Consider the following 55,731-nt stretch of genomic DNA (forward strand, 5'->3'; position numbering starts at 1 on the left):
GCTGCGGCAAATGGGTGGAGCATCTCGAGGCGAGCGGCTTTGCAGTCACGGCCAATAGCGCCACCCCCTCAATGCTCGACCGTCTCAAGCGCGAAGCGGGCATCGCCGAGAAGCTCGCCGCCTGCCACACCGGCAAGATCGGCGGCTACGTCATCGAAGGCCATGTGCCGGCTTCCGACATCAAGCGGCTCATCGCCGAGCGCCCCGACGCCATCGGCCTCACCGTGCCCGGTATGCCGCTCGGCTCGCCGGGCATGGAGCAGCCGAACGGCGAGACGGAAGCCTATGACGTGCTGCTGGTGAAGAAGGACGGCACCGTCGAAGTCTTCGCCCGCCGCTGATCCCGAGCAGAAATTGTAGCCCGGATGGAGCGCAGCGAAATCCGGGGCAGCCTCTCAATCACTCCCGGGTTACGCTTCGCTTCACCCGGGCTACGAGCTACTCCTTGACGAATTTGTCGAGCGCGTCCTTGTAGGATCGCATCGCGCGGCGCGCCACTTCGAGCTCCGCCTCGAGCGCTAGACTGTCGGGAGACTTCGGCCGCGGGCGCCGCGCCGCCACCAAGAGAAGCGCGAGCACGGCCATGGGCGTCAGGAAATCGGTGACCAGGATCGGTCCGGCATTGCCCGGCGTGAGATTGCCGTGGGCGACGATGTCGTGCACATGGCCGATACCCGCCCCGATAAGAAAGCACGACGCGGCGATGGCCACCGCCACCCGCGCGTAGAAGCCGGTGAACGCCGCATAGAGGCTGGCGAGGCCTATGCCGAGATTGGCGTAGCCCACCTCGAACTGGAACGGGCTCGGCGCCCAGCCGATGTCGGCCGCGGCCCGGTCGGGAAAGAACACGTGCCCGACAAAGGCCCACAAGCCCTGCACCCCCAGAGGGAAGATGAAGACATAGCAGAGCAACCGGTCGACGACGAAGGCCTGCATGATGGGCCGCGGGCCGCGCCACACTGCGATGCCCCAGCACAGAAGCGCCGCGATCCACACCAGAATGGGAACGAGCGACACCTGCGTCATCGCGGCTTAAGTCCCCTCAAGGCTCCGGCCAGTTGTCGCGAATCCAGCGCGCCAAATTTTTCTCGCTCACCTCACCCGCCGCAACGGCAAGAATGATCGCTGTGGATTGCGCCTGGTCTGGCCGAAAATTTACTCCGTTCTTGCGTAGGAATGCGACCATGCTGATGAAGGCGATACGCTTGTTCCCGTCCACAAAGGCGTGGTTCTTGGCGAGCCCAAACGCATAGGCCGCGGCGAGCTCGGGCAAGCCGAGGCTTTCATAGTGCCACTTGTTGACGGGCCGCTCCAAAGCCGATCGCAGTGCCCCTTCGTCCCGCAATCTCGGGGCACCGCCGTAGCGGCGCAACTGGAGGCTATGGGCGGCGACGGCCTGATCGTACGCGAACCAAATGGGCTCCGTCACTTCGCGAGCGCAGAGAGCGTGTCGCGATACTCGTCAATGATCTCGTCGACGATCTCCAACGTCTTCTCGAAATCTGGATCGTAGGGAAGCGCCTGAAAGCCGCCGCCGGGTAGCTCGGTAATGTGCAGCGCTTGTCCGCGCTTGAGTCCAAGCCGCTGCATCAGCTCGCGCGGCAGGATAAACCCTTCGGAATTGCCGATTTTCTTGATCTCGATCTTCATGGCGCGCCTCCGTTATACGAAGTGTATAACACAAGTTTTACAAACCGTACAACAGCCCGGCGGCCACCTAGGCCCTCGTCTTCTCCGCGTCCATCACCTCAAGCTCGTCGATCAGGCCTTCGATCACCTTGAGGCCCATCGACCAGAAATTCGGGTCCGACGCATCGAGGCCGAAGGGCGCGAGCAGCTCCTTGTGGTGTTTGGTGCCGCCCGCCGCGAGCATATCGAGGTAACGCTCGGCAAAGCCCTTATCGGCCTTCTCGTAGACGGCATAGAGCGAGTTCACCAGGCAGTCGCCGAAGGCATAGGCGTAGACATAGAACGGCGCATGAATGAAGTGCGGGATGTAGCACCAGAACACTTCGTAGCCCGACTTCAGCTCGATTGCCGGGCCCAGGCTCTCGCGCTGCACCTCGAGCCAGATCTCGCCGAGCCTCTCCGAGGTCAGCTCGCCCTCGCGCCGCTCCACATGCACCTTGCGCTCGAAACTGTAGAACGCGATCTGTCGCACCACCGTGTTGAGCATATCCTCGACCTTGGCGGCAAGCAGGGCCTTGCGCTCGCGCTTGGTCGGCGCCTGATCGAGCAGTCTGCGGAAGGTCAGCATCTCGCCGAACACGCTCGCCGTCTCGGCGAGCGTCAGCGGCGTCGGCGCCATCAATGGGCCTTGCACGTTGGCGAGCACCTGATGCACGCCGTGGCCTAGCTCATGCGCCAAGGTCATCACGTCGCGCGGCTTGCCCTGATAGTTGAGCAGAATATAGGGATGCGCGCTTGGCACCGTCGGATGCGAGAAGGCGCCTTGGCTCTTCCCCTCCCTCACCGGCGCGTCGATCCAGCGCTCCGCGAAGAAACGCCCGGCGATATCGGCCATGCGCGGCGAGAAATCGCCATAGGCCGTGAGCACGGTCTTCCGCGCGTCGTCCCAGCCGATCACCTGCTTCGGCTCCTCGGGGAGCGGCGCGTTGCGGTCCCAATACATGAGCTTCTTCTTGCCGAGCCATTTCGCCTTCATGGCGTAGTAGCGGTGCGACAGGCGCGGATAAGCGTCGCGCACGGCAGCTACCAGCGCGTCCACCACCTCCTTTTCGACACGGTTGGAGAGATGGCGCGAGTCGGCGACATCGGCGAAGCCGCGCCAGCGGTCGGAGATCTCCTTGTCCTTGGCAAGCGTGTTGGTGATGAGGGTGAACAGCCGGACGTTGTCCTTGAACACCTTCCCCAAGGCTTCGGCGGCGTCCTTTCGCTTCGTCTCGTCGGGATCGAGCAGCAGGTTCAAGGTCGGCTCAAGGCTGAGCTTCTCGCCGTCAACCTTGAAGCGGAGCGACGTCATGGTCTCGTTGAACAGGCGGTCCCAGGCGCCGCGCGCGGTCACCGCCTTCTCGTGGAATAGCTGCTCGAGCTTGTCCTCGAGCTGGTAAGGCTTCTCCTTCCGCAGGTCCTCCAGCCAAGGGCGATAATGGCCCAGCTCGGAGCTCGACATCGCCTTCTCCAGGGCGTCGTCGTCGAGCCTGTTGAGCTCCAGCGGAAAGAACAGGAGCTTGGACGAGATGGCGGTGATCTTCTCCTGGATGTCGCCGAAGAACTTCTGGCGCTTGGGGTCGGCCGTGTCGGCCGCATAGAGCAGGCTCGCATAGGAGACGATACGCCCCATCACGTCGTTCAGCGCCTCGAACTCGCGCACGGCCTGGGCGAGCGCCCCGCCCCCCTTCCCATCGTCGAGGAGTCCGGCGAGCTTGCCGGCGTAGCGCTCGTTCATCGCCTCGGCCGCGCGCTCGGCCGTCACGAGATCGGCCTTCAATTCCGGTGATTCGGGCCCGCTATAGAGGTCGGCGAGGTTCCATTCCGGCAGGCCGCCAAGCTTAGCCTTGCCGGCCACCTTGCCGATATCGGCGCGCTTCGCCTTGGCTTTGGCCGCCGCGGTAGCGGCGTAGACGGGTTGCGTGAGCCAATAGATCAGGGAGGGCAGTTGGGACACGTGAACTCCTCGCTAGCTTCGAAAACTGGTGACCTTGCGCCTAGTTTGGGAAGGCGCGCCTGCGCCCGCAAGGCCCAAACTTGAGGCTCTATAGGTCAATTGGGATGGCGGTGGGGCAACAGTTCACCAAAATCGAACCGCCATAAAGAGGATATTTACCCTTCCACTGCACAGTTTTGGCACAGCGGGGGCCCGCCGGGGTCGGTGTATTCGCCTTGGGGCACCCCTGTCTCGTTAGTTTTTGCGTAACCCTTGTGAGTTCTGCGTCATGCCCAAGCGCGTCCTGGTCGTCGACGACGACCCAGCTCAACGTCGTATCCTCGAAGAGACCATCAAGCGGTTCGGCTACCACGTCGAGACCGCCGACAGCGGCGATCACGCCCTTGCCGCGCTGAAGGCCGATGCCCAAGGCGATATCTGCCTCGTGCTGCTCGACCTCGTCATGCCCGGCACCGACGGCATGGCGGTCCTGTCCGCCATGCGCTCCTTGCCGAAGAAGCCGCCCGCCATCGTCCAGACCGCCCATGGTTCGATCGACGCGGCCATTTCCGCTATGCGGGCCGGCGCCGTCGACTTCGTGGTGAAGCCCGTGAGCCCCGAGCGACTCGAAGTCTCCATCAAGAACGCGCTGAAGATCGAGGCGCTGGCCGGTGAGATCACCCGCATGAAGGCGACCGCCTCTGGCGAGCTCGGCTTTGCCGATCTTATTGCCGGCAGCGAGGTCATGGCGCGGGTCATCGAGCTTGGCAAGCGCGCCGCCAATTCGTCCATCCCGGTCCTCATCGAGGGCGAATCGGGCGTCGGCAAGGAGCTGGTCGCGCGCGCCATCCAAGGGGAAAGCGCCCGGAAATCGAAGCCCTTCGTCGTCGTCAATTGTGGCGCGATCCCGGAGAACCTGGTCGAAAGCATCCTGTTCGGCCACGAGAAGGGCTCGTTCACCGGCGCCTCCGAGAAGCGCACCGGAAAGTTCGTGGAGGCGGACGGCGGCACCCTGTTCCTCGACGAGATCGGGGAGTTGCCCCTCGATGCCCAGGTCAAGCTGCTCCGCGCCCTGCAAGACGGCGAGATCGATCCCGTCGGCGGCAAGCAGTCGATCAAGATCGACTTCCGCCTGATCTCGGCCACCAACCAGAATCTCATCAACCTCGTGAACGACGGCCGCTTCCGCGAAGACCTCTATTACCGCCTCAACGTGTTCCCGATCTGGGTGCCGCCCTTGCGCGACCGGCTTGGCGACGTGCCCGAGCTCGTCCGCCACTTCACCGCGAGGTTCGCCGCCGAGGAAGGCAAGCGCATCGACGGCATCGACGCCGACGCTTCGGCCATGCTCCAGCGCTATTCGTGGCCGGGCAATATCCGCCAGCTCGAGAACGCAGTGTTCCGCGCCGTCGTACTCGCCGATGCGCCCATGCTCACGGTGAACGAGTTCCCGCAGATCGCCGCCCATGTGGAGGGCTATTCCGTAACCGTGCCGCCGGCGCCGGCGCCGAAGGATCTCACGCCGCGCATCGAAGGGCCGGTCATGCTCGGCCAGTCCGCAGGCACGCCCGCCACGATCCACGTGCCCTCCGGAAACGGCAAGGATTCGGTGGGCATCCCTGCCTTGAGCGACACCGGTGACATTCGCTCGCTGGAGGCCGTGGAAGCCGACATGATCAGGCTCGCCTTCGGCCGCTATCGCGGACGGATGACGGAGATCGCCAAAAGGCTCGGCATTGGCCGCTCGACCCTTTATCGGAAAATGCGGGAAATCGGCCTGGAGGCCCGGCCGAACTAGGCCGGAGATTGGCACGAAAGCCACACTGAGGGGAAAAAGCGGGTTGGGAAACCTTTAAGTCCCGCCGTAGTATGGCCAAATCACGGGGTGCCGGGCTACGGTCCGGGCGCTTGCTGAATCGTGCGATTCGGCCAGAGGGAGCACATCCATGAGGCCCATCTATAGTCTTGCGTTGACCTTGTTGTTGGCCGCGCCCTTGAGCCTGCCGGCCTCCGCTGCGGAGCCTGATGCGCCCGGAGCCCTGATCACCCGGGCCGAGGCGATCCGCATGGCGGTGCAGAATCGCCTGGCCGGGAAATTCACCGTCACCACCGAGCACAATAAGGACGAAAAGGGCGCCCTGGTGGAGTACTACTCCGTCCCGGATCAAAAGCTGCTCTGGGTCGATCAGAACGGCTTGACCGACCGCGGCAAGGCGGTGATCGCCGAAATCAAGGAGGCCGACGACTACGGGCTCCGTGCCGCCGACTACGAAATGCCGGATATGGCCGGCTTCAGCCTGGACGCGGCCAATGCCACCGAGCAACTCGCTGACGCCGAGATCAAGATCAGCTACGCGGTGCTGGATTATACGTACGACGCCCGCGGCGGCCGCATCGAGCCGCAACGCATTTCGAAGAATCTCGATCCGACCCTTGCGCTACCCGATCCCTTGCAGGTGATCGAGTCGATCGCCTTTCGCTCTGACCCGGCGGCGTATCTGCGCAGCTTCCAACCTCAACAGCCGCAGTTCGATCTCTTGCGCAAGAAACTGATCGCGCTCCGCGGCGGTGGGGATAGCGCGGAGGCCGAAAAGCCAGAGGTCAAGATCCCTGACGGTCCGCTGCTCAAGCTCGGCATCGTCGATCCACAGGTCGCCCTATTGAGGACGCGCCTCGACGTGCCCGAAGGGCAGAATCCGCACCTCTACGACGAGGCGGTTCTCGAGGCGGTCCGGCAGTTCCAGGTCGACCACAACACCGCTCCCGACGGCGTCGTCGGATCCGGCACGCGTCGGCTCCTCAATCAGCCGCATCTGCGGAACATGGGCAGCCCGGCGCAGATCAACGCCATCCTCATCAACATGGAGCGCTGGCGCTGGCTGCCGCACGACCTCGGCGCGTTCTATGTGAACGTCAACATCCCCGAGTTTACGCTGCGCGTCGTCAAAGAAGACGAGACCATCCACACAGCACGCGTCGTCGTCGGCAAGACGGATACGCAGACGCCGATCTTCTCCAACGAAATGAAGACCGTCGTGTTCGGCCCCTATTGGAACGTGCCCACGTCCATCAAAGTCGAGGAGATCAGGCCCTACGTGCGCCAGAACGGCGGCTTCTTCTTCGGCGGCGGCTGGAACACGTCGGTGTTCCAGAGGCATAACCTGCGCATCAAGTACGGCGGACGCGAAGTCGACCCCGCATCCCTCGATTGGAACCGGGTTGATATCCGCAATCTCCACCTCTACCAGCCGCCGGGACCGGGCAACGTGCTTGGCCAGGTCAAGTTCATGTTCCCGAACAAGCATGACGTCTATATGCACGACACGCCGCAGAAGCACCTGTTCGCCAAGCAAGTCCGAGCCGAGAGCCACGGCTGCATGCGCGTGCAGAACCCGGATCAGCTGGCCACGGTCATCATGAGTCATGACAAGGGCTGGAGCCAGGCGCGCACCCTGTCGGCCTTCGAGAATAGCTACGATCAGCATGTTGCGCTGAACGGCAACATCCCCGTCCACATTACCTACTTCACCTTGCGGGTGAACGAGGATGGCTCGATCACGACCTTCAACGACCTCTACGGCCACGATGGCCGCATGTCCGCGGCGCTGTTCGGCGGCAGGAACCGCTTCACGGAGCCTTCCGAGGACGAGTTCCTGACCCAGTCGATCTCGCAGCGCCCGCCTCGCCGAGGGGGCAATCCCATCGCTGACATGATCTCGGGCTTCTAAGCACCCCAAAGGCCGCTGGCTTAAGCAGCCTACGACCCATTAACCATGCCCGGAACTGCCGGGTGTGGATTAATGGGTTTGCCTTGTTTTTCACCCAATTTAGCGATTAGTCTTGCTTAACGGCCGGCATGGGTAGGGAGCTGGCCGTTGGCGCCTGGCCTAAGGGCTTGGAGTCACGGGGAAAGGCCGGACTGGGAAGGTCCGGTGAGGGAAATCGGGGATGCGCATCCGGGGGAGCAGTGCACGTTGCGCCATGCTTGGCGCAGGCCTCGTCTTTCTGGCCGCCGGCATTGCCGTTGCCCACAAAGCTAGCGCCTCCGGCGAGATCCGCACCCTTTCCCTCTACGAAATCCACACAAAAGAGAGCCTGACCGTCACCTATAAGCGCGACGGCAAGTACGACGAGGAGGCTCTCAAGAAGCTCAACCACTTCATGCGGGACTGGCGTGCTGACGAATCCACCCAAATGGACCGCGAGCTCGTCGATCTCATCTGGACCCTGCACAGGTCCCTCGGCTCGCAAAAGCCGATCCACCTCATTTCCGGCTATCGCAGCCCCGCCACCAACGCCAAGCTGAGGCGCTCTGGCGGCGGCCAGGCCAAAAAGAGCCAGCACATGGAAGGCAAGGCCGCCGACATCCACTTCCCCGACATCCCGGCGAAGACGCTTCGAAACTCCGCCCTCGTCCAGGAAGTGGGCGGCGTCGGCTACTACCCGACATCGGGCATTCCCTTCGTCCACGTCGACACCGGCAATGTGCGCATGTGGCCGCGCATTCCGCGCCTCGAGCTCGCCGCGCTCTTCCCCGACGGACAGACCAAACATCTGCCCTCTGACGGCAGGCCCATCACCAAGTCCGACTACCAGCTCGCTATGGCCAAGGGTCTCGTCAACAAGACCATGGTCGCATCCGCCGTACCGGCCCCCACCCCGAAGCCCGGCCCCCGGCCCGCATCAGAAACCCCGCAGCCTCTGCTCGTGGCCTATGCGCCCGGACAGCCCGTCGACGATGCCAAGCCGGTCATCGAGCCGACGTCCAAGGCCTTCGTCTACGCCAGCGCCGGCGGCTTCATGTTCCCGAAGCCGCGCCTGCCCGAGACCGGCCCGGCCCCCGTCCCGTCCTATGAGAGCGCGCAAGTGGTCGGTGCACCCGAAGTCGACGACGACCATCCCGACGAGCTCAGCTACGTGCCCTTCGACACGGCAAACCTGATGATGGACACCTCGGTGGCCCGCAGCGAGACGATTGCTCCCCTTACCCATCCCGAGCAGGACAATATCGACTACCTGTTCGACGACATGGACAAGCCCACGGCGTTCCAGCTCCGGCGCGCCTCCGGTTATCGCGATCTCGCCAGCGCCCAGCAATTCTCCGGCGATGCCGTGAAGAGCCTCTATGCGGAAACCGAGCAGCCCGCTCCGACCCGCCTTGCCCAGAGCACCCGCTAGCCGATCCTGAACTTGTGCGTTATTTGCCTCTGGGCGCCTTGGCGTAGACCTCCTCGATCCAGGCCACGCCAACGAGCAGAAACACCGCCAAAGCCAACGACAGGCCGACGATCTCCCACGCCGCGAGCCCGCAGGCGATACCGAGCGCGGCCGTCACCCACACCGTTGCCGCCGTCGTCAGCCCTTTGACAGTCTGCGCCTTTTGATCGCGCAGGATTACGCCGGCACCGATGAAGCCGATACCTGCCATGATCCCTTGGATCACCCCCTGCACCACGCGGCTCAGCGCGTCGGGATGGTCGGCCAAGCCCCGGAAGTGGATCGTTGAAACGGATACGATCGCCGCGCCGAGGCACACGAGACCGAGTGTCCGCATGCCGATGGGCTTGTCGGCGATATCGCGGTTAAGGCCGATCAACATGCCGGCGACCACGGCCGCGCCGAGCCGCAACGCGATGTCGACAATGTCGATCCCTGACGTCGTGTCCAATCGCTACGCAGCCTCCGCCTCTGCCATGCCGAGCGCGTGGAGGTAGGTCGTAAGCACGGCCTCCTCCTCGCGCCGCTTGTTCTGGTCCTGCTTGCGCATGCGGATCACCGCGCGGAGCGCCTTGACGTCGAAGCCGTTGCCCTTGGCCTCGGCATAGACCTCGCGCAAATCCGTGGCGAGCGCCGCCTTCTCCTCCTCCAGCCGTTCAATGCGGGACACGAAGGCACGAAGCTGATCTTTGGCTGATGATTGGAGCTGCACGTCGGACCCCTTGGGCGTTTGTGATGATTCGATGAAACGCGAGCTTGGTCCGGTTGCGCGGACGCGGCAAGGCGGCAGCGGCGCTTATCCCGCTTATCCAAAGCCGGCACCCAACGCGCGCCGCGGTGCACGCCCTAAGCATATGATTCACATTACAAATTCTGAGCAATTGCCATGCGAGTTCAGGAGCGCTCGGTCTGGAACTTCGCTTTCCATGCCTCATACGGCATGCCGTACACGATCTCCCTCGCCTCGTCCTTGGAGAGAGAAATGCCGCGCTCGGCGGCCGCTTCGAGATACCAGGTGGAGAGGCAGTTGCGGCAGAAGCCGGCGAGTTCCATCAGGTCGATGTTCTGAACGTCGTTGCGCTCGCGCAAGTGCTCGGCCAGCCGGCGGAACGCCGCCGCCTCGAGCTCAGTCTTCGTCTTCGCATCCATCGCTAGATCCCTTCGCGGCGCATGGGCCAGTCATGGAGCCATAGTGCTCGATCGCGTGCAAGCGTGGCCCTGCGCGCAGCGCCTCGCGCACAACGCGCGCGAGTTGGGCGGCCCATTCCGCTTGCCCCTCCTCTGAGAGGATCAGATCCTGGCGCACTTCGATCAGGGCGTGGGCGAGGCCGCGCAGGGTCGCGTGCCGGTAAAGCGTATCGCCCTTGAGCTGACCCGAATAGGGCGCGTTGTCGCCCACCTCGACATTGGGGATGGTTCGCAGCGCCTCGAGCAGCGGCAGCGGGAAGCGCGGATCCTTGTCCCACAAGACGGCCGCCGCCCATGGCCGCGCCACGCCCTTCCACGCTTGGGTGAAGCTGTGCACCGAGAGGAGCACGGGCGGCTTGCCGGCGGCGATCCCGGCCGCCACCGCCCGGTCGATGGCGCGGTGGTAGGGCCGGTAGAAGCGTTCGACCCGGGCTTGGACCTCGGCCCCGTCAAGGCCGGCATTTCCGGGCACCAAGAGCCCGTCGGAGATCTGCATGATCAAGGTGGGGTCGTCGAGCCCGCGATTGGGGTCGATCAGGAGGCGCGAGAACCGGCTGATGACCGCCGGCGCGCCAAGCGCCTCGGCGAGCCTGATCGCCACCCCTTCCGCCCCGAGATCGTAGGCAATATGCCGGTGCAGGTCCTCCGGTCTCAGCCCGAGCCCATGGTAGCTGTCGGGAATCCGGTTTTCCGCGTGATCGCAGAGAACGAGGAGGCCAAGCCCAGTATCCCCCTCGATAGTCCGGTATGGCTTTTCGCCCAAGTCTTCTTGTACAAGTGTGTCCAGGCTCAACTCCACGCGATCCTCGCCCCCATGAACCTCCCCGCGCCTCGCCGCGGCAACAAAGAAGCGTCAAAAAGCCAAGGTTGCGACGCATTTACCCGCGATTTTGCGCAGTATTCCGTAACGCCCAACTGGCTTTATAATGACTTCGGCCGGTCAGAGAAATGCAACCAATTCGATGCTACCTTTCGGGATTCGTTAACCGCGCTTTCAGGCTCGAAACTACGATGCTCGCTTCCGACGCCAGTTGCCGTCCCGCCGGGCCGCTCGCCCCTACCCGGCCTTTCCGGCGGCTGCTCTATCCCCTGCTCGCTGTAAGCTTCGTCCTTCCATTCGGGGCAGCTCCGGCCCATGCCGACCTCAAGTTGTGCAACACCACCGCGAGCCGGGTCGGCGTCTCAATCGGTTACAAGGACACCGAGGGCTGGGCCACCGAGGGCTGGTGGAACATCGCGTCCCACACCTGCGAGACCCTGCTCAAGGGCGTGCTCATCGGCCGCTACTACTACATCCATGCCGTCGACTACGACCGTGGCGGCGAATGGGCCGGCGCACTTTATATGTGCACCGACGACAAGTCCTTCACCATCCGCGACACCAAGGAGTGCGTGAAGCGCGGCTACAAGCGCACGGGCTTCTTCGAAGTCGATACCGGCGAGGAACGGGACTGGACCGTCCGTCTCACCGATCCTGAAGGTGAAGCGAAGTCCCAATGAGGCGAAATCGCCGGGTCAAGATCGTCGCCACGCTCGGTCCTGCCTCCACCAACGAAGAGACGATGCGGCGCCTGTTCGAGGAGGGCGCCGACGTGTTTCGCGTGAATATGAGCCATGCGACCCATGAGGGCTTGGCCGAGATCCACGCCATGGTCCGCAAGCTCGAGAGCGAATTCTCCCGCCCCATCGGCATCCTCGTCGACTTGCAAGGTCCCAAGCTCCGCATCGGCCAGCTCGACTCGGGCGCGATCCGCCTTACCCAGGGCGACGTCCTGAGCTTCGTGCGGCGCGAGGCGATCGGCGGGTTGGGCCGCGTGCAATTGCCACATCCGGAGATCTTCGAGGCGGTGGAGCAGGGTCATACGCTCCTCCTCGACGACGGCAAGCTCAAGCTCCGCGTCGTCGAGGCGAGCGACGTCCGCATCGACGCCGAGGTGATGACAAGCGGCACGCTCGGCAGCCGTAAGGGCATCAGCCTCCCCGATACCGTGCTGCCCCTCGGCGCACTCACCGACAAAGATTGCGCCGATATCGAGTGCGCGCTGTCGCTCGGCGTTTCCTGGATTGCGCTCTCCTTCGTACAGCGCCCCGAGGATATCGCCGCGGCCCGCAAGTTCACCCGCGGCCGTTCCGCCATCATGGCCAAGATCGAGAAGCCTTCGGCAGTCAACCACCTCAAGGAGATCATCGACCTTGCCGACGGGATCATGGTCGCGCGCGGCGATCTCGGCGTGGAGATGCCGGTCGAGAAGGTTCCCGGGCTCCAAAAGCAGATCAGCCGCGCCGCCCGAAACGCAGGCAAACCGGTGGTCGTGGCGACCCAGATGCTCGAATCGATGATCTATGCCCCGGTGCCGACCAGGGCCGAGGTCTCCGACGTTGCTACCGCCGTGTTCGAAGGCGCCGATGCGGTGATGCTGTCGGCGGAATCGGCAGTCGGCAAGTACCCGGTGGAGGCCGTCGCCACCATGGACCGGGTCGCCGTCGAGGTCGAACGTGACCCGCTCTACGCCGCGATCATCCATGCCCAGCGCATCGATCCCCTGGCGACGGGCGCCGACGCGATCTCAGCCGCCGCCCGCACCGTTGCCGAGACGCTCAATCTCGCGGCCATTGTCTGCTACACCGCCTCCGGCGCCACGTCGCTGCGCGCCGCGCGCGAGCGGCCGCAACAACCGATCCTGGCGCTGACCCCTATTCCCGCCACGGGCCGCAAGCTCGCGATCGTGTGGGGACTGCACTGCGTCCTGACCGACGACCCGCGTGACCTCGATGATATGGTAGCCAAGGCCTGCCGCATCACCTATCAGGAGGGTTTCGCCCTACCCGGCCAGCAGGTCATAATCTCGGCGGGCGTGCCCCTAGGCACGCCTGGCGCCACCAACATGCTGCGGATCGCCTCCATCGACGTCGGCGCGGACGAATAGCGGCACGCGCTAGATATCCTGGCCCTCGACTTCGCGGGCGAGCGCCTCGACACCCTGGCGCGCATCCTCCATAAACGGATTGACGGCAAGCGCCCGACGATAGGCCTCGAGCGCCTCCTTCTTGGCGCCGAGTTGCTCGAGCACGATACCAAGGTCGCTGATCGCCCGATAGTGCTTGGGATCGAGGTTGAGCGCCCGCCGCAAATCGGCGAGCGCGCGTTCGGGCTTGCCGGCGAGCACATTCACCTTCGCCCGCAAGTACCAGGCTTCGGCCTCCTCGGGCGCGATATCCACCACGGCGTCGAGGACCGCGAGCGAAAGCTCGAGGTCCGCCTCGCTCGCGAACTGCGTCGCGCGGCTCATCAAAAGATCGACCGTGTCGCTGCCCGAGACCGTCCACAGCTCCTCGATGGCCTTCATGATCGGCTCGGCATCATAGATGTTGCGCGCTTTGCCGAGCTGCTCGTAAAGCTCGGCCAGCATCTTGGGACGGTCGAGCGGCGTGATGAGCGGCACATTGCCGAGCTCAAGGTCGAGCTTGTCCTGCTTGGTCTCCTCCGCCGATTGCGGCGGTGCAGCCTCCTCCCCGCTCCCCTTCGTATCGGGGCGCAGCAACGGCTCCGCTCCGGGGGTCTCCTCCTCGGCGCCGGGAGCATCCTCGGGCCCGTGCAGCGCCGGCTCGTCGCTCTCCTCCGGTTCGTCGTCACCCAGCGAGTCGAGATAGACTTGGGCGAGAGCAGGAGGCGCGGTCACGAGCCAAGGCAAGGCGAGAAAGCCCGCGATCGCGAGCGCTCCGAAGGTGAATAGAACGTTCGCCCGACATGTCGCCATCGTCATACTGGAAGAGTATTGGCCCCGTGCACCGCGCGTCAAAGCAATTCCGTGAACGCGACGGGGCATTGCCTCGAGGCCTAGCCCTGGCGGGCCTTGAAGCGCCGGTTCGTCTTGTTGATGACATAGAGCCGTCCGCGGCGGCGCACCACGCGGTTGTTGCGATGGCGATTGCGCAGGGCTCTAAGCGAATTCTTGATCTTCATGCAAGCCATCCGTCTCGGCTGAAAACAAGGCGGGGCGGCCCTTTGGCAAGGCCGCCCTCGAATTTGGCGGGACCATAAGAAGGGCGGCCGCCCCTGTCAACCAAAGGGATACCGAGGCAAAGAACGCCCCGGCGTATGCGATCTGCAGGCGTCGGGGCGCGAATTCTCGAAGACTTCTGCTCGAACTAGTCTTCCTTCACCTTCTTGGTAACCTTGAAGTCCTTGTCGAGATAGACGTCGTACCGGCCATCTTCACACACGACGTCGTCGGCCTCGTATCCACCGTTCTCCATCTCGATGTTGGTATCTTCGACTGTGCACCCGCCTGGCATTCCTTTGATTGCCTGCTGAACGCCCTCGACCTGCTCTTCGGTCAACGCCTCCATGGCATAGACCGAACCAGCAGTGACGAAGGTAAGTGCAAGAGCTGCCGCCAAAATTCTCATCTGTTTCCTCCAGATTGGTCGAAGCCTGCCCTCCGGTATCCCGGGGGGAAGCGGATAACCCGCTTCGGCCATTAAAATTGGAGGCGTTTAAGGAATTGTCATCCCGTATCGGTCCGGGAACATTTGGCAATGGTGCGCAATTGACAATGCGGGCTGGCGGCCTTACATTTAACCAGATGGTTAAGTATCAAGACACCACCCTCGATCGCACCTTTGCCGCGTTGGCCGACCCCACGCGGCGTGCGCTCCTGGCACAGCTCGAGGAGCGCAAGGCGCTTTCGGTCAGCGAGCTGGCCGAACCGTTTCCCATGTCGCTCCCGGCGATCATGAAGCATCTCAACGTGCTGTCCGACGCAGGGCTCATCATCCGGAGCAAGGCCGGCCGCACCGTCACGTGCCGGTTGACCGCCGAGCCCATGGAGCAGGCCATGGTTTGGCTCAATCACTATCAGCGTTTCTGGAGCGAGCGGCTCGACCGTCTCGCTGCCTTTGTGGAGGAGGATCAATGCCCGCCCAAGCCAAGCTCGCAACCAAGCCAAGCCTCACCCTCAAACGTCATTTCAATGCCACGCCGGAAGCGGTCTACGCCGCCTGGACCGACCCCGAAAAAATCGTGACGTGGTTCGGGCCCGACGCGGGACCGGTAACACAGGCCGAGGCGGACGTCCGCATCGGCGGGCACTATGCCGTCACGTTCTTCACCGAGGACGGCGAGGAGCACCACGTCAGCGGCGTCTATCGCGAGGTGGTGCCGAACCGGAAGCTCGCCTTCACCTGGGCGTGGCGCACCATGCCCGAACGGGAGTCGTTCGTGACCGTCCTGATTAGGCCCGACGGTGACGGCTCGCTGCTGACCCTGATTCACGAGCAGTTCTTCGACGAGCCCGCCCGTGACCGCCATCGCGTCGGCTGGACCGGCTGCCTTGACAAGCTCGACCGCTTGTTCGCGTAACCTGAAGGAGAGCGACATGGCACAAGCAGCAACGAAAGCCAAGGAAGAGGCTCAAGCCGGTCCACAATGGTCTCATGGCAATTTTTGCTGGAACGAGCTGATGACGCGCAACGTGGAGCAGGCCAAGGCGTTCTACCGAGACACGATCGGCTGGACCTACGAGCCTATGCCAATGGCCGACGATCGCACCTACACATGTGCCTTGCAGAACGGCAAGTTCGTTGCCGGCATCTTCCCGATCGACACGCCCGAATTCGACGGCGTGCCCGAGAGCTGGATGTCCTACCTCGCCGTCGATGACGTCGATGCCCGCGTCGAGAAGGCGCTCAAGGCCGGCGCCAAGCTGATGAAGCCGATCTTCGACATCCCGGGCGTCGGTCGCATTGCCATCCTGCGCGAGCCCGGCGGCGCCGGCATCGGCTGGATGACGCCGGCAACGTAGCGGACGTAGGACGAGCGACAGTTATGTCAACACACAACGAGGAAACGCAAGTCCGCGCCGTGATCGAGGATTGGGCGCTCGCGCTCGGTGCCAAGGACACGCGCCGCGTCCTGTCACACTATGGCAAGGATGTGGTGCAATTCACGCTCGCGCCGCCCCTCGTTAGTGATGAGGGCGCCGCGGAACTGAAAGTTTGGTTCGACAGCTGGCAAGGTCCCATCGGCTACGAGTTGCGTGACCTCATCATCACCGCGAGGAGCGATATCGCATTTGGCCACGGTCTGACCCGCCTGACCGGGACCAGCACCGGTGGTGAGAAGACTGATCTCTGGTTCCGCCTCACGCTCGGCCTCCGCAAGATCGGTAGCGCTTGGAAGATCATTCATGCGCACGAATCCGTCCCCTTCTACATGGACGGCAGCTACCGGGCCGCCATCGACCTCAAGCCGCAAGGAGTAAAGCAATGACCCAACACGCCCCCCACCCGGCGCCGCATCATGTCGTTTCTCGCGACGAATGGCTTGCCGCCCGCAAGGCACACCTCAAGAACGAGAAGGCGCTGACGCGCCTGCGCGACCTCGTCAGCGCCGAGCGGCGCGCCCTGCCCTGGACCAAGGTCGAGAAGAACTACGTGTTCGACACGACCGACGGAAAGAAGACGCTCGCCGATTTGTTCGACGGTCGCAGCCAGCTCGTTGTCTATCACTTCATGTGGCTGTGGGATCGGGAGTTAGGCTGTCCCAATTGCTCGTTCTTGGCCGACCATTTCGACGGCGCAAACCTGCATCTCGCCCATCACGATGTCAGCCTTGTCGTGATCACGCGCGGGCCCGTGGGCAAGTTTGCGCCTTACGTGAAGCGGCTCGGCTGGAAGTTCAAGTGGGCGTCGTCCTACGAGAACGATTTCAACTTCGACTACCACGTGTCGTTTACCAAGGACCAGCTCGCCACGGGAGCGATCGAGTACAACTTCGAAACGATCGACGATCCGCAATATCAAAACGACGAGATGCCCGGTGTCAGCGTGTTCTACAAGGAGGGCAACGGCGACATCCTCCACACCTACTCGGGCTACGCGCGCGGCCTCGACATTCTCGTTGGCGCCCATAACTTCCTCGACCTGACGCCGAAGGGCCGCAACGAGGATCAGATCATGGATTGGGTTAGGCGCCACGATGAATACGAGGACGCCGATCCGCATGCCTGTTGCGGCTCGAAAAGCGCGAGCGCTGCCTGATCGTCACTCCGGGAACGCGAATATAGGAGCACTGGACATGCAGATCGCTGCGCAGAAGATCACGCCCTGTTTGTGGTTCGATACCGAGGCGGAGGAGGCCGCGCGCTTCTACTGCTCGGTCTTCAAGAATTCGCGCATGGGCAAAGTCAGCCGCTATGTGGACGAGGGTCAGGATATCCACGGTAAGGAAGCGGGCTCGGTGATGGCCGTCGAGTTCGAGATTGCCGGGCAGAAATTTGTCGGCCTCAACGGCGGACCGCAATTCAAGTTCACCGAGGCGGTCTCGTTCCAGGTGCATTGCGACGACCAGAACGAGGTCGACTATTTCTGGGAGAAGCTCACCGAAGGCGGCAGGGAAGTCGCCTGTGGCTGGTTGAAAGACAAGTATGGCCTGTCCTGGCAGATCGTCCCCAAAGCGCTGTTCGAGATGCTATCCGGCGATCAGGCCAAAGCCCGGCGGGTCACCAAGGCCTTCATGCAAATGAAGAAATTCGACATCGCGGAACTGAAGCGCGCGTATGAAGGAGAAGTCGTATGAACGACAGAACAAAGCGTAGCGAGACGGGGGCCTTCGAGTTCGTCATCCGCCGCACATTCAACGCTCCTCGCGCCCGCGTGTGGCAGGCTTGGACCGACCCCGATCAGCTGCTCCATTGGTGGGGCCCGAAGGGCTTCAAGGTCGTCTCGACCAAGGTCGACCTCCGGCCCGGCGGCATGTTTCACTACTGCCTGGAGTCGCCGCAAGGCCAAGTGATGTGGGGGCGTTTCCTCTACCGCGAGATCGTGCCCGAGGAGCGACTGGTCTACATCAATTCCTTCTCCGACCCCGAGGGCGGCGTCTCGCGCCATCCCCTGCACGAGGGCTGGCCATTGCAGATCTTCAGCACAGTGACCTTCGCCGAGCGAGACGGCAAGACGACCGTCACAATCCACTGGGTGCCTTACGAGGCGACCGAGGCCGAGCGCGACACCTTCGAGGAAGGCGCACCGTCCATGCAAGCCGGCTGGACCGGAACGCTTGACCGGCTCGAGGATTATCTCGCCAAGGCCTGAACACGTAACCCCCAAGGAGCACGCCATGAAAATGAACCCTTACCTGAGCTTCGATGGTTCCTGCGAGGAAGCCTTCAAGACCTACGCCAAGGTCCTCGGCGGCGAGATCGTCGCCATGCTGCCGTACAAAGACATGCCCATGGAGAACAACTTTCCCCCCGAATGGGGTAAGAAGATCGCCCATGCGCGCCTCATCTTTGGAGACAATGTCCTGATGGCCTCCGATGCCTCGCCGGAGCGGTACAAACCGATGGAAGGCGTCTCGGTTACGCTCAATATCCCCGAGCCGGCGGAGGCGGAGCGGGTCTTCGATGCCCTGGCGGACGACGGCAAAGTCGACATGGCGCTCGATGAGACTTTCTGGGCGCACAAGTTCGGCGTGCTTGTCGACCGGTTCGGCACAAGGTGGATGGTCAACTGCGAGAAGCCGAGGTGATCGTTCGCCAGACGCCTTATTAACCCGCCGGAGTTCATCTGGCTTTGTGAGAGAGGGAGTTCCAATCATGACGATGACCGAGTCAAATTCCTCCGAGCAGGCTGCGGAGTTTCCTTGCCCCAAAGTCGAGCCCCAGAAGGAGCATGAATGGCTGCACAAGCTCCTCGGCGAGTGGATGAGCGAGATGGAATGCTCCATGGGCCCCGATCAGCCGCCGATGAAAAGCACGGGTACGGAGAGTGTCCGCTCGCTAGGCGGTCTATGGACGATCGGCGAAGGCACTGGCGATGCGCCGGACGGCACGCCCGTCGCGAGCATCATGACCCTCGGCTACGATCCGCAGAAGCAGAAGTTTGTCGGCACGTTCGTCGCGTCGGTGATGACCCATCTCTGGTCCTATGAAGGGACCTTGGATGAATCAGGCAAAGTGCTGACTCTCAATACCGAAGGTCCGAGCTTCACCGGCGACGGCAGCATGGCGAGATACCAGGACATCATCGAGTTCATCAGCGACGATCACCGTATCTTGCGGTCGCGCACGCCCGGCGAAGACGGCAATTGGACCGAATTCATGACGGCCCACTACCGGCGCCGGCAGCGGCAAGCGGCTTAAGCCGCCGATAGACCGGGGAAAGGCATGGGAGGACTGCTCTTCGTGCTGACGCTCGTGGCCGCCCTCGGCGCCGGCCTGGTGGCGGGCATTTTCTTCGCCTTCTCGGCCTTCATCATGACCGCCCTTGGACGCATTCCGGCGCCCAAGGGCATCGCCGCCATGCAGTCGATCAATGTGGCGGTGTTGAACCCGGTGTTCTTTACGGCTTTCTTCGGGACCGGCCTCGTGTCTCTCGCAGTGGCGACTGCGGCGCTTTTCAACTGGTCGTCGCCCAGCGCTCTCTATCTCCTCGCTGGCGCCCTGCTCTATATCGTCGGCTGCCTCTTCGTGACCATGGTGTTCAACGTGCCGCTCAATAACAAGCTGAAGGCGGTCAGCGCCGAGAGCGCGCAAGGGGCAAGCGTGTGGAGCGAGTACCTCACGACTTGGACCGCCTGGAACACCGTCCGCACAATTGCCCCCCTTGCCGCATTGCCCTATTCATCCTAGCGATCTACGCGTCATAGAAAGGAAAGTCCCATGCCCTATGTCGATGGATTTATCGTCGCCGTACCGAAGAAGAATGTCGACGCCTACAAGCGTCTGGCGCGCAAGGCCGGCAAGATCTGGAAAGAATTCGGCGCGCTCGAGTTCAAGGAGTGCATCGCCGACGACGTGAAGAAGGGGAAGCTCACCTCCTTTCCCCGCAGTGTGAAGATGAAGCCCAACGAGACGGTCTTCTTTTCCTACATCGTCTACAAGTCCCGCAAGGATCGCGACCGCATCAGCGCCAAGGCAATGAAGGACAAGCGCCTCGCCGGCATGGACATGAAAAACATGCCCTTCGACGCCAAGCGCATGATCTATGGCGGCTTCAAGGTCTCGGTCGACGTCTAGGGCTACCGCTCGCGCCGCAGCGGCAGCCGCAGATCGTTGAGCCAGCGAATCAGCTCCGGCAGGCGCTTGCACCCGGTCTTTTCCTTGATGCGCCGCAGATGCGTGTAGGCGGTATTGAGGCTTAGACCGTGGTCCCGTGCGTAGTCGGCGACCGAGGCTCCCCCTTGCAACGCTTGCGCAAGCCTGGCTTCGGCCGCTGTCAGGCCGAGCGCTTCGCGCAACGCCTGCGGCTTGCGCTGCCCCGGCGGCGACGGGTCGTGCACGAACAGCATGGCCACGGGCGCATGATATCCCGAGCGCCCCGCCTCGCTGCGCAAGATCGGGCGCAGCGACAGGAGATAGGGTGACCCGCGCGACGGGCGCGGCACGGAGAAGTCGTAGAGACCTCCCCCGGTGGTTTCGCCGGCGTGCAGGCGGGACGCAGCTCCGAGCGCGAACGCAAAACGCGTGACCGCCTCCTGCGCGGCGAAGACGATCGCGCGCTTGGCGATCCTGATGCCGTCATTGCGGCGGAGAATCTCCTGCAATGCATCGTTGGCATAGAGCACGGTGCCATCGGCGGCGAGCAGCGCGACCCCGTCGGCAAGCCAATCGACCACCGCCTGAAGCGCGCCTGCCTTGCTGCGCGCTTCCCTAAGCCGCTTGGACATGTCGTAGGCCTGGCGGAAGTGCGGCGTAAGGCGACTTATCAGAGCAATCTCGCGGCGGGCGGCATGGCCTTGCTTGCGCGCGCGGTGGAAGGTGACGGCCGTCATCTCGTGCCCGTCGTGGCCAATTACGCCGCCGTAGAAATAGCGGAGGTCCACCTGCCTCAGGAACTCCTGATAGAACGGGTCGCGGTCCATCGCGGCTTCGCTCATCATCTGGTGGTCCCAGATGACATCGCCGGCGCGCCGGCTTACGGCGAAGCGGGTACGCGGGCTGAGCGGCACGTACTCGCGCAGATAGAGGAGTTGGGCCGCCGGCGGCGTATTGAAGCCAAGGAAGCTGAGATGCTGGAGATCCGGCACCCGCAGCGTTTCGAGCGTGGCGCAATTGGCGCCGAGAAGCCGTGTGGCGGCGGCGAGCGCCTCCGGCCACAGTTCCTCCTCCAGGCCGGCCGCGTGGACAGCCTCGATCGCATCCAGGAGCTTGTCCTTCGTCTCCGCCATGCGGCCCCCTGGCCGGAGCCTTGAGCATATCCCCTCCGCCCCCCACCCCGTATGACCATTTTCCACTGTTGCGGGAAAGTCTCACCCATAAGGCAATCGCCTGTCGTCACCAGTTCTGGTGATGTCCCCGTCCAAGTGAGGGACCTAAGCTCGGCCTTGGGGCAAGTCCTTGGGACCGGAAAATTGGGCCTGGGACGCATTGGAGGGGGTAGTGGGCCGAAGCATTCGTGGGGCCAGGGGCCGTCGCGTGCGCACGCGCCAAGCCGCGCGCGGCACCAGAACGCATCGACAACCAAGTCTGCCGCGGCTCCGCCGCGCCGACCGCAGGACTCTCCTGCTCGGCACCGCCCTTGCCTCGACCCTGATCGCCTGGAGCCTGCCCACCACTGCGCTCGCGCAAGTGATTTGCACCTACCGGCCAGACGGCATCACCGAGCTAGCCGTCCCAGATCCCATCATCTGCCCTGTCAACCGGAACATTTTCAATCCGAACGGCAGCGGCATCGAGCTTTCGACCGTCGGCGCCAATCACAACATCGGTCTCTTCCTGAATGCCAACGTTACTTCCCGCCTCACCCTCGGCGACTCTTTCGCCGTCGACTTGCTGACCATCGACGACAATAGCGCGATCGACGTCGTCAACACCGGCGACCTCAAGGCAACCAGCCGCGACGGCAACGCCACCGCCCTATCGGCGCGGACCACGGGTCAGAACAGCGACATCAAAGTCCGGAACGAGGGTGACCTTACCACGCAGGCATTGCTGCTTGGCGTCGCCCTCACCTTTTACACCGACGACGGCGAGAGCATCATCAACATCGAGAATGTCGGCAAGCTGGACGTAACGTCCAAGCAGGACGCCCGCGGCATCTCTGCTCAGACCAACGGCGACAATAGCCCCATCAGCATCGTCAACGAGGCCGACGTCAACGTGAATGGCAAGGACGGCGCCGTCGGCTTCCTCTCTGAAACCTTCGGAGACGGCAGCTCCATCGACTTCGCGAACTTCGGCGGCTCGGCCACGGTGACCAGCACCGAAGGCAACGCCACCGGCATTGCCTTGAGGACCTTCGGTCCCAGCAGCGGCATCTATGGATTCGTGGACAACAGCGGCAGACCGCTGTCAATGATCGCCCAGCAGATCGGCACGGCCTTGGAAGCGCGCACTGCAGGCGATCACAGCCCCATCAGCATCGTGAACGAAGCCGACGTCGACGTGAAGGCCAAAGTCGCCGCCATCGGCTTCCTTGGTCAGACCGACGGCGACAACAGTTCCATCGACTTCGTGAACTTCGGCACCGTGAATGTTGAGGGAAACGAGGACGCTATCGCTATTCAAGCGCAGACCTTTGGCTCCGGGAGCCCCATCCGCATCACCAATCTCAGCCGGGTCATTAGCAATCACACCGGCATCGCCACCTTCAGCAACACCGGCACCACCATCGTCAATGGTCCGCCAGGCGAGATTTCCGCGCCGCTTGCCATCGACTCCAAGGGCGCCGCGACCATTGTTATCAATTCGGGTCGCATCGACGGCCGCATCGATCTCTCCGACGAAGACGATCGCCTCGAAAATCTCTATGGCGGCATTTTTTATACGGAACTGACGAGCAATTTCGGATACGGCGACGACCTGTTCGTCAACGAGCGAGGCGGCACGGTGTTCGTCACGCCGAAGACGCATGAAGTTGTTCTTGCGCTGGTGAACCAAATCCCCCTGGACCGCTTCGAGGGGCTGGAGCGCTTTAAGAACAAGGGCCTGATCTCCATGCAAGACGGGGTGGCGGGGGGCTCGTTCGGGATCTTCAACACGCCCGACGACACCAATCTCGATTTCATCGCCTCAGGCCAATCCACCTTGGCGGTCGATAGCTTTCTCGGGCCTCCCGGCTCGATCTCCGACATCTTCATCATCGGCGGCAATGTTTCCGGCCAGACTCAGGTCGCCGTGAACAACACCAATCCGGGGCCTGGCGTGTTCAACCCCGAGGGCATTCCCGTGGTGTTCGTCAACGGCAGTGTCGGCAGCGATGCCTTCTCCCTCGATGCTCCAATCGACACCGGCTTCTTTGACTGGGACATCTATTTCACCAAGACGGGCAGCGGGTTCTTCGAGCTGCGCAGCTACCCCGGCGCCGGCGCCCATCTCCTGCCCGAGCTGATCACCGCCGCCCAGGACATCTTCCATGCCACCAACGAGACCTGGTTCGACCGCACCGCAGACCTCCGCGTGTTGCTCAATCGCGCGGCGCCGCTTGGGCTTGACCCCGACGGCAAGCTCGGCGCCGGCGACGGCGCGCCCTCCTCCTTCGTGCCCGCTGTGTGGGTCAAGGGCGGCGGCACTTGGCTCGAGCAGGAGGACAACGCCTCGACCACCGCCTATGGCCGCACCTACCGCTACAACCTCAACCGCGATCTCGACGTGATGAATTTCGAGACCGGCATCGACCTAGGCAAGCCTGACCTCCTCGCCCCTGGCGACATGCTCGTGTTCGGCATGCTGGGCGGCGCGGTGTTCGCGAGCCTCGACTACGACAATATCGCCCGTCAGTTCGACTATGAAGGCGGCGAGGTCGGCGCCTATGCCACCTATCTCAACGGCGGCCTGTTCATCGACACGCTTGCCAAGGTCGACATCCTCGACCTTGAGCCACAAGACGTGCTCGGCTTCCCGAACTCCCTCGACACCACCGTCTTCGGCATCAGGACCGACGCCGGCTACCGCTTCGGCTCGTTCCGGCGCGGGCCGTTCATCGAGCCGCTCGCCACCCTCGCCATCGCCTGGGCCGACGTCGACGGCTTCTCGCTCGGCGGCAACACCGTCTCCTTCGACGACGAGGCCGACGTGCGCGGCAGGCTGGGCTTGAGGGTCGGCACCAGCCATGAGGTGTGGGCCGGCACCCTGATGGAGCCCTTCGTCATCGGCAGCGTGTGGGGCCACCTCTCCGGCGACAACACGGCGACTTTGACGTCGATCGGCACCACCTTCCGTTTCGAGGACGAGCCCGACGACGTCTGGGGGGTGGTCTCGACCGGCGTCAACTTCTTCAACCCCGGCGCCCAGACCGCGGTCTTCGCCAAGCTCGACGTGACCTTCGGCGAGGAGACCGAGGGCATCGCCGCCAAGGGTGGCATGCGCTTCAACTGGTAGCCGTCAACGCCTCACCCCACTCCTGTCCCGGCGCGCAAAATCGCAGGCTCCCGTGGGAACCGATCCCCCCATCGTGCGTTCGGCTCTGGGTATTCGCCAGAGACGGGGGTCTCCAATGCATGTCGACACGGACGTTTTTGTCGTTTGGGCGCATCGCAACGCGCGCAGCCTGTTCGGGGCCGCATCCAACCCGATCATGCGCAACGGCGTGCTTCTCTGTTTCAAGACCGAGGAGCTGGCGCGCATCGAGCGCGACCGGCTCAATGCCAAGTCCGGCGGCACCCATGTGCATTACAGCGTCAGGGCCGTCCGAGTGCAGATCAGGGTTCCGAGTCGGCCTCCGACAAGCCAAGCGCCCCAGCTTCACTATGCCGGGGCGGCACCCGATGCTCTAGGCGCCGCCTCGCCGCGCGCCGCCTAGCTGGGATGTCGAGGAAATGGTGGGCGCGACTGGGATCGAACCAGTGACCCCTGCGATGTCAACGCAGTGCTCGTACCGCTGAGCTACGCGCCCGCTCACCTGTTGGCGGAGGCCTTCTATATCGGTTGGCGCCCGGCCAAGGCAACCCGCCGTTTGCCTCAGGCTCACGCCGCGAGCATGCGCTCCACCTGGTCCACCAAGTCGCGCAAGTGGAACGGCTTGGACAGGATCTTCGCGTCTTTCGGCGCGTTGTTGTCCGGGTTGAGTGCCACCGCGGCGAAGCCGGTGATGAACATGATCTTGAGATCGGGATCGAGTTCGCTCGCCTTGCGCGCCAGCTCGATGCCGTCCATCTCCGGCATGACGATGTCGGTCAACAGGAGCATGAAGGGCTCTTCCTTGAGCCGCTCATAGGCCTCGAGCCCATTGCCGAACGACACGACGTCGTAGCCGGCCTTCTCGAGCGCCTTCACCAGGAAGCGCCGCATGTCATCGTCATCCTCGGCTAACAGGATGCGCTGAACGCTGCGCGCCCGTGGATCGTTCGCCTCCATCCCTCGTCCCCCTCAACTCTCGCCCGTTAGGGCGTACACGAACTTGGTAAACGACCACTTGCCCCTGGCCGGAATGGCCGATCGTGGCCGCACCCCTTACTGAACTCCAAATCATTGCGTCTATTTGAGCCGGGCACAAGGCAGAACACGCCTAGACAGGTTCAACTCTCATTGGCAGAGTTTACAGACGGGCGATTCTGGGCTCTTTGAGCCGCCCGGAGGGGCCCAAAGCAAGGACTGGCCATGACCCTAAGCGAGGCCGAGGCGATCGAGCGGGAACTGGCGCCGCCGTTTTCCGTGATGCAGCCAGGGGAGCTGAAAGTTCCCCTCGTGTTCAACTCGCCCCATAGCGGCCGAATCTACCCGAGCACCTTCCTCGCCGCCTCCCGGCTCGACCCGCGCACCTTGCGGCGGTCCGAAGACACCTTCGTCGAGGAGCTGTTCGCCTTCGTCACTAATCTCGGCGCGCCGCTGCTGCACGCGCATTTTCCGCGCGCCTACCTCGACGTGAACCGCGAGCCGTACGAGCTCGACCCTGTCCTGTTCCGCGATGGGCTGCCCCACTACGCCAACACGCAATCGGTGCGCGTAGTCGGCGGCCTCGGCACTATCGCGCGTATCGTATCGGAGTCTGACGAGATCTACCGGGAGCCGCTCTCGGTCGAAGCCGCGCTTCAGCGCATCAACCGGCTCTATACCCCCTATCACGAGACGCTCGCCGCGCTTCTCCTTGAGGCAAAAAGGGAATTTGGCCTAGCGGTGCTGATCGACTGCCATTCCATGCCGTCGAGCCCCATCGCCGACCAGGGCACGGGCCGCCCCGATTTCGTCCTTGGCGACCGCTTCGGCACCTCATGCAGCGCTGAGCTGACGCGGCTCGCAGCCGGTCAGCTCAAAGAGCTCGGCTATGCCGTCGCCCTGAACAAACCCTATGCCGGCGGCTACATCACCGAACATTACGGGCGGCCGCACAAGGCGCAGCACGTGCTGCAGATCGAGATCAACCGCGCGCTCTATATGGACGAGACAGCCTTCGAGAAGTCAGCGGGCTTCGAGCAGCTACGCGGCGGCCTCGAGACCATGGTCCGCGCGCTCGTCACCGGCACTCCCGGGCTCGCCATTCCGCGCGCCGCCGCCGAATAACCGACAGCGAAATTAAAAAAAGGGCCGTTCGAATGAACGAACGGCCCAAGTCTAGGGAGGAAACGCCCAAGGAGGGCAGCGGCACGACCTGGAGAGCCATGCCGCGTTGCAACAATATGTCATTGCGGCGCACAAAAATCAAGTTGGCGCCGACCCGGCCCGCGACATTCCTGGAACACTGATGCAGAACTGTCACGCAGGCGCAGGGACTCCTCGGTTTTTGGCCTCGAACCGGCCCAGACCACCCCGCCATGCCTTGACTTTCAAGGGCAAACGCCGCCAAGCCTTGACCCGTGTCCGCGCCCAAGCAACCCGATTTCGAGGCCTATATGGCCATGGCCCACGCCCTCGCCGATAAGGCCGGCGCGGTCATATTGCCGCATTTCCGGACAGGGGGCGCCGTTGACCACAAAGGAGGCGATGCCTTCGACCCCGTAACCGCCGCCGACCGGGACGCCGAGGCAGCGATCAGGGAGGCACTTTCCGCCGCCTACCCCTCCCACGGCATTGTCGGCGAGGAGTTCGGCGACTGCCGCGCGGACTCAGACTACTGCTGGGTCATCGACCCCATCGACGGCACCCGCGCCTTCATCATGGGCCAGCCGCTGTGGGGCACTTTGATCGGGCTGACGGCCGGCGGCGCGCCGCTGCTAGGCCTAATGGACCAACCCTATACCGGCGAGCGCTTCTGGAGCGGCGAGCGCGAGGCCTATTTCCGCCGCGACGGCCGGACCTCGGCCATGCGCACCCGGCCCTGCCTCTCTCTCGCCGAAGCGGCGCTCGCAACGACCACGCCCGACATGTTCGCCGGCGCCGACGCCGAGCGGTTTGAGCGCTTGAGCCGCGCCGTGCGGCTGCGGCGGTTCGGCGGCGACTGCTACAACTACTGCCTGCTCGCCCTCGGCCACATCGATCTCGTGGTCGAGGCTGGCTTGAAGCCGTTCGACATCCTGCCGCTGATCCCCATCGTCGAGCGCGCCGGCGGCGTGGTCACCACATGGGAAGGCGGCGATCCGCGCGGCGGCGGTCGCATTCTCGCAGCCGGCGACAAGCGGTTGCATGAGGCCGCGGTGAAAGCTTTGTCGGGCTAGCCCGCCTTGCTCAGCGCAACGCCCGGGATGTAGGCGTCGAACGCGGCCCAGAACTGCTCGCGGATCGCATCCCGCTCCTGCAGGATCTCATGGCGCGACCCCCTGAGCACGAGCTGCGACCCGGCCCTGAGGCGGGAGGCGAGATCCTCGATCGCCTTGCTCGATACGACCTGATCGTCACCAGCCGCGACCATCAGCGCCGGGATGCGGATGCGCGGCGCGAACTTCTCGCTGCCGAGCTGCGCCATGGCCTCGAACGCCGCGTTCAGCCAGCCGACGGTCGGCGGACCCACGGCGAGCCCCGGGGCGGCGCGGAGTACCGAGATGTTGCGGAAGAAGCGCTCGCGGTCCGAGGTGAGCGGATTTCCCTCGAACTCCTCGCTCGCCCAATATTTCTCGTTGCTGCCGGGCACCGCCTGCTTGCCGAAGCCGAGTAGCGTCAGTCCGTCGGCAACGGGCGCGCAAACGCCTTGCGGCATAGGCAGCCCCATGAGCTTCACCATTGGCGCCGTCATCACAATGCGGCTAAACCAGCAGCCGCGCTTGGTTGCCGCCCTGAACAACACGGTCGCCGCCATCGAATGGGCGAGCGCATAATAGGGCGCCGGGCAGTCCGGCAGCACGACCCCCTTCATGAAGTGCGCGAGGTCCTCTTCGTAGTCGTCGAAGTCGCGGACGTGGCCCTTCATCTGGCTCCTTGTCAGCCGGCTCGAGCCGCCCTGTCCGCGCCAATCGAGCACCGCCACGGCAAAGCCGCGCCGGCGCAACTCGCCCACCACCTCGAAATATTTTTCGATGAACTCGTTACGGCCGGGAAAAATGCACACCGTGCCGCGCCGTTCGCGCAACGCCGACTGCCAGCTCGCATAGCGGACCCTGACGCCCTTGCGGATGTCGAGATAGCCAGACGATGCACCGAGCGGGATCGGGTTCTTGGGTGTTGAAACGAGAACCATGAATTCTAAGCGGCCTCTACCTCTGGCACTAACACGCGCGCACGCCTCTTATAGCAGCGCGGCGCGCCATGACCACACCGTTGCCCACTGCCGGAAGCGACCCCGGCTAGCCACACGTGATCGCGCTTCACGCTGATTTTATGTGCATATTCAGTGCCCTAGCCCTCTTGACGGAAAAATGCCGCGCTCCCATATCCCCCGCTGGCGCAAGGCCCGCAAGCCTTGCGCCAGACCGCCCGGCTCAAAGCAAACAGCGGGCACCAACCATATCGCTTCTTACGGAGGATGTGACATGAGACACTTTGATCTGACCCCCCTTTATCGTTCCACCATCGGCTTCGACCGCATCGGCTCCCTGCTCGATACGCTGAGCACGTTCGACGGCGACGCCCCAAGCTACCCGCCCTACAACATCGAGCGGGTCGGCGAGAACGAGTATCGCATCAGCATGGCCGTCGCCGGATTCGGCCAGAGCGACCTCGACATCGAGGCCAAGGAGAACACGCTCACGATCAAGGGCGAGAAGCGAGTCGAGCAGGAGAACTCGACCTACCTGCATCGCGGCATCGCTTCGCGCAGCTTCGACCGGCGCTTCCAGCTTGCCGACTACGTGATGGTGAAGGGCGCAACTCTCGAGAACGGCTTGCTCCACGTCGACCTCGTGCGCGAACTGCCCGAGGCCATGAAGCCGCGCACCATTGAGATCACGACCAAGGCGGAAACCGAGAAGCCCAAGGTGATCGACAGCAAGGCCGCCTAAGCGAGCAGCTTGGTCCGCGATTGGCGCCAAACAAGAAGGGCGTCCTCCGTGAAGCGAGGGCGCCCTTCTCATGTTCGCAGGTGCTATGGGAGAGAACCTGCCAGGAGTGCCGCACGTTACGCAGAACGGTTGACCGGCGGCGAGCGATCAGCTTAACCCCCGCAACTTACGCGAGCCTTAACGGCGAACCCGCGCCGGCAATATCTCGTTAAGATTTCAGGCACCCGCGCCGATGCCGACGATGACGCCGCTGGCGATGAGCCCGGCGAGGTTGGCCTCAAGCTCGAAATCCGGCGCATCCTCAAGTGCACGCGCTGCCGCCGTTTCGAGACTAGCGCCGGCGTTCAGCGCGAGCACGAACGCCGCCCCACCGGGAGGCAGGCGGCGCACCTCGACCGCCATCTTCGGCCTAGCCACCAGCGCATCCTCGCCGCCCGCGGGAAGCCGCGCCGGCTCGTTCTCCCCGCCCCGTGCGGCGAGTTGCCAGATGGTAATCACGGGATAGGACGACCGCGCGACCCGGAGCGAGGGATGGAGGGTGAGCGTGGCACCGGCAGCCCTGCTAGCCACCTCTGTCAGTGCCGCAGGCGGCAGAGCCGCTGCGTCTGCCGCGTGATAGGCCTCGTGCCACGCCCATTCGAGGCGGGCGACATCGGCGAGATACGGCACCGCCTCTGCAGGTGGAAACTGCGCAATGAAGTCGGAAAAGTCCCCGCCATACCGAAGCAGCACTGCCGAGCGCGGTGGGTCCTCCTCGACATAGACACGCGCCATGACGCGGAAAAACTCTTCCCCCACGAGGCGCGCCGTGGCGGGGAAGCGGCCGGCGAGCACGTCGATCAGGCTCGCATAGACATTGTTCCGGTAGACGCCGAACCGCCGCGCTGGCGCGCCGCTCCCCTTGCGCACGAGCGGCGCCGGGACCTCGGCCTCCGCGTCCAGCACCGCGCGGGCAAATTCGCTCTCAAGCTCGGCCGGGCGCGTCATCGTCAACTCGCAATGCGATTGCTGCGGCGGGCGGCAATGACGGCGTCGGCGCGCTTCGCCTCGGCAAACAAGGTGGGCCAGTCGGGGACGTCATTGTCCCACTCGATCAGGGTCGGCTTCGGTCCGGTGCGGGCGAGCGCGTGCGCATAGAGCGCCCAGACGGGATCGGCCACCTGCCGTCCGTGGTCGTCGATGAGCAAGGCCGCTCCGTCGTCGTCCGCGTCCTCGGCATGACCGCCGAGATGGATCTCGCCCACACACTCCGCCGGGAAGCCGTCGACATAGGCGCGCGCGTCGAAGCCGTGATTGGCCGCCTGCACGAACACGTTGTTGACGTCGAGCAGGAGCCCGCAGCCGGTGCGCCGCACGATCTCACGCAGAAACTCGACCTCGCTCATCGACGTCTCTGCGAACGCCACATAGGTCGACGGATTTTCGAGCAGCATCTGGTGCTTGAGCGTGTCCTGCACCTCGTCGATATGGAAGCACACATTGGCAAGCGTCTCCTCCGTATAGGGGAGCGGCAGGAGATCGTTGAGATAGACCGTGTCGTGGCTCGACCAGGCGAGATGCTCGGAGAAGAGCGACGGCTGGTAGCGGTCGATCAGCGCCTTGAGGCGCGCAAGATGCTCTTGGTCGAGCGGGCCGCTGCCGCCGATCGAGAGTCCGACCCCGTGCAACGAGAGCAAATAGCGCTCGCGGATCACCGTGAGGTAGGCGTGCGGCGGACCGCCGTCGCCCATGTAGTTCTCGGCATGGATCTCAAACCAGCCGATGTCGGGCTTGCCGTCGAGAATGTCACGATAGTGCTCGGGCTTTAGCCCGACCCCGGCGCGAGGCGGGATCGGGCCGTTGCCGATCAAGCCCTGCGCCATGACCTAGGCCGGGGGTAGGTCGCGGTCGAGCGCCTCGAGGCTACCTTTGCGGTCGTCGGGCAGTTCGATCGTTTCGCATGTCCCCTTCGGCACGAGCTTCCAGGCATTCCCCTGAAAGTCGATCTTGGACGTCCCGGCGCAGGTCGTGCCCTTGCCGGCCGCGCAGTCGTTTTCGGCTGCCTTGGCCACGCCGTAGCACTTCTCTTGGTCGTCGGCAGCCGTCGCGGTCTCGCTCGACGCCGCCATGCCGAGCGCGGCGGCGAAGGCGGAAGCCACCGCCAGGCCAGAAATCTTCTTCGGTTGGTGATTCATGTCAGCTCCTCGTGGGTACAGAGTTTGGCCGGGCACCGGGGCCCCGGCATGGTTACTGCCACCCGAGTAAGCCTGGGCTCCTCGCCTCACGTCAAATCACGCCTCCGCCAGAAGGAGGTGAAGTTGGCATCGGCGCGAGGGAACAAGGGCCACGGAATCCCGCTTGTATATCCATTGGAAATCTGTCAATTTGGGCGAAATAGGACAGGCTTGCTGACCTTTGTTCTTGAGGCTGCGGCGCAAGGCTCGAGGCTTCTCATCGAGAGGCGAAATCCGGTCTTTGCTCCGCATTCGCTAGCGCAGAGGCGCTAGCCGCCCAAAAAGGCCGGTTCTTCCCGCATCATTCGCGTATGCTGGCGAAGAGGCTGGCCCTTGCCGAACTCTAGATGGCCCCGCCTCTGCTGGGGCGTGGCCGAGGTTCCATGGAAACGATGGCACCCCGTAAGCGCATTGCTGGCCCTGTGAGTGCGGCGTGGCCCTGCCCGCCCCCGGCGCAAGGACTCTACGATCCGGCCCGCGAGCATGACGCCTGCGGCGTTGGCTTCGTCGCCGACCTCAACGGTCGCAAGAGCCACACCATCATCGAGCACGGCCTGCAGATCCTCGAGAACCTCACCCATCGCGGTGCGGCGGGCGCCGACGCGCGTGACGGCGACGGCGCCGGCATCCTCGTGCAAATCCCTCACGCCTTACTCAAAGAGGTTTGCGCGCCGCTAAACATCCGTCTGCCCGAGCCCGGGCACTACGCGGTCGGCTTCATGTTCATGCCGGGGAACCGCGCGCAGCGCATCTATTGCGAATCTGTCGTCGAGCGCGTGATCGACGCGGAGGGCCTCACCCTGCTCGGCTGGCGCAACGTGCCGACCGACAATGCCTGCCTGTCGCCGACCGTGGTCGGGACCGAGCCGACCCACCGCCAAGTGTTCATCGGTCGTGGGCCCGGCATCGAGGACGAAGAGGAGTTCGAGCGGCGCCTCTATCTCTTGCGCAAGGTGATTTCCAACACCATCAACGGCGAGACCGGCGGCCGCGATATCGGCTTCTATACCGTGTCGCTCTCCTGCCGCACCCTGGTCTATAAGGGCATGTTCCTCGCCTACCAGCTCGGCGCCTACTACAAGGACCTGCATCACCCGAAATTCGCCTCGGCGCTCGCGCTCGTGCACCAGCGGTTCTCGACCAACACCTTCCCGTCCTGGAAGCTCGCCCATCCCTACCGCATGGTCGCCCATAACGGCGAGATCAACACCTTGCGCGGCAACGTCAACTGGATGGCGGCACGTCAGGCGAGCGTGTCCTCGCCTCTGTTCGGCAAGGACATCGAGAAACTGTGGCCGATCTCCTATGAGGGCCAGTCGGACACCGCCTGCTTCGACAACGCGCTCGAGTTCCTGGTGCAGGGCGGCTACAGCCTCGCCCACGCGGCGATGATGCTCATCCCCGAAGCTTGGGCCGGCAACCCGCTGATGGATGCCAAACGCCGCGCCTTCTACGAGTATCACGCCTGCCTGATGGAGCCGTGGGACGGTCCGGCGGCCATGGCCTTCACCGACGGTCGCCAGATCGGCGCCACCCTCGACCGCAACGGCTTGCGCCCCGCGCGCTATTTCGTCACCGACGACGGCCTCGTGGTCATGGGCTCGGAGACCGGCGTGCTGCCGTTCCCCGAGGAGAAGATCGTCGAGAAATGGCGGCTCCAGCCCGGCAAGATGCTGCTCATCGACCTCGAAAAGGGACGCATCGTCTCCGACGAGGAGATCAAAGCCGAGCTCGCGTCTGCCCATCCCTACCAGCAATGGCTCGACCGCACCCAGATCCGCGTGCACGAGCTGCCCGGCGCGTCCACGCCGTCGCCGCGCACCAATGTGAGCCTGCTCGATCGCCAGCAGGCCTTCGGCTACACCCAGGAGAGCATTAAGTTCCTGATGGTCCCCATGGCCCAGACGGGCCAGGAGGCCGTTGGCTCCATGGGCAACGACACGCCAATCTCGGCGCTGTCCGACCGGCCGAAGTTGCTGCACACCTATTTCAAGCAGAACTTTGCCCAAGTGACCAACCCGCCGATCGATCCGATCCGCGAGGAGCTGGTGATGTCGCTCGTGACCTTCATCGGTCCGCGGCCGAACCTGCTCGACCTCGAAGGCACCTCCAAGCAGAAGCGGCTCGAGGCGGCGCATCCCATCCTCACCAACGAGAACCTGGAGCGCATCCGCGCCATCGGCGAGGTCGCCGACAACCAGTTTCGCACGATCACCCTCGACATCACGTTTGCCGCTGAGCAGGGCGCGAATGGCATGGCGCGGGCTTTGGAGAGGCTTTGCCGGCGCGCCGAGGACGCCGTGCGCGGGGGGGAGAACATTATCATACTGTCCGACCGGGCGACCGGGCCAGACCGGGTCCCGATCCCGTCGCTGCTCGCCACCAGCGCCGTGCATCATCATTTGATCCGCTGCGGCTTGCGGACCTCCGTGGGTCTCGTCGTCGAAACCGGTGAAGCCTGCGAGGTGCATCAGTTCTGCACGCTCGCCGGCTACGGCGCCGAAGCCATCAATCCCTATCTCGCCTTCGAGACCATCGAGGCCATCCTGCCGGACATTGATGAGGAGATCACCGCCGAGGAGGCCGTCAAGCGCTACATGAAGGCGACCGACAAGGGCATCCTCAAGGTGATGTCCAAGATGGGCATCTCCACCTATCAGTCATATTGCGGCGCGCAGATCTTCGATGCTGTCGGCCTGCGCTCCGACTTCGTCGCCAAGTACTTCACCGGCACCAACACGCAGGTCGAAGGCATCGGCCTCGACGAGATCGCCCGGGAGACGGTCGAGCGCCACCGGTTGGCGTTCGGCGACGTTCCCGTGCTGAAAAGTGCACTCGAGGTCGGCGGCGAGTATGCTTTCCGCATTCGCGGCGAGACGCATTCGTGGCGTCCCGAGGTGGTCGCCGACCTGCAACATGCCGTGCGCGGCCAGTTGCCGGAGAAGTACCGCTCATTCGCCAAGGCGATCAACGAGCAGTCCGAGAGACTGCTGACCATTCGCGGCATGTTCCGCATCAAGACCGCCGAGGAGATCGGCCGCGAGCCGATCCCACTCGACGAGGTCGAGCCGGCCAAGGAGATCGTCAAGCGCTTCGCCACCGGCGCCATGTCCTTCGGCTCCATCAGCCGCGAGGCGCACACCACGCTCGCCATCGCCATGAACCGCATCGGCGGCAAGTCGAACACCGGCGAGGGCGGCGAGGAGACCGACCGGTTCAAGCCGCTGCCGAACGGCGATTCCATGCGCTCGGCCATCAAGCAAGTGGCGTCGGGCCGCTTCGGCGTGACCACGGAATATCTCGTCAACTCCGACATGATGCAGATCAAAATGGCGCAAGGCGCCAAGCCCGGCGAAGGCGGCCAGCTTCCCGGCCACAAAGTCGACGCCACCATCGCCAAGGTGCGCCATTCGACGCCCGGCGTCGGCCTGATCTCGCCGCCGCCGCACCACGACATCTATTCGATCGAGGATCTGAAGCAGCTGATCTTCGATCTGAAGAACGTCAACCCCACGGGCGACGTCTCGGTGAAGCTCGTGTCAGAGGTCGGCGTCGGTACCGTCGCCGCCGGCGTCGCCAAGGCCATGGCCGACCATGTGACCATCGCCGGCTTCGAGGGCGGTACCGGAGCCTCCCCCCTCACCTCCATAAAGCACGCCGGCTCGCCCTGGGAGATCGGCCTCGCTGAAACCCAGCAGACCCTGGTGCTGAACCGGCTGCGCGGCCGCATCGCAGTCCAGGTCGATGGCGGCATGCGCACGGGGCGCGACGTGATTGTTGGTGCACTGCTCGGCGCCGACGAGTTCGGCTTCGCCACCGCGCCCTTGATCGCCGCCGGCTGCATCATGATGCGCAAGTGCCACCTGAACACCTGCCCTGTCGGCGTCGCCACCCAGGACCCGGTGCTGCGCGCGCGCTTCCAGGGCAAGCCCGAGCACGTCATCAACTACTTCTTCTTCGTCGCCGAGGAGGTGCGCGAGTACATGGCCGCGCTCGGCATCCGCACCTTCGCCGAGATGATCGGCCATACCGAGGTGCTCGATAAGAGCCAGGCGATCGACCATTGGAAGGCACGGGGCCTCGACTTCACCCGGCTGTTCCATAAGGCCGATGTCCCGCCCGACGTCGCCGTCTACAATTCCGAGCGCCAGGACCATGGCCTCGATAAGGTCCTCGACCAGAAGCTCATCGCACTCTGCCGCGAGGCGATCGAGGAGAAGAAGCCGGTCAAGCTCGACCTGCCGATCCGCAACGTCGACCGCACCACCGGCGCCATGCTCTCCGGCGAGATCGCCCGGCATTACGGCCATGCCGGCCTGCCCGAGGACACCGTCTGGGTGCGCTTCAAGGGCTCCGCCGGCCAGAGCTTCGGCGCCTGGCTCGCTCACGGCGTTACCCTCGATCTCGTCGGCGAGGCGAACGACTACGTCGGCAAGGGCCTCTCCGGCGGCCGCCTCATCGTCCGTCCGCCGGCCGAGTCGGGCATCGTGCCGGAGAAGTCGATCATCGTCGGCAACACCGTGCTCTACGGCGCCATCGCCGGCGAATGCTATTTCCGTGGCGTCGCCGGCGAGCGCTTCGCCGTGCGCAATTCCGGCGCCATCGCCGTGGTCGAGGGCACCGGCGACCATGGCTGCGAGTACATGACCGGCGGCATCGTCGCGGTGGTCGGCCCTACCGGGCGCAACTTTGCGGCCGGCATGTCAGGCGGCATCGCCTACGTCCTCGACGAGGACGGCGACTTCGAACGGCGCTGTAATCTCGCCATGGTCGACCTAGAGCCGGTGCCGAGCGAGAACCAGGTGATGGAGCGAACCCGCCATCAGGGCGGCGACCTCGAGAGCCACGGCCTCGTCGACCTGACCGACATGACCCACTTCGACGAGGAGCGGCTGCATCAGCTGATCGAGAACCACCTCCATTACACGGGCTCGGCGCGGGCGCGGGCAATCCTCGACAATTGGGCGGAATATCTTCCGAAATTCGTCAAGGTCATGCCGGTCGAGTACCGCCGCGCCCTGGAAGAGATGGCGCGCCAGCAGGTCGCCGACACCACCGGTCTCGGCGAGATCGAGGTCGGACTGCGCGGCAACGGCAAATAATCTGGCAGGGAAGCGCGATGTCCTGGACTGGGGCGCCAGGCTGTGGTCCTGCCGTGCAGAGGTGCGATACGCTTGACGGACGAGACGGGGGCGTGGCTACTCATCGTTGGCCATTTGATGGCCCAAGGATAGAGACGTGACCCACATGGGCAAGATCACGGGCTTTTTGGAGATCGAGCGTCGGGACCGGAGCTACGAGCCGGCCTCCGACCGCGTTCGCCATTACAAGGAGTTTGTGATCCCCGCGAGCGATGCCGAGGTCACCCGCCAGGCCGCCAGATGCATGGACTGCGGCATCCCCTACTGCCATACCGGCTGCCCGGTGAACAATCAGATCCCGGACTGGAACGACCTCGTCTATCAGGACGACTGGGAAGAAGCCGCGCGCAATCTGCATTCGACCAACAACTTCCCCGAGGTTACCGGGCGTATATGCCCGGCGCCGTGCGAGGCTGCCTGCACGCTCAACATCATCGACGAGCCGGTCACCATCAAGTCGATCGAGTGCGCCATCGCCGACAAGTCCTTCGCCGAGGGCTGGGTCAGGCCGCAGCCGCCGGAGACCAAGACCGGCAAGCGTGTCGCCGTCGTCGGCTCAGGCCCGGCCGGTCTTGCCGCGGCCCAGCAGCTCGCCCGTGCCGGTCATGACGTCCATGTCTACGAGAAGCATGCTCGTCCCGGCGGCCTGCTCCGCTATGGCATTCCCGACTTCAAGATGGAGAAGTACATCGTCGAACGCCGCGCGGCGCAGATGGAAGCCGAAGGCGTGACCTTCCACTGCAACGTCCATGTCGGCCACGACGTGCGCATCCAGAAGCTGGAGCGCGACTACGATGCCGTGCTGCTCGCCGGCGGCGCCGAGAAGCCGCGCGACCTTAACGTGCCGGGCCGCGATCTTCCCGGCGTCCATTTCGCCATGGACTTTCTCCCCCAACAGAACCGCCGCGTGGCGGGCGAACCGCTCGGGGACGTCGAGCCGATCCTCGCCGAGGGCAAGCAGGTCGTGGTCATCGGCGGCGGCGATACCGGCTCCGACTGCATCGGCACTTCCTTCCGCCAGGGCGCCGTCTCGGTGGCGCAACTCGAGATCATGTCGCAGCCCCCCGAAAAGGAAAACAAGGCGCTCACCTGGCCGCATTGGCCGTTGAAGCTGCGGACCTCGTCGAGCCAGGCGGAGGGCGCCATGCGCGACTTCAGCGTGGCGACCAACCGGTTCTTGGGTAACGGCAAGGTCGAGCAGCTCGAATGCATCCGCCTCGACGGCCAGATGAAGCCGGTCCCCGGCAGCGAGTTCACCATCCCCGCCGATCTCGTGCTTCTTGCCATGGGCTTCGTGCATCCGGTGCAGGAGGGCATGATCGAGGCGCTTGGGCTCGATCTCGACGGCCGGGGCAACGTCAAGGCTAACGAGCTCGACTACCGCACGTCGCGGTCCAAGGTGTTCGCCGCCGGCGATATGCGGCGCGGCCAATCGCTCGTGGTGTGGGCCATCCGCGAAGGCCGCCAGGCAGCCCACGCCATCGACAAGTTCCTCATGGGTCAGACGAACCTGCCGCGCTAGAGCCCGTTGGCGCCCGCGCGCGGCTGCCGGGTTCCACAGCGATTTCTGCCGGCAGCACACCGTCCGAAGAAGCGTCGGCCATTGGCGCGGCGTCTGGACCGGTGACCAGAGAGCCAAACAGGTAGAGACCGGCGGCGAATGCCCCGAGCAAACCGGCCAGCCAAATAGCGGCGAGGCGATGAAGGCTCCAGCGAGGTTGAGTGGAAGAGCGTGGACTCCTGCCCCGGGACATGAAAGCGGACCCTTACAAGAACACTCGTATTCGCTAGCCCGGCGGCCAGGCAAAGTCGTCGGCTCTGCCCGATTTGGGCTCGAGCTGCTCGCCCCTGATGAGGACCTTGTAATATGGCCGTTGCGACAGTGGCAGCAGGGGTCGCGATGAAGAAAGCGACAGGTCGGTGACCGCCGAGATGGTCGCCACCGCGGTGAACCCGCCGGGAAGCTCGGTGGTAATGACTTCGGGTTCCGTCGTCGCCACATTTGTCGTCGGAGACGCCAAGGTGTCGACCTGAGGCGCCGTCAGCGTCGGCCTGACCACGCTGACGTCGCCGACTTGGCTCTCTTGCAATCCGGCCTGCTCGCCGTCCTCTCCCGCACCTTCTCCCTCCGCCGATGCGGCTGCCGCCGGCTCGATCGGTGAGGGCGCAGGTTGAGGCGCAACCGCAAGACCGCTCACTTTGGCCTGTTCGTTCTCGTCGCCCGCGAGTGGAATGTTCCGCTCTTCCTTGGCGAGCGTGAGATCCTTGCGCAGTTCCTTCTCGACGAAATGCGCAAGCTTCAGATAGCCGCGCATGGTGAAATGAAAACCGTCGTCGGCGCGGAGCCGTTTCGACTGTCCGGTCATATCGGGGCCGTAGGCGCTGTAGCGGCCAGACTCATCGACGAAGCCGTTCCACGTATCGATAAATTTGGCGCCGTTGACGAACGCCTTCTCGCGGTACACGTCGTTGAGCTGTTCCGCGTTTTGGCTCTGCTCGGGGCTGCGCATCACCGGCAGGCCGACCCAGTAGACGGCAATGTTGGCGGCGCGCAACTTCTTGATGAAGTTCTCCACCCGTTCGCCGTAGACCTCGCGCCACGCATCTGTACCCACCTTGAGCCAGTCCTTGCCCTTGCGGAGCGCCTGGCTGTCGTTGGCGCCGAACATCACCACGGCGATCTGGTAGGTCTCGTCCTTCAGCAGCTTGTCGAGCTCGGCATTCCAATCGTAGGTCTCGGGCCGCGCGAACCCGGAGGACACCTTGGAGCGCTGAATGAAGTCCAGCGTCTTGTCCTCTTCGAAAGCGCGGTAGAGCCCGGCCCACAGCCCGTCGGCGAGCGAATCGCCGAACACGGCGATGCGGTAGCGGTCGCCGTTGGGAAATGGATTGATATAGCTGCGGTGGACCGGGGTCTCCCCTTGCGCCGCGGCCGGCACGGGCGCCATGGAGGCTACGAGCAGCGGCACGACGAGTGCGGCGAATGCCGTCGCGCGGGCCGAGCAGAGATAAGACGCAGCACGAGACATCGATTTATCGAACCCTTCGGGGGGGGGCTCCCTCGCCGTGTCCCGGAGTAGGACACTAATAGTGGTTTCGCGTCGTAAGGCCAACATTCCTTTCACCATTCCTGCCCGAGGATGGTTGAGGTTCGCCTAAGATTCGTCCCGCAGCGGCAACGCGCACCGGAGTCTAGCCCCTAGCATTAGTTTGCCGCGGGTGCCTGTTGCCCTCCATCCGCCGGCTGCTGGACCGGGGCCGGAACCGCTTGCACCGCCGGCTGCCCGGGTACTTCCGGCACGGCGCCGACCGGCTGCTCAACCGGAATCGGGGCCGGAGGCGGCACCTCGCTCCGCAACGTCTTCAGCAGCGTCTGGGTGGGAATCCCGTCCGCCTTCAGGCCCTTGGCCCGCTGGTAGGATTTGATGCCCTCGCCGGTCCCTTTACCGACAATGCCATCCACCTCGCCCTCCAGGTGCCCGTGGGCGATAAGGTGCGTTTGCAACTCCTTGCGCTGATCGAGCGAGAGCCGGTTCTCGCCGACCGGCCATTGCTGGATGAACGGTCCGCCGCCGGCGAGGCGGTCGGCCAGGTGACCCACGGCGAGCGCATAGGACTTGGCGACGTTGTAGCGCAACAGCGAGCGGAAATTGTTGAGGACGAGAAAGGCGGGCCCGTTCGCCCCTTCCGGCGCGAACAGGGTTGCCTTGTCACCGGGGCGCGGAAATGGCTGGCCGCTGGCCCTGACGAAACCGAGCTTCTCCCATTGGCCGAGCGACTTTGACGTGCTCTCGCCGATCTTGCTCGGGTTCACGCCCTTCGGCACGCGAACCTCGTAGCCCCAGGTCTGGCCCGGCTGCCACTTCGACACCCTGAGATAGCTCGCCGTGGAGCCGAGCGCGTCGGGAATCGTGCCCCAGATGTCGCGCCGCCCATCGCCGTCGTAGTCCACGGCGTAGGCGGAATAGGTCGTCGGGATGAACTGCGTGTGCCCCATAGCGCCAGCCCACGAGCCGTTCATGTTCTCGTAGGTGACGTCGCCACGCTGGAGAATCTTTAGCGCCGAGACAATCTGTCCCCGCGCAAATTTGGCCTTCGTATTCGAGCAGATGAGCGTCGCCAGCGAGTTGATGACGTTCTTGTCGCCGGGCTGATCGCCATAGTTTGACTCGACGCCCCAGATGGCCACGAGGATGTGCCGGTCGACGCCGTATTTCGCCTCGAGCTGATCGAGCAGCGGCTTATACTCGATGAGCTTCTGCTTGCCGTTGACGATCCGCTTCTCCGACGCGGCGCGATCGATGTACTCGCCGATCGGCTTCACGTATTCGGGCTGGTAGGTGGCGAGTTCGATTACCTCGGCATCAAACGCCGCCCCCTGGAAGGCGCGATCGAAGGTTTCCCGGCTGACACCGCCCGCCTTCGCCGCGGGCCAGAGACTCTGCACGCAAGTCTGAAACTTATCGGCATGGGCCGCCTCGGGGAACGCCAGGGCGACCAGGAGGGCCGAGCCGGCGCCACACATCAAAGCCTTATGAGATCCTGTGATTCGCATGGTGGTGACCCTAACAAGAGGCCCGGGCAGAACCTAGGCAAGTCAACCCTTTTTGGCAAATTTCGTCAGTTCTGGGCACTCGCCGCCTTGAGCACATGGTTGACGAGGGCGCTGCTCGGGTAGCAGGTGAGCGGCAGGCCAAGCCTCTGCTCCTCCATGCCGATCGCTTGGCGCGTCTTGAAGCCGACCAGTCCGTCGACCTTGCCGACGTCATGGCCCTGCCCCACGAGCACCTCCTGGAAGCGCTGCATGCGGTCGCGGGGGAACCGCTCCACCGCCGCCCAGTCACCGACGAAGTCGGCCGGCGCGTTGTAGGCGATCATGTCGGCCACATGGCCCACGAAAATCGCGTAGACGTCGGAGTTATTGTAGAGCTTCAGCACCGAGAAATTAGTCGTCGCGAGGAAGGCCGGGCCCTTCATCCCGGCGGGAAGGACGAGGAACGTCCAGTCGTCCAGCCGCTCACCCGGAAAGGGTCGCCCGCGCACCCGCTTGACCCCAAGATCGATCCACTCGCGGATCGGCAGCGACTTGTCAGGCCCTTGCCGCGTGCAATCGAAGTTCTTCGGCAGGACGACCTCGTAGGCCCACGGCTGATTGCCGTCCCAACCCTGGCTCGATAGCGAGTTTCCGGCCGACGCGAGGGCGTCCGGCACTGAGTTCCAGATATCGCGCCTCCCGTCGCCGTCGAAGTCCACCGCATATTTCTCGAAATCGCCTGGGAGGAACTGGGTGTAGCCCATGGCACCCGCCCAGGAGCTCTTCATCTCGGCGCGCACCGCGTGTCCAAGTTCGATGATCTTGAGCGCGCCGATGAGTTGCGGGCGGAACTCGTCCGGCCTGCGGCCCATGAAGGCTTGCGTGGCGATGGCGGTGACGGCGTCATGGGGAAGCGCCGCGGTGCCGAAGCCGGTCTCGCGGCCCCAGATGGCGACGATGATGCTCGCCGGCACGCCATATTTTTGTTGGATCGCTCCCAAGGTCGGCGCGAGCTGCTTGTACTTGGCGCGGCCGGTGCCCGCGAGCGAAGTCAGCGCGTCCTTGCTGAAGTATTTCTCGGGGATGTCGAACTCCGCCTGGTGGCGCGGCTTCGGCTTCATCGCGGCCGGGAGCGCCGGGCCATCGGAAAAGGCCGGGTCCGGCGGCACGAGCTGCGGCAAGGCCCAGTCGAGCTTGAGCCCCTTCAGATGCTGATCGAAGGTCTTGCGCGAGATGCCTGCCGCCTCGGCCTCGGGCCACAGCGCCTCGAGCCATACCGCGAATTGCGCCTCGACGGCCTTTTTGTAGGCGGCCACTGGATCGGCGGCGCCAGCCGGCGATGGCACCGCAAGCCAGAGCGCGGCCGCAAGCGCGAGCCCCACGCGAAAAACCCCGTATTTCCCCAAACCCATGCGCTTTTTCTCAGGAATCAAGCGATTCGACGCGAACCCTGATTGTGGCGGGCAGTTTTGGCGCTGGAAAGGCGAAGCCGGCGAAAAACTCAGGAGGCGGCGCGGAATTCCTCGAGGCGCTTCTCCCAGGCGAGCGCATCCCGAACGATGGTATCGAGGTCGTTCAGGCGCGGCTCCCACCCGAGTACCTCGTGGATGCGCGCCGCCCCGGCCACGAGCGCGGCCGGGTCGCCCGCCCTGCGGCCGGTCTTGTGCACGGCGAAGTCTGACTGCGACGCCCGCTTCACCGCCTCGATCACTTCGAGCACCGAGAAGCCTTTGCCGTAGCCGCAGTTCAACACGATGCTCTCGCCGCCGTCGCGCAGATAGCGGAGCGCGTCGAGATGCGCGCGGACGAGATCGCTCACATGGATGTAGTCGCGGACGCACGTCCCGTCCGGCGTCTCGTAGTCGGTGCCGTAGACGTCGAGATGCGGCCGCATGCCGAGCGCCGTCTCGGCCGCCACCTTGATCAGATGTGTCGCGCCCGAGGTCGACTGGCCGCTCCGCCCCTTGGGATCGGCGCCGGCGACATTGAAATACCGCAGCGCCACGAAGCGCAGAGGATGCGCCCTCGCCGTGTCGCGCAGCATGGTCTCGGTCATGAGCTTGGAAGAGCCATAGGGCGAGATCGGCTCGAGGCTCGCGTCCTCGGTGACGGGATTGGCCTTGGGGATGCCGTACACCGCCGCGGTCGACGAGAAGATGAAGTACGGGATATTGGTCTCGACCGCGCTGGCGATCAGCGAGCGCGATTTGCACGTGTTGTTGAGATAGTAGCCGAGCGGGTCGGCGACCGACTCCGGCACGACGATTGAGCCGGCGAAATGGAGGATGGCGTCGATATCATTTCGCAGCAGCAGCTGGCGCACGAGATTGTGGTCGCCGACGTCGCCCTCGACGAATTTCGCGCCCTCAGGCACTGCCCAGCGGAAGCCGGTCGACAGATTGTCGAGAACCAACACGTCCTCGCCCGCATCGAGCAGTTCGAGCGCCATATGGCTGCCGATGAACCCGGCGCCCCCGGTAACCAAGACGCTCATTTGGAACGACCCCGCGCGCAGTAAGTGGAAATTCACCACTTGCTATCCGAAACAGGTTGAGGGACTTCTAAGCGCCGGCATGGCACCCGCCTTCGTCTGCCAATCGTTAAGCTTAACGAGGACTTGAATGGCTGCTCGCGTCCGCAAGGCCGTGTTCCCCGTGGCGGGGCTCGGCACCCGTTTCCTCCCCGCCACCAAGGCCATGCCGAAGGAGATGCTGACGGTGGTCGACCGGCCGCTGATCCAGCACGTGGTTGACGAGGCGCGCTCCGCTGGCATCGAGCATTTCGTCTTCGTCACCGGCCGGAACAAGAGCATCATCGAGGATCATTTCGACCAGCAGCCCGAGCTGGAGGGCGTGCTCGCCGCCCGCGGCAAGACGGCGGAGCTCGAAGGCCTTAAGAAAGACCTGCCTGAGGCCGGTCGGGCGAGCTTCGTGCGTCAGCAGGAACCGCTCGGCCTAGGCCATGCCGTGTGGTGCGCCCGCGACATTATCGGCAACGAGCCGTTCGCTCTGCTGCTCCCCGACGTGCTGGTGCAGACGCCGGGCAAAGGCTGCCTCGCCCAGATGCTCGACGTCTACGAGCAGCGCGGAGGCAACATCCTCGCCGTCGAGCCCATGCCCGAGGACCAACTAAAGAATTACGGCGTGGTCGCCGTGGGCCAGGGCGACGGCAAGACGTTTCCCATCACAGGCATGGTGGAAAAGCCGAAGCCCGGCACCGAGCCGTCGAACCTCACCATTCTTGGCCGCTACATCCTTCAGCCGGAGATCTTCGCGCTCCTGGCGGCGCAGGAGAAGGGGGCCGGCGGCGAGATCCAGCTCACCGACTCCATGCTGGCCTTGATGAAGACGCAAGCCTTCTATGCGCTGGAATACGAGGGCCGCGCCTTCGACTGCGGCTCGAAGGCCGGCTTCCTCGCCGCCAACATCGCCTTCGCGCTCGCCCGCCCGGGCCTCCGCGACCAGGTCATCGCCGAGATCAAGAAGCTCGTGTAAAACACCTCTTCCCTCCCGGGAGACTACTCGAAGTGGGTCACGTCCCGGTACAGAACGTCTGCGATGCGCTCCTTGCGTGCCAGAGGCACGCTGACCGCGCGTCTGCTTGGAGCCAAGACCGGACTTAACTCTCGCCTCGAAGGCTCCCGAGAAATCATGCGCGGTCCTTGCCGAACAGGCGCGTGAATGTCCCGATCACCTCGTTGGCCACCTGTCTTTGCTGCGCCCGAGGGATACCAACTTTGCGCGCAAGGCTTCCTTCCAGGATGAGCGTTGCCAAGCCGTGCACGACCGCCCAGCAAGCGATAGCCATTGTTCGTCTGACCTCGGCCGGCTGGCCGGCAAGCGCCTTATCGATCCCTTCGACCAGCTTGCCGAACGCTTCATCTTCTTGCTTGCGCGCGTCGGGGTAGCGATCGAGCGGGACCGCGTCGGCGCGAAACATGGCCTGAAAATAACCGGGGTTGCGCAGGGCAAACTCGACATAGGCACGGCCCATGGCTTCTACGGCCTTGGTTGGTTCGGCCCTGGCCTGATCGGCAGCGCGCATGAGCGACAGTCCGAGCTTCGAAAACCCCTCGCCCGCGATGGCAGCGAGAATGGCCTCACGGTCGGCGAAATAGTGGTAGGGCGCCTGATGGCTCACCCCGGCCTTGCGTGCCACCTCGCGCATGCTCAGCCGGTCGAGCCCCCCCTCTTCAATTAGAGCAAGGCTCGCATCCAGCACTTTTTGGCGGAGATCCGTCGGTTTTCGCATGGCAGGAAACTATTTGGCTGCGGTACTTGACACTGTCAAGCCCATACCCATTTACTAGACACTGTCAAGTTACGCTAAACCAGGAAAGGATGCCCCGATGACCACCGTGACGACTTTCGAACCCGAGAATACCGACGATTCCTTTCCCCATGTGCTCGTTTCGAGCCTGTTGGGAACCCTCGTCAGCCTAGCCGCCGTCTGGGTCTGGACAGCCACGACTCTTGGATCGGCGATCGGAGCCTAACCTGCAATTCCACCACCTGCGAAAGGAATGCCCCTATGAACGCCATGAACAAAATGGAGACCAACCCTGGCGCAGACGCCCTACACACCACGCTTGAGCTTCAGCGCGCCGCCTTCTTGCGCGATGGTCCGCCGACGCTAAAGCTGCGCCGGGCTGACCTTAAGAAACTCAAGGACGCTATCCTGGCGCGCCAGGATGACTTCGTTGCCGCACTCGATGCCGATTTCGGCCACCGCGCGCGCCAGGAGTCCCAGATGCTCGACTTGGGGTCGACGGTTGGCGGCATCAATTATCTCTACAGCAATTTGCGGCGCTTCATGCGGCCCGACCGCCGTCACGTGGCGGCGATCTTCAAGCCAGGCTCGGCAAAGGTCGTGTACCAGCCGCTCGGCGTGGTTGGCATCGTCGCGCCGTGGAACTTCCCTGTGTCCCTGGCTCTGACTCCGCTCGCCACCGCGCTGGCCGCCGGCAACCGCGCGATGGTGAAGCCGTCGGAGATGACGCCAGCTACCACGGAACTCATTGCCTCCATGCTCGCGGAGACGTTCGACGAGGAACAGGTCGCCGTCGTGACCGGCGACGCCGAGGTCGGCAAGGCATTTTCCAGCCTCCCCTTCGACCATCTCTTGTTCACCGGCAGCATTCCGGTCGGCCGGGCCATCATGCGCGCGGCGAGTGAGAACCTGGTCCCGGTGACGCTGGAGCTTGGTGGCAAGTCGCCCGTCATTATCGACGACGACTACCCGGTCCGCACCGCCGCGCGCCGCATCGCCTATGGCAAGTGCGCCAATGGCGGCCAAATCTGCACCTCCCCCGATTATCTGCTCCTGCCGAAGAGCGAAACGGAGGAGTTCATTGCGGCCTACCGGCAAGAGGTCGACACGCTCTATCCCAACGTCGGCGACAATCCTGATTTTACTTGGGTCGTCAACGACCGGCATTTCGCCCGCCTGTCGGGATTGGTCGAAGATGCGAAGGCCAAAGGCGCTCGCGTCATCGAGCTCGGGTCAAAGCAGTCAAGCGATCCTCAGTCTCGCCTGTTCCCGCCGACCTTGCTACTCGACGTCACCGATGAGATGGCGGTGATGCAGGAGGAGATCTTCGGCCCCATCTTGCCGGTCGTGACCTATGACCGGCTGGACGACGCCATTGCCTATGTGAATTCGAGACCACGCCCGCTCGCGCTCTATTTCTTTGGCAACGAGGCGCAGTCGCAGCGCCGGGTCCTCGAGCGGACGACTTCCGGCGGGGTGCTCGTCAACGACACCATTCTGCATTACGCTCAGGACGATCTCCCCTTCGGCGGCATTGGGCCGAGCGGCATGGGTGCTTACCACGGTGCCGAGGGCTTCAAGACCATGAGTCATGCCAAGGCCGTGTTCCAACAGGCGCGGTTCAACGTCGTCGATCTGTTCCGGCCACCCTTCGGTAGGACCTTCGACTTCCTGCTCAACTTCATGCTGCGCTGAGGGTGCGGCCCATGAAGAGCTCATCTCGGACAGTGATCGACCACCCCGCGGATGGCATCGATCTCGCAAAGTGGCTCTCCACGATGACCGACCGGGAGTACCAGGCGTGCTCCCGGTCGCATCGCGCGGCCGGCACCTTCCGCGAAGGCAAAACCTTCGGGATGGTCAATGTCGAAAGCATCGGCGGGCATTTGCTGATCCAGCATTATCTCGCAAAGAAGGCCGCGGCCAACCATGTCCTCATGCATTCGACGAACACGCGCGTGTATGTCATGCACGTCTTTCCCGCCACCATCGAAGTCATTTGGACCCTCGCGGTCGAGCCCAGGGATCACAACAGTGCCGAGTTCAGTTGCACCGTCGAAGCGCGCATGCCGGCTGCGCTGGACTTCGTAGCGAGACTGGGGCTACTGCCGCTCTTTCTGCGCCGCCACGTAGAGGAGGAGACGAACAAGTTCGCCGCCGACATCGCCCGGAAAGCCAGCTCGTCATCCCAGGCTTAATCCAGACCGAACTACCGTGACTGGAACGAATCGGGCCTAGACTGATCGTCGATCGATTGCTGTCCGCCCCAGCCGACGCTGAATTCGCCCCGAGGGCGGGCCCCTGAGCATGGCCGGGCTGTTCCGAGAGTTTATTTTTGGTGGAGGAGCATATATTCGCAAGATCACGCGGCGCTGTCATTTGGGCTGAAAGCAACTGGGTCACGCAGTGCGTTCGAATCGACGAACAAACGGGGGGCGTTATCCCTGGGAGCACATGACGCAGCGCGAGTTGCTGTCAGTCAGAATGTGTGACCTACACGTCTCCATCGCGGGAACCTGGCTCGAGGAACGCATCGAGCGGGTACGGGACGAGCTTGCCCAACGCGACTTGCGCTTCAACCCGCACTTCTGGCTTTCCGACGAGTGGTTCTCGCCGGCAGGCGTCCCCGGCGTCGCGCTGCCATTCTACCTCGCGCACCCCAAGCTCATCCGTCTCGAACGCTCGCAGATGCTCGAAGCCGAGGGTGCGACGCCTGAGTCCTGCTTGCTTCTCTTGCGCCACGAGCTGGGGCACGCCATCCAGCACGCCTTCAACCTGCAGCGCCGCCGCGAGTGGCAACGCCGGTTCGGCAGGGCGAGCACGCCCTATCCGGAGGCCTATCGGCCCAATCCCACGAGCCGGCGCTACGTGCAAAACCTCCCGGCCTGGTATGCCCAGAGCCACCCGGAGGAGGATTTCGCCGAGACCTTCGCGGTTTGGCTGCGCCCACGCTACAACTGGCGCCGGCGTTACCGGGGCTGGCCGGCGCTGCGCAAACTCGAATACGTCGAGCGTTTGATGGGCGAGTTGGCCGGCCAGCCGCCGCGTGTTCGCAGCCGCGCCATGCCCTATGCTCTGTCACGCGAACGGATGACCCTCGGGGAGTACTACAAGCGCAAGCGGGCCCACTATGCGGTTGGATTTCCCGATGCATACGATCGCGATCTTAAACGCCTGTTCAGCGAGTCGGGAGGCACCGGCGACAAGCGCGAGACGGCAGCGGCGTTCCTACGGCGGCACCGCAGCGAGATCAGGGGCATGGTTGCGAAGTGGACAGGCGAGTACCAGTTCACGCTTGATCAAGTTCTCGAGCAGATGATGGGGCGGTGCAAGGAACTGCGCCTTGTGGCGGACGGCCCTGAGCGCAGTCTGGTGCTGGACTTCGCCATCATGTTGACGGTGCACGGCATGAGCTACCTGTACGGAGGCCGCGAATGGCACGTCATGTGAGGCGCTAGCCATGCGCAAGAAGCGCAAGAAGCGGGTGCTCGTGCTCATGCACGAAGATCTCGTGCCGCCCGACGACATTGTCGGCAGGCCCGACGCGGAGGTCTTGGAATACAAGGCCGAGTACGACGTGATAACCGGCCTGCGCGAGCTGGGGCACGAGGTGCAGCCGCTCGGGCTCTACGACGACCTGACTCCCTTGCGCGGGGCTATCCAGGACTTCAAGCCCCACATCGTCTTCAATCTGCTGGAGGAATTCCGCGGGGAGCCGATGCTAGATCAGAATGTCGTGAGCTATCTCGAGCTCGTCCAGATGCTCTACACCGGCTGTAATCCCCGCGGCCTGATGATCGCCCGCGACAAGGCGCTCTCGAAGATGATCCTGCATCACCACCGCATCCGCGTTCCACGCTTCGCCGTGGTCTCGGGCGGTCGCAAGCTCAAGCGCAAGCCCGCTCGGCTCACGTACCCGCTCATCGTCAAGTCTCAGATCGACGATTCTTCGTTTGGCATCGCCGAGGCTTCCCTGGTCAACAATGACGAAAAGCTCGCCGAGCGGATCGAATTCATGCAGGCAAATGTCGGCACAGATCTCATCCTCGAGCAGTACGTGGATGGCCGCGAGCTGTATGTCGGGGTCATGGGCAATTCGCGCCTGCAGGTGCTGCCGGTCTGGGAGCTGGAAATGCAGCGGCTGCGCTCCGATGCGCCCAAGATCGCAACCCGACGGGTCAAGTGGAACCTCAAGTTCCAGAAACGGCGCGGCGTCAAGCTCAGCCCTGCCCGGGATCTGCCGCCGGAGCTCGAGCGGCTCCTGGTGAAAACGACCAAGCGCTTGTATCGGCTGCTGCAGCTCAGTGGCTACGCGCGCGTGGACTTCCGCCTCGATGCCGAGGGACGGCCGTATTTTCTCGAGGCCAACCCTAATCCCGACATCGGCTACGGCGAGGAATTCGCGGAAGCCGCCGAAGCCGCCGGCATCGATTACGAACCGCTGCTCGATCGCATTCTCGCCATTGGGCTCCGGAAGCGCTAGCACTTGGCGACCGCCCGGTCCCCGCGAACAGATCATCGCAGAAATTGGAAAGCGGGTGTGAGTCCGCCGCTCCCCTTCAATGTCGGAGGCGCATACCGATGCGCACTTCGTTCTCCGTGAAGTCGCTCGCCTCGACGGTGGAGAAGAAGTCGGTGTGCTCGTAGCGCACATAGACAGATGCATACGGGTTGAAGTAGTGCTCCGCGCTCAAGCCCTCCTTCAGCCGCTCATCGACCTGGGGACTCTCGACGTAGTCGGCGATTTCGTACGAGACGAAACCGCGCACGACGAGGAAGCGCCAGAAGGCGTGCTGTAGCGACAGCTCGTAGAAGCGGTCGACGGCGCCGAGCGCGTCGACCAGGGTCGTGGTGTCGACCTCGGTCCGCGCCAGGAACTCGACCATGGTGATCGGCGTCGGCATCCAGATGAGGTCAGCGTTCAGCAAAAACCCTTCGATTGGATCGAGACTGTCGTCGATCGATTGCAGCTGGCCCCAGCCAACGCTGATCTCGCCCACAAACCTCGGCTTGGCGAAGATCAGGCCCGACAACGCCTCGAAGCCGGACGCGTTTCGATTGATGCCGCTCGTGCTGATGGGCTGCCTGAAGTCATCCTCCGCGATGGCACCTTCTACGAAGCCCGCCAGCTCGGGATTGAATTCGTAGGTGCCGCGCAGCTTCAACTCGTTCTCGCGATAGTCCCTAATATCCCGTATGGGAATGCCGGTGGGAACCGTGAGATCGACGACGCCGAATGCCGTGCCGGGAATGTCGTCGTAATTGTAATCCGTGACGGTCCCCTCGATCTCGATGGTCACGCGGTTGAACGTATGGTCGGCCGCGGCGGTAATGTGCTTTTCATAAACATTGGTCTGGGCGCCGGCGATGTCGGTGATGCTCACGGAGTTGCGGCCGGCTTGTGTCTGCGATTGCTCGAGCTCGAGCGCAAGATGCGAGCGGCGAGTCACGTCAAGCCGCCCTCTCAGAAGAGCCGAGTAGATGCGGTCGTCCTCGACCGAAAAGTCCTTGTACCAGGTCCGGTCGGCGTCGAACTGAGCGAGGAAGAAGTGCCTGGCCCAGTTCGACTCAAGCCGAACGTTCGGCGCGAATTCCAAGGCGATGTCCGAGTGGGTGTCGGTCTTCGTGCCGAGCACGTTGTCGGTGAGGACTGTGCCGATTTCGGCCTCGGTGAACAAGAGGAAGCTGCCGAGCCGCATGCCGATCGGCACATAGGGATCGAGTTCGTGTCCCCTGGGCGGCAGCGGCCGTTGCTCCAAGTCGTCGTCCACGCTGGGCGGTCCGATCAGCGGCATTCCGGTTGCCGTGGTGATGCCGAACTCCGGTACCGCCGGCACGGGCTCGGCCGGTTCGTCGCCCAAGCCGCCGAGCGGTGGCGGAGGCGGCGGTGGCGGGGGCGAAAGCGAGGGATCGTCGGCGAGGTTGCTCGGCGGGCTGGTCTCAGCGCCAGTCGTGCCGGCGTCGTCGGCATCGATCCCGCGGTCGAACGTCTGTTGCCGCCTCGCCCGTGAGGTGATCGACGGCACGACGCCTTCCTCTTGCGGCGCGCCGATGCTGCCGCGCAAGACCGGCACGGCCGCATCCTGGGCCGCGGCCGGCGCGGTTGGAGCACCGAGCAGGGCTGCAGCGAGAGCGCCCGCTGCGCAAAATGTATGGCGACGCGGCAAGGACGCACCTCGATCGACGCTGGGCGAAACGGTCGGAAACCCGCCGGAATGCTGGCTCCGGGCCTTGCGCCCGTTGAGCCTCAAGCCTAGGAGCAAGACGGTTAACGAGCGGTTTAGCCCTGTCTCGAAATGGCGCGTCCTTCCCTTGCCTTAATCCGTGCTAGAATTGGGGCCTTAAACGGGGGAACATCGAATGCCTGTAAGCCTGCGGAGGGATCTTGTACCGCCGGAGGAGCGCCGCCTCGAGGCCCTCGACTCGGCCATTAACACTCTGGATCTCGAGGCCAAGGGTCTGAGTGCCCTATACGAAAGCCTCAAGGCAGATGGTGGGTACTGCTTTGGCGAGGCGATCGAGATCCTCCGAAATTGCCGCAGCCGAGTCATCGTCACCGGCATCGGCAAGAGCGGTCATGTCGGGCTGAAGGTGGCCGCCACCCTCTCCTCCACCGGCACCCCCGCCCATTTCGTGCATCCGAGCGAAGCGAGCCACGGCGATCTCGGCATGATCACGCGTGACGACGCCATACTTGTCTTTTCCTGGTCGGGCGAAACCGTCGAACTCGGCAATATCGTTTCTTACTCCAGGCGTTTCGCCGTGCCCTTGATCGCCGTCACCTCGAACCGGGACTCGACCCTGGCGCAGGCGGCCGAAGTGGTGCTTGCTTTGCCCCACGCCAAGGAAGCTTGCCCCCACGGGCTTGCGCCGACCACCTCCACCGTCATGCAACTTGCGCTTGGCGATTGCATCGCCATCGCGTTGCTCGAAAGCAAGGGCTTCACCGCCATCGACTTCAAGGCGCTGCATCCCGGCGGGCAGCTCGGCGCCCGTCTGAAATTCGTGAGCGACCTGATGCACAAGGGCGACCGCCTGCCGCTCGCCGCGGCTGACGTGGTCATGGGGGAGGCCATCGTCGTCATGACCGAGAAGGCCCTCGGCTGCCTCGGCGTTGTCGACGGCAACGGCATGCTCAAAGGCATCATCACCGACGGCGACTTGCGGCGTCACATGGGGAACGATCTGCTTGCCTTGCGCGCCGCCGACATCATGACGCCGGAGCCCAAGACCGTAGCGCCGGACCTCCTGGCATCCGCCGCGCTGGAGCTGATCAACGCCTCGAAGATCACCGCTCTGTTCGTGGTCGAGAACGGTCGCCCGGTCGGCATCATCCACATTCACGACCTGCTCCGCGCGGGCGTTGCGTAACCGCGCCGCGGTGCTTACCTAAAGCATCATGACCACCAAGACACCCAATCAACGCAACTTCCGCATCACCAGCGAGGATCAGTTCGATCTCACCCAGGCCAGAGCCAGCTATGTCGGCATGCCGTTGTGGCAGCGTCTGGCGCTCTGGTCGGTGATCGCCGTGGTCCTGCTCGGCATCGTCGGCGACTTGGTATTTTGATATCCCTGACTTAGGCCGCCGCTTGCTCCTCAACGGCCCGCTTGGCGCGCGAGAACGAGCGGCCTGCATCGGGCATGGCGCCGGTCTTCTCGTCGACTTGGCTCAGAGCCTGAGCTAGCTCCGAATAATGATAGTGCATGGCTACCTTGATTCCATAGATGAACAGGATGTGAGGTTCATGCCAGCGCCGGCGCACCACTCCCGCCAATTGCCGCCGATAGCGCGCTCGCAACGCCTTGTCCTTCACCAAGGCCAGCAGCCGCGCGGCGATGGCGCCGAACTTCACGTAGTTGAAGAAGCACCGCTTCGCCCACGCTAGACGCTGCTGGGACCAATATGGCAGTCCATGCACAACGTATTTGAACCCGCCGTCCATATATAGCGAATCTAGACGCTGGAAATAGGCATCGGCGCCATAGCAAGCCTGCATCACCTCGATAAAGCCGTCGCGTAGTTCCTCGCGTGACATGCCGAGAGGTATGACGTTCGTGCCATAGACCTCGCTGTCTTCGTCGTCGTTCAGCCGTCCTTCCCTCTTCAGGCGGTCATAAAGCGGTGTGGTGGGAATCGCATGAAGCAGTCCAATGAGGGCGGCGGAAATGCGCGCGTCTGCCAGGAACTTCGGCATGATCTCGAAGATCGAGGGATCGTCATGGTCGAAGCCGACGATCATGCCGCACCAGACGTCGATGCCGTTCTGCTGGATGCGATGAACGCGCTCCAGCAGCGTCCCGGCCTTTGGCCGGACGTTTTGCAGTTTCTTAGTTTCACGCAGCGAGTCCTCGTTCGGCGTCTCGATGCCGATGAACACGCTCTGGAAATTTGCAAGCCCCATCAGCTCCATAAGCTCCTCGTCCTCCGCCAGATCGAGAGAGGCTTCGGTGAACAGCGTCAGGGGATAGGCATTCTCCTGCTGCCAACGGACGATCTCGCGCAAGATCGACTTGATTGCCTTCTTGTTGCCGATCAGATTGTCGTCGACCACAAACACGATATTGAGCCCGGCTTCCCGGAACGAATCGAGTTCGGCCAGGACTTGCTCGCTCGTCTTGAGACGAGGCTTGCGGCCGAACGTCACAATGATGTCGCAGAACTCGCAGGTAAACGGGCAGCCGCGCGAGATCTGCAAACTGCCGAACATGTAGCGGTCGGTCTTCAAAAGATCGATACGCGGCAGCGGCAACCGCTCGACCTCGGTCTTGTCCAGCTGCTTGTAGCTGCTCTGATGGCAACCCCGTTCCCAATCGCGCAGGAACTCGGGCCAGGTCTCGTCCGCCTCGCCGATGAAGATCACGTCCGCCAGTCCCTCCAAGGCTTCCGGCTCGACCGTCGCCATCGGGCCGCCGACGGCGGTCATCACCCGTAAGGTTCTCACCTTGTCGAGTATCTCGATCAACCTTCGCCCCTGGACGCTCATCCCCGTGAGGCAGACGAGGTCGGCCCGAGCCAAGCGTCCGAAATCGATGTCTTCGACGTTCTCATCGATCAGCGTCACCTGGTGATGGTCGGGGACGAGCGCCGCGAGGAGACCGAGGCAGGCGACCGGCAAGTTTGCCTGCTTGCCGAACAGGGGCATGCAGTGCTCCAGACCCCAAAAGGAAATGTCGAAGCGCGGATTGATGATGACGATGTCTGCCATGAGCTCCTACAGGTTGTGAGGGAAGAGAGTTCGTGATTGAGCCGACCGGGCAAAGATGGCGATAAAGCGCCCCTTAAGCTCACGCCGGCTTGTAGGGTGAATTATTCCTCTACTGCCCATGGGACTGGAACGCCGTGGCCACTGATTCGTTCGACCTTCTCGTTATCGGCGGCGGCATCCACGGCGCTGCCGTGGCCCGGGACGCCGCCGGGCGCGGGCTGAAGGTGATGCTTGCCGAGAAGGGCGACTACGCCTGCGCCACTTCTTCCGCCTCCTCGAAGCTGATCCACGGCGGCCTGCGCTATCTCGAACGGCTCGAGTTCAAGCTCGTGCGCGAGTCGCTCCTCGCGCGCGCCGAGTTGCTCGACACCGCGCCCCATCTCGTCTGGCCGATGCGATTTCTCATGCCCGTCTATGGCTGGCAAAAACGTCAAGCTTGGATGCTCCAGGCGGGGCTTGCGCTCTACGACGTCCTTTCCTTCGGCGGTCACCTGCCCGCCAGCGGCAGGCTCTCGGCGGCAGAAACCACGCGGCTGCCGCGGCTGCGCAAGGACGATCTGGCCGCCGTGTTCCGCTATCCCGACTGCCAGGCCGACGATGCGCGGCTCACTTTAAGCGTCGTGCTCGATGCCCGGGCCCGTGGCGCCGACATTCTCAACCGCCGAGCGGTGACGGCGATCACCGCCCTCGACAACGGCTATGCAGTCGAGCTCGACGAGCGCGGGGCGAAGCGGCGGGTCGAAGCGCGCTTCATCGTCAATGCTGCTGGGCCGTTCGTGGCAGGCGTCGACGGGCTGACCGCTGCCGCGCCACCGCCGCGGCCCTTGCGGCTCGTGCGCGGCAGCCACATCGTGCTGCCGATGCCCGACCCACCCGAGGCGGACGCCTACACCCTGCAAGACGAAGACGAGCGCATCGTATTCGTCATTCCCTGGCTCGACGGCCGCTTTCTCATCGTCGGCACGACCGACGTCCCCCACGCGGGCGATCCTAGCGAAGCTCGGTGCTCACCCGAGGAGATGACCTATCTGCTCGACGCCTATAATCGATATTTCGCGTCCGGTGGGCCGGTCACAGCGAAGGACGTCGTGTTCACTTTCTCGGGCG

General features: G+C 63.8%; 56 protein-coding genes and 1 tRNA gene (2 of these 57 only partly in view). 32 read left to right on the plus strand and 25 right to left on the minus strand.

Annotated features, from left to right (window positions below; genetic code table 11):
* Positions 1–341: the 3' portion of a DUF411 domain-containing protein gene (locus ACRECX_RS08080; RefSeq protein ID WP_431558318.1), read on the plus strand. The gene continues 112 nt to the left of window position 1, outside the view; only the last 341 of its 453 coding nucleotides appear in the window; its start codon lies off the left edge, out of view; its stop codon occupies positions 339–341.
* A 97-nt stretch (positions 342–438) separates the two neighbouring features.
* Here ACRECX_RS08080 and ACRECX_RS08085 read toward each other — a convergent pair whose 3' ends face one another.
* From ACRECX_RS08085 to ACRECX_RS08100, 4 genes are all read right to left on the minus strand, one after another.
* Positions 439–1,026, minus strand: coding sequence for a DUF6790 family protein (locus tag ACRECX_RS08085; RefSeq protein ID WP_431558319.1), 588 nt, complete (start codon positions 1,024–1,026; stop codon positions 439–441).
* Positions 1,027–1,042: 16 nt separating this feature from the next.
* On the minus strand, positions 1,043–1,429 hold the full coding sequence (locus tag ACRECX_RS08090; RefSeq protein WP_431558320.1) for a type II toxin-antitoxin system death-on-curing family toxin: 387 nt from the start codon (positions 1,427–1,429) through the stop codon (positions 1,043–1,045).
* A complete protein-coding gene (locus ACRECX_RS08095) occupies positions 1,426–1,650 on the minus strand; it encodes an AbrB/MazE/SpoVT family DNA-binding domain-containing protein (protein WP_431558321.1) in 225 nt (74 codons plus the stop codon). The genes ACRECX_RS08090 and ACRECX_RS08095 overlap by 4 nt, the downstream gene beginning before the upstream one ends.
* A gap of 67 nt (positions 1,651–1,717) precedes the next feature.
* On the minus strand, positions 1,718–3,628 hold the full coding sequence (locus ACRECX_RS08100; RefSeq protein WP_431558322.1) for a M3 family oligoendopeptidase: 1,911 nt from the start codon (positions 3,626–3,628) through the stop codon (positions 1,718–1,720).
* 268 nt (positions 3,629–3,896) lie between these two features.
* Here ACRECX_RS08100 and ACRECX_RS08105 point away from each other — a divergent pair, with 268 nt between their 5' ends.
* The 3 genes from ACRECX_RS08105 to ACRECX_RS08115 all read left to right on the plus strand — a co-directional run bounded on the left by ACRECX_RS08105 (position 3,897) and on the right by ACRECX_RS08115 (position 8,785).
* Positions 3,897–5,405: a sigma-54-dependent transcriptional regulator gene (locus ACRECX_RS08105; RefSeq protein WP_431558323.1), complete on the plus strand. Its 1,509-nt coding sequence runs from the start codon at positions 3,897–3,899 to the stop codon at positions 5,403–5,405.
* Positions 5,406–5,553: 148 nt separating this feature from the next.
* On the plus strand, positions 5,554–7,335 hold the full coding sequence (locus ACRECX_RS08110; RefSeq protein WP_431558324.1) for a L,D-transpeptidase family protein: 1,782 nt from the start codon (positions 5,554–5,556) through the stop codon (positions 7,333–7,335).
* 220 nt (positions 7,336–7,555) lie between these two features.
* Positions 7,556–8,785 carry a DUF882 domain-containing protein gene (locus ACRECX_RS08115; RefSeq protein WP_431558325.1) on the plus strand — a complete coding sequence of 410 codons (1,230 nt, stop codon included), beginning with the start codon at positions 7,556–7,558 and terminating at the stop codon, positions 8,783–8,785.
* A gap of 19 nt (positions 8,786–8,804) precedes the next feature.
* On the opposite strand, the gene ACRECX_RS08120 is transcribed toward ACRECX_RS08115, so the two are convergent.
* From ACRECX_RS08120 to ACRECX_RS08135, 4 genes are all read right to left on the minus strand, one after another.
* Positions 8,805–9,275 carry an MgtC/SapB family protein gene (locus tag ACRECX_RS08120; protein ID WP_431558326.1) on the minus strand — a complete coding sequence of 157 codons (471 nt, stop codon included), beginning with the start codon at positions 9,273–9,275 and terminating at the stop codon, positions 8,805–8,807.
* Between the two features lie 3 nt (positions 9,276–9,278).
* The gene (locus ACRECX_RS08125; RefSeq protein WP_431558327.1) at positions 9,279–9,536 is read right to left on the minus strand and encodes a DUF2312 domain-containing protein; all 258 of its coding nucleotides are present in this window, start codon (positions 9,534–9,536) and stop codon (positions 9,279–9,281) included.
* Positions 9,537–9,718: 182 nt separating this feature from the next.
* A complete protein-coding gene (locus tag ACRECX_RS08130; protein ID WP_431558328.1) occupies positions 9,719–9,973 on the minus strand; it encodes a DUF1244 domain-containing protein in 255 nt (84 codons plus the stop codon).
* Positions 9,951–10,775 carry an N-formylglutamate amidohydrolase gene (locus tag ACRECX_RS08135; RefSeq protein WP_431558329.1) on the minus strand — a complete coding sequence of 275 codons (825 nt, stop codon included), beginning with the start codon at positions 10,773–10,775 and terminating at the stop codon, positions 9,951–9,953. The genes ACRECX_RS08130 and ACRECX_RS08135 overlap by 23 nt, the downstream gene beginning before the upstream one ends.
* Positions 10,776–11,023: 248 nt before the next feature.
* Here ACRECX_RS08135 and ACRECX_RS08140 point away from each other — a divergent pair, with 248 nt between their 5' ends.
* Together ACRECX_RS08140 and pyk are read left to right on the plus strand one after the other, a co-directional pair.
* Positions 11,024–11,512 (plus strand): DUF1036 domain-containing protein, encoded by a 489-nt coding sequence (locus ACRECX_RS08140; protein ID WP_431558330.1) that lies wholly within the window; start codon positions 11,024–11,026, stop codon positions 11,510–11,512.
* Complete coding sequence (gene pyk, locus ACRECX_RS08145; RefSeq protein ID WP_431558331.1) at positions 11,509–12,939, plus strand: pyruvate kinase; 1,431 nt, start codon at positions 11,509–11,511, stop codon at positions 12,937–12,939. Before ACRECX_RS08140 ends, pyk begins: the two co-directional genes overlap by 4 nt.
* Positions 12,940–12,948: 9 nt before the next feature.
* Here pyk and ACRECX_RS08150 read toward each other — a convergent pair whose 3' ends face one another.
* The 3 genes from ACRECX_RS08150 to ACRECX_RS08160 form a co-directional block, all read right to left on the minus strand.
* Positions 12,949–13,770, minus strand: a complete 822-nt coding sequence (locus ACRECX_RS08150) for a tetratricopeptide repeat protein (RefSeq protein ID WP_431558332.1) — start codon at positions 13,768–13,770, stop codon at positions 12,949–12,951.
* Positions 13,771–13,850: 80 nt separating this feature from the next.
* On the minus strand, positions 13,851–13,976 hold the full coding sequence (gene ykgO, locus ACRECX_RS08155) for a type B 50S ribosomal protein L36 (RefSeq protein ID WP_431558333.1): 126 nt from the start codon (positions 13,974–13,976) through the stop codon (positions 13,851–13,853).
* 185 nt (positions 13,977–14,161) lie between these two features.
* On the minus strand, positions 14,162–14,422 hold the full coding sequence (locus tag ACRECX_RS08160; protein ID WP_431558334.1) for a hypothetical protein: 261 nt from the start codon (positions 14,420–14,422) through the stop codon (positions 14,162–14,164).
* A gap of 176 nt (positions 14,423–14,598) precedes the next feature.
* Here ACRECX_RS08160 and ACRECX_RS08165 point away from each other — a divergent pair, with 176 nt between their 5' ends.
* The 11 genes from ACRECX_RS08165 to ACRECX_RS08215 all read left to right on the plus strand — a co-directional run bounded on the left by ACRECX_RS08165 (position 14,599) and on the right by ACRECX_RS08215 (position 20,031).
* Positions 14,599–15,039 carry an ArsR/SmtB family transcription factor gene (locus ACRECX_RS08165; protein WP_431558335.1) on the plus strand — a complete coding sequence of 147 codons (441 nt, stop codon included), beginning with the start codon at positions 14,599–14,601 and terminating at the stop codon, positions 15,037–15,039.
* Complete coding sequence (locus tag ACRECX_RS08170) at positions 14,928–15,374, plus strand: SRPBCC family protein (RefSeq protein ID WP_431558336.1); 447 nt, start codon at positions 14,928–14,930, stop codon at positions 15,372–15,374. Before ACRECX_RS08165 ends, ACRECX_RS08170 begins: the two co-directional genes overlap by 112 nt.
* Before the next feature lie 16 nt (positions 15,375–15,390).
* On the plus strand, positions 15,391–15,816 hold the full coding sequence (locus ACRECX_RS08175) for a VOC family protein (protein WP_431558337.1): 426 nt from the start codon (positions 15,391–15,393) through the stop codon (positions 15,814–15,816).
* Between the two features lie 23 nt (positions 15,817–15,839).
* Positions 15,840–16,283 (plus strand): YybH family protein, encoded by a 444-nt coding sequence (locus ACRECX_RS08180; RefSeq protein ID WP_431558338.1) that lies wholly within the window; start codon positions 15,840–15,842, stop codon positions 16,281–16,283.
* On the plus strand, positions 16,280–17,053 hold the full coding sequence (locus ACRECX_RS08185) for a DUF899 domain-containing protein (protein WP_431558339.1): 774 nt from the start codon (positions 16,280–16,282) through the stop codon (positions 17,051–17,053). The genes ACRECX_RS08180 and ACRECX_RS08185 overlap by 4 nt, the downstream gene beginning before the upstream one ends.
* 37 nt (positions 17,054–17,090) lie before the next feature.
* Positions 17,091–17,591, plus strand: coding sequence for a VOC family protein (locus ACRECX_RS08190; protein ID WP_431558340.1), 501 nt, complete (start codon positions 17,091–17,093; stop codon positions 17,589–17,591).
* Positions 17,588–18,106 (plus strand): SRPBCC family protein, encoded by a 519-nt coding sequence (locus ACRECX_RS08195; protein ID WP_431558341.1) that lies wholly within the window; start codon positions 17,588–17,590, stop codon positions 18,104–18,106. Before ACRECX_RS08190 ends, ACRECX_RS08195 begins: the two co-directional genes overlap by 4 nt.
* Before the next feature lie 25 nt (positions 18,107–18,131).
* The gene (locus ACRECX_RS08200; protein ID WP_431558342.1) at positions 18,132–18,542 is read left to right on the plus strand and encodes a VOC family protein; all 411 of its coding nucleotides are present in this window, start codon (positions 18,132–18,134) and stop codon (positions 18,540–18,542) included.
* Between the two features lie 67 nt (positions 18,543–18,609).
* Positions 18,610–19,155 (plus strand): DUF1579 domain-containing protein, encoded by a 546-nt coding sequence (locus tag ACRECX_RS08205; protein WP_431558343.1) that lies wholly within the window; start codon positions 18,610–18,612, stop codon positions 19,153–19,155.
* A gap of 24 nt (positions 19,156–19,179) precedes the next feature.
* Complete coding sequence (locus ACRECX_RS08210) at positions 19,180–19,644, plus strand: DUF1772 domain-containing protein (RefSeq protein ID WP_431558344.1); 465 nt, start codon at positions 19,180–19,182, stop codon at positions 19,642–19,644.
* A 30-nt stretch (positions 19,645–19,674) separates the two neighbouring features.
* Entirely contained in the window at positions 19,675–20,031 is a 357-nt protein-coding gene (locus ACRECX_RS08215) for a DUF1428 domain-containing protein (protein WP_431558345.1), read from the plus strand.
* Positions 20,032–20,033: 2 nt separating this feature from the next.
* On the opposite strand, the gene ACRECX_RS08220 is transcribed toward ACRECX_RS08215, so the two are convergent.
* Positions 20,034–21,182, minus strand: a complete 1,149-nt coding sequence (locus ACRECX_RS08220) for a hypothetical protein (RefSeq protein WP_431558346.1) — start codon at positions 21,180–21,182, stop codon at positions 20,034–20,036.
* A gap of 247 nt (positions 21,183–21,429) precedes the next feature.
* Here ACRECX_RS08220 and ACRECX_RS08225 point away from each other — a divergent pair, with 247 nt between their 5' ends.
* Together ACRECX_RS08225 and ACRECX_RS08230 are read left to right on the plus strand one after the other, a co-directional pair.
* Complete coding sequence (locus tag ACRECX_RS08225; RefSeq protein ID WP_431558347.1) at positions 21,430–24,333, plus strand: autotransporter outer membrane beta-barrel domain-containing protein; 2,904 nt, start codon at positions 21,430–21,432, stop codon at positions 24,331–24,333.
* 115 nt (positions 24,334–24,448) lie between these two features.
* A complete protein-coding gene (locus tag ACRECX_RS08230; protein WP_431558348.1) occupies positions 24,449–24,754 on the plus strand; it encodes a hypothetical protein in 306 nt (101 codons plus the stop codon).
* Positions 24,755–24,771: 17 nt separating this feature from the next.
* On the opposite strand, the gene ACRECX_RS08235 is transcribed toward ACRECX_RS08230, so the two are convergent.
* Positions 24,772–24,847: transfer RNA gene (locus ACRECX_RS08235), tRNA-Val, on the minus strand.
* Positions 24,848–24,918: 71 nt separating this feature from the next.
* The gene (cpdR, locus tag ACRECX_RS08240) at positions 24,919–25,308 is read right to left on the minus strand and encodes a cell cycle two-component system response regulator CpdR (protein ID WP_431558349.1); all 390 of its coding nucleotides are present in this window, start codon (positions 25,306–25,308) and stop codon (positions 24,919–24,921) included.
* 243 nt (positions 25,309–25,551) lie between these two features.
* Between cpdR and ACRECX_RS08245 the strand changes: the two genes are divergently transcribed.
* The gene (locus ACRECX_RS08245) at positions 25,552–26,451 is read left to right on the plus strand and encodes an N-formylglutamate amidohydrolase (protein ID WP_431558350.1); all 900 of its coding nucleotides are present in this window, start codon (positions 25,552–25,554) and stop codon (positions 26,449–26,451) included.
* 329 nt (positions 26,452–26,780) lie between these two features.
* Positions 26,781–27,542, plus strand: a complete 762-nt coding sequence (gene hisN, locus ACRECX_RS08250; protein WP_431558392.1) for a histidinol-phosphatase — start codon at positions 26,781–26,783, stop codon at positions 27,540–27,542.
* Here the strand turns inward: hisN and ACRECX_RS08255 are convergent.
* The gene (locus ACRECX_RS08255) at positions 27,539–28,498 is read right to left on the minus strand and encodes an alpha/beta fold hydrolase (RefSeq protein WP_431558351.1); all 960 of its coding nucleotides are present in this window, start codon (positions 28,496–28,498) and stop codon (positions 27,539–27,541) included. The two genes, hisN and ACRECX_RS08255, sit on opposite strands and share 4 nt — an antisense overlap.
* A gap of 292 nt (positions 28,499–28,790) precedes the next feature.
* Between ACRECX_RS08255 and ACRECX_RS08260 the strand changes: the two genes are divergently transcribed.
* The gene (locus tag ACRECX_RS08260; RefSeq protein ID WP_431558352.1) at positions 28,791–29,258 is read left to right on the plus strand and encodes an Hsp20 family protein; all 468 of its coding nucleotides are present in this window, start codon (positions 28,791–28,793) and stop codon (positions 29,256–29,258) included.
* Between the two features lie 216 nt (positions 29,259–29,474).
* On the opposite strand, the gene ACRECX_RS08265 is transcribed toward ACRECX_RS08260, so the two are convergent.
* The 3 genes from ACRECX_RS08265 to ACRECX_RS08275 are packed head-to-tail and all read right to left on the minus strand — an operon-like array spanning position 29,475 to position 31,432.
* Complete coding sequence (locus tag ACRECX_RS08265) at positions 29,475–30,245, minus strand: HvfC/BufC N-terminal domain-containing protein (RefSeq protein ID WP_431558353.1); 771 nt, start codon at positions 30,243–30,245, stop codon at positions 29,475–29,477.
* A 2-nt stretch (positions 30,246–30,247) separates the two neighbouring features.
* Positions 30,248–31,120: an MNIO family bufferin maturase gene (gene bufB, locus ACRECX_RS08270; protein WP_431558354.1), complete on the minus strand. Its 873-nt coding sequence runs from the start codon at positions 31,118–31,120 to the stop codon at positions 30,248–30,250.
* 3 nt (positions 31,121–31,123) lie between these two features.
* Entirely contained in the window at positions 31,124–31,432 is a 309-nt protein-coding gene (locus ACRECX_RS08275) for a BufA1 family periplasmic bufferin-type metallophore (RefSeq protein WP_431558355.1), read from the minus strand.
* A 431-nt stretch (positions 31,433–31,863) separates the two neighbouring features.
* Between ACRECX_RS08275 and gltB the strand changes: the two genes are divergently transcribed.
* The gene (gene gltB / locus ACRECX_RS08280) at positions 31,864–36,573 is read left to right on the plus strand and encodes a glutamate synthase large subunit (RefSeq protein WP_431558356.1); all 4,710 of its coding nucleotides are present in this window, start codon (positions 31,864–31,866) and stop codon (positions 36,571–36,573) included.
* Positions 36,574–36,718: 145 nt separating this feature from the next.
* The gene (locus ACRECX_RS08285) at positions 36,719–38,134 is read left to right on the plus strand and encodes a glutamate synthase subunit beta (protein WP_431558393.1); all 1,416 of its coding nucleotides are present in this window, start codon (positions 36,719–36,721) and stop codon (positions 38,132–38,134) included.
* A gap of 265 nt (positions 38,135–38,399) precedes the next feature.
* Here ACRECX_RS08285 and ACRECX_RS08290 read toward each other — a convergent pair whose 3' ends face one another.
* From ACRECX_RS08290 to galE, 4 genes are all read right to left on the minus strand, one after another.
* A complete protein-coding gene (locus ACRECX_RS08290; protein ID WP_431558357.1) occupies positions 38,400–39,641 on the minus strand; it encodes an SGNH/GDSL hydrolase family protein in 1,242 nt (413 codons plus the stop codon).
* 176 nt (positions 39,642–39,817) lie between these two features.
* Positions 39,818–41,167: a lytic murein transglycosylase gene (locus ACRECX_RS08295; RefSeq protein WP_431558358.1), complete on the minus strand. Its 1,350-nt coding sequence runs from the start codon at positions 41,165–41,167 to the stop codon at positions 39,818–39,820.
* A 65-nt stretch (positions 41,168–41,232) separates the two neighbouring features.
* The gene (locus ACRECX_RS08300; protein ID WP_431558359.1) at positions 41,233–42,558 is read right to left on the minus strand and encodes a lytic murein transglycosylase; all 1,326 of its coding nucleotides are present in this window, start codon (positions 42,556–42,558) and stop codon (positions 41,233–41,235) included.
* 89 nt (positions 42,559–42,647) lie between these two features.
* Positions 42,648–43,640, minus strand: coding sequence for a UDP-glucose 4-epimerase GalE (galE, locus tag ACRECX_RS08305; RefSeq protein ID WP_431558360.1), 993 nt, complete (start codon positions 43,638–43,640; stop codon positions 42,648–42,650).
* Positions 43,641–43,767: 127 nt separating this feature from the next.
* On the opposite strand from galE, the gene galU reads away from it, so the two are divergent.
* On the plus strand, positions 43,768–44,640 hold the full coding sequence (gene galU / locus ACRECX_RS08310; RefSeq protein ID WP_431558361.1) for a UTP--glucose-1-phosphate uridylyltransferase GalU: 873 nt from the start codon (positions 43,768–43,770) through the stop codon (positions 44,638–44,640).
* Between the two features lie 154 nt (positions 44,641–44,794).
* On the opposite strand, the gene ACRECX_RS08315 is transcribed toward galU, so the two are convergent.
* Positions 44,795–45,397 carry a TetR/AcrR family transcriptional regulator gene (locus ACRECX_RS08315; RefSeq protein WP_431558362.1) on the minus strand — a complete coding sequence of 201 codons (603 nt, stop codon included), beginning with the start codon at positions 45,395–45,397 and terminating at the stop codon, positions 44,795–44,797.
* 279 nt (positions 45,398–45,676) lie between these two features.
* Here ACRECX_RS08315 and ACRECX_RS08320 point away from each other — a divergent pair, with 279 nt between their 5' ends.
* The 4 genes from ACRECX_RS08320 to ACRECX_RS08335 all read left to right on the plus strand — a co-directional run bounded on the left by ACRECX_RS08320 (position 45,677) and on the right by ACRECX_RS08335 (position 49,898).
* Positions 45,677–47,110, plus strand: coding sequence for a coniferyl aldehyde dehydrogenase (locus tag ACRECX_RS08320; RefSeq protein WP_431558363.1), 1,434 nt, complete (start codon positions 45,677–45,679; stop codon positions 47,108–47,110).
* Between the two features lie 32 nt (positions 47,111–47,142).
* Positions 47,143–47,613, plus strand: a complete 471-nt coding sequence (locus ACRECX_RS08325; RefSeq protein WP_431558364.1) for a hypothetical protein — start codon at positions 47,143–47,145, stop codon at positions 47,611–47,613.
* A gap of 256 nt (positions 47,614–47,869) precedes the next feature.
* Positions 47,870–48,865, plus strand: a complete 996-nt coding sequence (locus tag ACRECX_RS08330) for a putative zinc-binding metallopeptidase (protein WP_431558365.1) — start codon at positions 47,870–47,872, stop codon at positions 48,863–48,865.
* Between the two features lie 10 nt (positions 48,866–48,875).
* Complete coding sequence (locus ACRECX_RS08335; RefSeq protein ID WP_431558366.1) at positions 48,876–49,898, plus strand: D-alanine--D-alanine ligase family protein; 1,023 nt, start codon at positions 48,876–48,878, stop codon at positions 49,896–49,898.
* 76 nt (positions 49,899–49,974) lie between these two features.
* On the opposite strand, the gene ACRECX_RS08340 is transcribed toward ACRECX_RS08335, so the two are convergent.
* A complete protein-coding gene (locus tag ACRECX_RS08340) occupies positions 49,975–51,489 on the minus strand; it encodes an outer membrane beta-barrel protein (RefSeq protein WP_431558367.1) in 1,515 nt (504 codons plus the stop codon).
* Between the two features lie 286 nt (positions 51,490–51,775).
* Here ACRECX_RS08340 and ACRECX_RS08345 point away from each other — a divergent pair, with 286 nt between their 5' ends.
* Both ACRECX_RS08345 and ACRECX_RS08350 read left to right on the plus strand, forming a co-directional pair.
* A complete protein-coding gene (locus ACRECX_RS08345) occupies positions 51,776–52,786 on the plus strand; it encodes a KpsF/GutQ family sugar-phosphate isomerase (protein WP_431558368.1) in 1,011 nt (336 codons plus the stop codon).
* 28 nt (positions 52,787–52,814) lie between these two features.
* Positions 52,815–52,985 carry a hypothetical protein gene (locus tag ACRECX_RS08350; RefSeq protein WP_431558369.1) on the plus strand — a complete coding sequence of 57 codons (171 nt, stop codon included), beginning with the start codon at positions 52,815–52,817 and terminating at the stop codon, positions 52,983–52,985.
* A 10-nt stretch (positions 52,986–52,995) separates the two neighbouring features.
* On the opposite strand, the gene ACRECX_RS08355 is transcribed toward ACRECX_RS08350, so the two are convergent.
* Positions 52,996–54,624 carry a radical SAM protein gene (locus ACRECX_RS08355; RefSeq protein WP_431558370.1) on the minus strand — a complete coding sequence of 543 codons (1,629 nt, stop codon included), beginning with the start codon at positions 54,622–54,624 and terminating at the stop codon, positions 52,996–52,998.
* A gap of 134 nt (positions 54,625–54,758) precedes the next feature.
* On the opposite strand from ACRECX_RS08355, the gene glpD reads away from it, so the two are divergent.
* Positions 54,759–55,731 carry the 5' portion of a glycerol-3-phosphate dehydrogenase gene (glpD, locus tag ACRECX_RS08360; protein WP_431558371.1) on the plus strand. The gene runs 524 nt beyond the window's last position, so 973 of the gene's 1,497 nt are visible here — the first part of the coding sequence; its start codon is at positions 54,759–54,761; its stop codon lies beyond the right edge, outside the window.

It is taken from the genome of Methyloceanibacter sp. (assembly GCF_050726195.1).
GTDB lineage: Bacteria > Pseudomonadota > Alphaproteobacteria > Rhizobiales > Methyloligellaceae > Methyloceanibacter.

Coding starts and splice junctions, on each gene's coding strand:
- ACRECX_RS08085 (WP_431558319.1), bottom strand. CDS start 1,026: ATGACGCAGGTGTCGCTCGTTCCCATTCTGGTGTGGATCGCGGCGCTT.
- ACRECX_RS08095 (WP_431558321.1), bottom strand. CDS start 1,650: ATGAAGATCGAGATCAAGAAAATCGGCAATTCCGAAGGGTTTATCCTG.
- ACRECX_RS08105 (WP_431558323.1), top strand. CDS start 3,897: ATGCCCAAGCGCGTCCTGGTCGTCGACGACGACCCAGCTCAACGTCGT.
- ACRECX_RS08110 (WP_431558324.1), top strand. CDS start 5,554: ATGAGGCCCATCTATAGTCTTGCGTTGACCTTGTTGTTGGCCGCGCCC.
- ACRECX_RS08115 (WP_431558325.1), top strand. CDS start 7,556: ATGCGCATCCGGGGGAGCAGTGCACGTTGCGCCATGCTTGGCGCAGGC.
- ACRECX_RS08130 (WP_431558328.1), bottom strand. CDS start 9,973: ATGGATGCGAAGACGAAGACTGAGCTCGAGGCGGCGGCGTTCCGCCGG.
- ACRECX_RS08140 (WP_431558330.1), top strand. CDS start 11,024: ATGCTCGCTTCCGACGCCAGTTGCCGTCCCGCCGGGCCGCTCGCCCCT.
- pyk (WP_431558331.1), top strand. CDS start 11,509: ATGAGGCGAAATCGCCGGGTCAAGATCGTCGCCACGCTCGGTCCTGCC.
- ACRECX_RS08150 (WP_431558332.1), bottom strand. CDS start 13,770: ATGGCGACATGTCGGGCGAACGTTCTATTCACCTTCGGAGCGCTCGCG.
- ykgO (WP_431558333.1), bottom strand. CDS start 13,976: ATGAAGATCAAGAATTCGCTTAGAGCCCTGCGCAATCGCCATCGCAAC.
- ACRECX_RS08160 (WP_431558334.1), bottom strand. CDS start 14,422: ATGAGAATTTTGGCGGCAGCTCTTGCACTTACCTTCGTCACTGCTGGT.
- ACRECX_RS08165 (WP_431558335.1), top strand. CDS start 14,599: ATGGTTAAGTATCAAGACACCACCCTCGATCGCACCTTTGCCGCGTTG.
- ACRECX_RS08170 (WP_431558336.1), top strand. CDS start 14,928: ATGCCCGCCCAAGCCAAGCTCGCAACCAAGCCAAGCCTCACCCTCAAA.
- ACRECX_RS08175 (WP_431558337.1), top strand. CDS start 15,391: ATGGCACAAGCAGCAACGAAAGCCAAGGAAGAGGCTCAAGCCGGTCCA.
- ACRECX_RS08180 (WP_431558338.1), top strand. CDS start 15,840: ATGTCAACACACAACGAGGAAACGCAAGTCCGCGCCGTGATCGAGGAT.
- ACRECX_RS08185 (WP_431558339.1), top strand. CDS start 16,280: ATGACCCAACACGCCCCCCACCCGGCGCCGCATCATGTCGTTTCTCGC.
- ACRECX_RS08190 (WP_431558340.1), top strand. CDS start 17,091: ATGCAGATCGCTGCGCAGAAGATCACGCCCTGTTTGTGGTTCGATACC.
- ACRECX_RS08195 (WP_431558341.1), top strand. CDS start 17,588: ATGAACGACAGAACAAAGCGTAGCGAGACGGGGGCCTTCGAGTTCGTC.
- ACRECX_RS08200 (WP_431558342.1), top strand. CDS start 18,132: ATGAAAATGAACCCTTACCTGAGCTTCGATGGTTCCTGCGAGGAAGCC.
- ACRECX_RS08205 (WP_431558343.1), top strand. CDS start 18,610: ATGACGATGACCGAGTCAAATTCCTCCGAGCAGGCTGCGGAGTTTCCT.
- ACRECX_RS08210 (WP_431558344.1), top strand. CDS start 19,180: ATGGGAGGACTGCTCTTCGTGCTGACGCTCGTGGCCGCCCTCGGCGCC.
- ACRECX_RS08215 (WP_431558345.1), top strand. CDS start 19,675: ATGCCCTATGTCGATGGATTTATCGTCGCCGTACCGAAGAAGAATGTC.
- ACRECX_RS08220 (WP_431558346.1), bottom strand. CDS start 21,182: ATGGCGGAGACGAAGGACAAGCTCCTGGATGCGATCGAGGCTGTCCAC.
- ACRECX_RS08230 (WP_431558348.1), top strand. CDS start 24,449: ATGCATGTCGACACGGACGTTTTTGTCGTTTGGGCGCATCGCAACGCG.
- cpdR (WP_431558349.1), bottom strand. CDS start 25,308: ATGGAGGCGAACGATCCACGGGCGCGCAGCGTTCAGCGCATCCTGTTA.
- ACRECX_RS08245 (WP_431558350.1), top strand. CDS start 25,552: ATGACCCTAAGCGAGGCCGAGGCGATCGAGCGGGAACTGGCGCCGCCG.
- hisN (WP_431558392.1), top strand. CDS start 26,781: ATGGCCATGGCCCACGCCCTCGCCGATAAGGCCGGCGCGGTCATATTG.
- ACRECX_RS08255 (WP_431558351.1), bottom strand. CDS start 28,498: ATGGTTCTCGTTTCAACACCCAAGAACCCGATCCCGCTCGGTGCATCG.
- ACRECX_RS08260 (WP_431558352.1), top strand. CDS start 28,791: ATGAGACACTTTGATCTGACCCCCCTTTATCGTTCCACCATCGGCTTC.
- ACRECX_RS08265 (WP_431558353.1), bottom strand. CDS start 30,245: ATGACGCGCCCGGCCGAGCTTGAGAGCGAATTTGCCCGCGCGGTGCTG.
- bufB (WP_431558354.1), bottom strand. CDS start 31,120: ATGGCGCAGGGCTTGATCGGCAACGGCCCGATCCCGCCTCGCGCCGGG.
- ACRECX_RS08275 (WP_431558355.1), bottom strand. CDS start 31,432: ATGAATCACCAACCGAAGAAGATTTCTGGCCTGGCGGTGGCTTCCGCC.
- gltB (WP_431558356.1), top strand. CDS start 31,864: ATGGCACCCCGTAAGCGCATTGCTGGCCCTGTGAGTGCGGCGTGGCCC.
- ACRECX_RS08285 (WP_431558393.1), top strand. CDS start 36,719: ATGGGCAAGATCACGGGCTTTTTGGAGATCGAGCGTCGGGACCGGAGC.
- ACRECX_RS08290 (WP_431558357.1), bottom strand. CDS start 39,641: ATGTCTCGTGCTGCGTCTTATCTCTGCTCGGCCCGCGCGACGGCATTC.
- ACRECX_RS08295 (WP_431558358.1), bottom strand. CDS start 41,167: ATGCGAATCACAGGATCTCATAAGGCTTTGATGTGTGGCGCCGGCTCG.
- ACRECX_RS08300 (WP_431558359.1), bottom strand. CDS start 42,558: ATGGGTTTGGGGAAATACGGGGTTTTTCGCGTGGGGCTCGCGCTTGCG.
- galE (WP_431558360.1), bottom strand. CDS start 43,640: ATGAGCGTCTTGGTTACCGGGGGCGCCGGGTTCATCGGCAGCCATATG.
- galU (WP_431558361.1), top strand. CDS start 43,768: ATGGCTGCTCGCGTCCGCAAGGCCGTGTTCCCCGTGGCGGGGCTCGGC.
- ACRECX_RS08315 (WP_431558362.1), bottom strand. CDS start 45,397: ATGCGAAAACCGACGGATCTCCGCCAAAAAGTGCTGGATGCGAGCCTT.
- ACRECX_RS08320 (WP_431558363.1), top strand. CDS start 45,677: ATGAACGCCATGAACAAAATGGAGACCAACCCTGGCGCAGACGCCCTA.
- ACRECX_RS08330 (WP_431558365.1), top strand. CDS start 47,870: ATGACGCAGCGCGAGTTGCTGTCAGTCAGAATGTGTGACCTACACGTC.
- ACRECX_RS08335 (WP_431558366.1), top strand. CDS start 48,876: ATGCGCAAGAAGCGCAAGAAGCGGGTGCTCGTGCTCATGCACGAAGAT.
- ACRECX_RS08345 (WP_431558368.1), top strand. CDS start 51,776: ATGCCTGTAAGCCTGCGGAGGGATCTTGTACCGCCGGAGGAGCGCCGC.
- ACRECX_RS08350 (WP_431558369.1), top strand. CDS start 52,815: ATGACCACCAAGACACCCAATCAACGCAACTTCCGCATCACCAGCGAG.
- ACRECX_RS08355 (WP_431558370.1), bottom strand. CDS start 54,624: ATGGCAGACATCGTCATCATCAATCCGCGCTTCGACATTTCCTTTTGG.